A 56,841-nucleotide genomic window follows, 5' to 3' on the forward strand; every position below is an offset into this window, starting at 1 on the left:
CACCGGCCACAGCTCGCCGGTGACGTTGGAGGCACCGGTCACGCAGACCAGGGCGGGGCCGTGGGGGTCGCGGCCGGCGAGGGCCCGCTCCAGGGTCCGCACGGCCCGCTCGGGGCTGTCGGGGGCGTCCAGCACGGTGACGGGGGCGCCGCGCCAGGGCAGCAGCGCCGCGTGGTGCTCGGTCTCGAAGACGAAGACCCGGCAGTCGCGGGGCAGGGCGGCGGCGAGCAGGTTGAGGGAGTCGGTGGTGGACCGGGTGAAGACCACCTGGTCCCCGGGCCGGCAGTCCAGGAACGCGGCGACGGTCCGGCGGGCCCGCTCGAACAGCTCGGTCGACAGCCGGGACAGGTGCCCGGCCCCGCGGTGCACGCTGCCGTAGTAGGGGGCGTAGGCGGCCACGTCGTCCCAGACCCGGCGCAGCGCGGGGGCGCTGGCGGCGTAGTCGAGCGCGGCGTAGCCGATCTCGCCGCCGGTGACGAGCGGGACGGCGACGTCGAGGCCCAGCACCGGCAGGGGCCCGGCGACGGCGGGATCGGCGGTACCGGCGGTGGTGGCAGTGGCAGTGGTGGCGGCGGTGGCGGTCATGGGGGTACTCCCGTGAGGACAGGCGGAACCCGCCGCGCGGGCGGCACGGCCCGGCGCGGGAGGGGAAGGGGGATGCGGCGGCGGGGGCGCTGCGGCCCGGGTCCGTCCGGCGCGGCCCGGCGCCCGCCCGCGCGAGGGAGCGCGGAGCCGACGGCACGAAGCCGGCGCGCGGGGCGCGGCGGCGGCCGTGGGAGCGGGCGGGAAAGGGCGTGACGGCGGGCCCGGGGGCGTCGTCGGGGGTGCGGGGCGCGCGGGCCCGGCACGAGGGGACGACAGCCCCTACGGCATTCGCTGGCTCACGGAAGGCTCCCTCGGACGACCAGGACCCCTGGCGGTGTCACTCGAAGGAGTGCGAGGGGTCCGCGCTTGCCATGGACCCTGCTGTCCACGGCCTGGTCTTCACCCGGGGCACCCCGCCACGGACGGAGGGTTGCCGGACAGCCGGCCGGGGCCTTGTGACTGTCACTCATGACCTGGAAGGGAACGTACGCGAGCCGGCCGGCGTCCCGCAACCCGGTTCCGGATCGCGGGACGCCGGCCGGCTCGGCGGACGGGGGCGTCAGGCGTTGCTGGCGGCGACCCAGCGGTCGAGGACGCGGCGGGCGGCGCCCGAGTCGATGGACTCGGCGGCCCGGTCCATGCCCGCCCGGAGCCGCCCGGCGAGCGGGCCGTCGCCGGGCTCCAACGCCACCAGCGCCGCCGCGGAGTTGAGCAGGACGGCGTCGCGGACCGGGCCCGTCTCGCCGTTCAGCAGCCGGCGGGCGACGTCGGCGTTGTAGGAGGCGTCGGCGCCGCGCAGCGCCTCCACCGGCACCGGCTCGATCCCGACGTCCCGCGGGTCGAAGCCCTCCTCGGCGACCTTGCCGTCGCGCACCACCCAGACCCGGGAGGTGGAGGTGGTGGTCAGCTCGTCGAGACCGTCGTCGCCCCGGAAGACCAGGGAGGAGTGGCCGCGCTCGGCGAAGACCCCGGCGATGATCGGGGCCATCCGGGCGTCGGCGACACCGATCGCCTGCGCCTTGACGTGCGCGGGGTTGGTCAGCGGGCCCAGGAAGTTGAAGACCGTGCGGATGCCGAGCTGTCCGCGGGCCGCCGCGACGTGGCGCAGCGAGGGGTGGAACTTCACCGCGAAGCAGAAGGTGATGCCGGCCTCCTCGGCGACCTCGGCGACCCGCTGCGGGGTCAGCTCCAGGTTGACGCCGAGCTTCTCCAGGACGTCGGAGGCTCCGGAGGCCGAGGAGGCGGCCCGGTTGCCGTGCTTGACGACCTTGGCGCCGGTACCGGCCACGACGATCGCGGACATGGTGGAGATGTTGACCGTCTTGGCGCCGTCGCCGCCGGTGCCGACGATGTCGACGGTCTCCCCCGGCACCTCGATCACCCGGGCGTGCGCGTACATGGTGCGGACCAGACCGGAGATCTCCTCGACGGTCTCGCCCTTGGCCCGGAGCGCGGTGGCGAACCCGGCGATCTGCGCGTCGGTCGCCTCCCCGCGCATGATCACGTCGAGGGCCCAGGCGGTGTCGTCGGCGCTCAGGTCGTGACCGTCCAGCACTCCGTTGAGCAGGGCGGGCCAGGAGCGGGCCGCCGCGGTGTCGCCTCCAGCGGGGGTCACAGCGCTCATCAGCCGCTCCTGTGTGTGGTGGGGAAATCGGGTCCGGCCGGGAAGCGGGCGGGTGCTCCGGCGCTCCCCACCCTATCCAGCCCGGGACACGACCGAGGGGCCCCGTCCGCAGACCGGACGGGACCCCTCGGCAGGTGTGGCGACGCGGGAGCGTCAGTGGTGGCCGTGGCCGCTCGTGATCTCCTTGTACTCCTCGACGGTCGGCTTCGGGATCTGCGAGTCCTCGCCGAAGTACGCGTTGCTCATCTTGGCCCGGAGCTTCTCCGTGACCGCGGGCTTGCGCTCGACACCGTTCTCGTCCACCGTCGGGCCGATCTCGACGGGCCGGTACTGCTCGTGCGCCGTGAGCGTGTGGAGCTGCTCCTGGCTGAGCGGCTCGTGGACCTCGATGAACTCACCGTGCGGCAGGCGCTTGATGATGCCGGCCTCGCGGCCGTGCAGCACCTTCTCCTTGTCCCGGCGCTGGAGGCCGAGGCAGATCCGCTTGGTGACGACGAAGGCCAGAACCGGTCCGAGGAAGAACCCGATCCGGACGAACCAGGTGACCGCGTTGATCGACAGATGGAAGTGGGTGGCGACGATGTCGTTGCCACCGCCGATCAGCGTGATCAGGTAGCCGGTGATCCAGGCGACGCCGACGGCCGTGCGGGTCGGGGCGTTGCGCGGGCGGTCCAGGATGTGGTGCTCGCGCTTGTCCCCGGTCACCCAGGACTCGATGAACGGGTACAGGGCGATCACGGCCAGGAAGAGGCCGAAGACGACCAGCGGGATGAACACGCCCAGGACCAGGGTGTGGCCCCAGAAGTTGACCTCCCAGCCCGGCATGGCGCGGACCAGGCCCTCGGCGAAGCCCATGTACCAGTCGGGCTGGGCGCCGGTGCCGACCTGGTCGGGCCGGTACGGGCCGATGCCCCAGATCGGGTTGATGGTCACGATGCCGGCGATGGCCGCGATGACACCGAAGACCAGGAAGAAGAAGCCTCCGGCCTTGGCCATGTAGACCGGCATCAGCGGCATGCCGACGACGTTCTTGTTGGTCTTGCCGGGCCCGGCGAACTGGGTGTGCTTGTGGTAGAAGACCAGGATCAGGTGGGCCACCATCAGGCCCAGCATGATGCCCGGCAGCAGCAGGATGTGGATCGAGTAGAACCGGGCCACGAAGTCGTGGCCGGGGAACTCCCCGCCGAACAGGAACATCGAGATGTACGTGCCGACGATCGGCACGGACAGGATCGCGCCCTGCGTGAAGCGGACACCGGTGCCGGAGAGCAGGTCGTCCGGGAGCGAGTAGCCGGTGAAACCGGTGAACATGCCCAGGACGAACAGCAGGAAGCCGAACAGCCAGTTGACCTCGCGCGGCTTGCGGAACGCACCGGTGAAGAAGACGCGCATCATGTGCACGAACATGCCGGCGAGGAAGATCAGCGCCGCCCAGTGGTGGATCTGCCGGATGAGCAGACCGCCGCGGATGTCGAAGCTGATGTCCAGCGTGGAGGCGTACGCCTCACTCATGAGCTGGCCCTGCATCGGCACGTACGAGCCGTGGTACGTGACCTCGTTCATCGACGGGTGGAAGAACAGCGTCAGGTACACACCCGTGAGGATGATGATGATGAAGCTGTACATGCACACTTCGCCGAGCATGAACGACCAGTGGTCGGGGAAGATCTTGCGCATGTTGGCCTTGGCCAGGGAGTAGATCCCGAGCCGCCCGTCCGCCCAGTCGGCGACGCGCTCGCCGGCCGGGGACTTCCCGCGAGAGCGGGCCTCAGTGCTCGGTGCAGTACTCATCCGCGCTCCCAGAAGGCAGGACCGACGGGCTCGTCGAAGTCGCCGAGCGCCTCGAGATAGCCCTCGTCGTTCACACCGATACGCAACTGCGGCAGGGCGTGACCGGCGGGACCGAAGATCACTCGGGCGCCGTCGGAGAGGTCGAAGGTGGACTGGTGGCAGGGGCACAGCGCGTGATGCGTCTGCTGCTCGTACAGGGAGATCGGGCAACCGACGTGGGTGCAGATCTTCGAGTACGCCACGATGCCCTCGTGCGACCACTCGAGTTCGCGCTTGTCCTTGATGTCGCCCGGCTGGAGCCGGACGATCATCAGAGCCGCCTTGGCGATCTCGGACTGGAAATTCTCGTCGTGCTCCGACATGCCCTCGGGCATGGCGAAGCTCAGCGAACCGACGACCACGTCCGAGGGACGGATCGGCTGGTTCGTGTTCATGTTGACGAGCAGCTTGCCCTTGGACCACATGGTGTGGCGGAGCTTGGTCCCGGGCAGCGGGCCGAGGTCGCGCAGGAGCACGACGCCGGAGAGCGGAACCAGGGTGAGCGCGCCGAGCATGGTGTTGCGGATCAGCTTGCGGCGCCCGATCACCGACTCCTTGGCGCCCTGCTTGAAGTCCGCGTGGACCTTGGCCCGGACCTCCGGCGACGCCTCGATCGGGTGCCGCTCGTCGGCGATCTCCTCGTCGGACATCAGGGTGCGGGCCCAGTGGACCGCGCCCGCGCCGATCGTGAAGAGCGCGACGCCGAGGGTCAGGCCCAGCGCGAAGTTCATCGCGTTGAGGTGACCCAGCGGGAACACGAAGATCGACTTGTCGTGCGGGATGGTCACGAACGAGGCGATGAAGCCGACGGTGGCCAGCATCGACACCGTGAACAGCAGGGCCACCGTGCGCTCGGACCGCTTGGCGGCCCGCTCGTCGATGTCCTGCACCCGGGGCTCGTGGGGCGGCAGACCGGGGTCCGCGAACGGGTTCTCCTCGTCCGCGACCCGGACGGCTCCGTGCGGGGCTTCCTGCTCAGCGGGCAGGTTCTCTTCGGGAATCTGGTGGCTACTCATGACTTCTTGGCCTTTGCGGTCCGAGCGGCGACCCAGACGGCGACCACGATCAGCCCGCCCAGTCCGAACAACCACGCGAACAGACCCTCACTGACCGGGCCCAGTCCGCCGAGGCTGAGACCGCCGGGGCTCTCGGTGTCTTCGCCGTTGACCGCGTTCAGGTAGGCGATGATGTCCTTCTTGTTCTGCTCCGACAGCGTCTGGTCGGGGAAGGAGGGCATGTTCTGCGGGCCGGTCTGCATGGCCTCGTAGATGTGCTTCGGGTCCACGCCCTCCAGGCCGGGGGCGTACTTGCCGTGCGTCAGCGCGCCGCCCTTGCCGGTGAAGTTGTGGCACTGGGCGCAGTTGTTGCGGAACAGCGCGCCGCCGTTGGCGATGTCCGCGCCCTGCGGGCCGTACTGCTCCTTCGTCGGGACGGCCGGACCGGCACCCAGCGAGGCGATGTAGGCCGCGAGCTGGTCGATCTCGGCCTGCGAGTAGATGACCTTCTTGCGCGGGACCTGCGCGCCCGGCTGCTGGGCCGGCATCCGTCCGGTGCCGACCTGGAAGTCGACGGCCGCGGCGCCGACACCGACCAGGCTCGGGCCGTCGGTGGTGCCCTGACCTCCGGTGCCGTGGCAACTGGCACAGCCGACGGCGTAGAGCTTCTTGCCCTCGTCGATGGCGAGGGACTGGGCGGTTTCATCGGCCTGCGCCTTGCTCGCGGGTGCGAACGCGGCGTACAGCCCCCCTGTGCATGCCAGCGCGAGGAGTAGGACGACGAGCGCCGCCAGCGGATGGCGTCGTCGTGCGGAGAGCTTTTTCACGGATTACCCCGGTGTCAGGATCTTCTGCGTCGATGCTTCTGGTATTGCGCGGGTGCGCGCCGCGACTACTTGATCATGTAGATCGTGGCGAAGAGGCCGATCCACACGACATCGACGAAGTGCCAGTAATAGGACACGACGATGGCGGCGGTCGCCTGATCGTGGGTGAACCTCCGGGCCGCGTAGGTGCGGCCGAGGACCAGCAGGAAGGCGAAGAGTCCGCCCAACACGTGCAGTCCGTGGAAGCCGGTGGTCAGGTAGAAGACCGAGCCGTAGGCGTCGGACGAGAGCGAGAGGCCCTCGTGCTTGACCAGCTCGGTGTACTCGAACACCTGACCGCCGATGAAGATCGCACCCATCGCGAAGGTGACGATGAACCACATCCGGAGCTTCTTCACGTCACCGCGCTCGGCCGCGAACACGCCGAGTTGGCAGGTGAGGGAGGAGAGCACCAGGATCGTGGTGTTCGTCGCGGAGAACGGGAAGTTCAACGCGTCGGCCTTCGAGGACCAGAAGTCCGGGCCGGTCACCGATCGCAGGGTGAAGTACATCGCAAAGAGGGCCGCGAAGAACATCAGCTCGGAACTCAGCCAGATGATGGTTCCGACGCTGGTGAGGTTCGGTCGGTTGACCGACGGGTGCGCGTGCCCGGTGTCTACTGTCGTTGCTGTCGCCACGACCGACATTATGTCGGTCGCTTATCCCGCCCTCACCCCGGGGGGTGCTGTTCGGAGTGTCCGCCCCCTCTGGACTGCCCGTATGGCCCACCGAACGGGTTGTCGAAGCCCGGCGCGGACCGCTGTTGACAAGGGGTGCGAGGGAGTAGCATCCGCCCCAACGGGCTACCGACGTATCGGAGGAAGCATGCAGGCGACCGCCACGGTGCTGGTCTACAGCGACGACTCCAACACCCGCGAACAGGTGCGGCTCGCCACCGGACGGCGGCCGGCGCCGGACGTGCCCGTGGTCGAGATCCTGGAGTGCGCCACCCCGGCCGCCGTCGTCAGGGAGCTGGACAAGGGCGGCATCGACATCTGCGTCCTGGACGGCGAGGCCGTGCCCATGGGCGGCATGGGGCTGTGCCGGCAGATCAAGGACGAGATCTTCCAGTGCCCGCCGGTGCTGCTGCTCATCGCGCGGCCCCAGGACGCCTGGCTCGCCACCTGGAGCCGCGCGGAGTCCGCCGTGACCCTTCCGGTGGAACCGGTGGAGTTCGCCTCCGCCCTCGCCTCCCTGCTGCGGCAGAAGCGGCTTCAGAGCGCCTAGCACGCCCCTGCGGGTCCCGGGAGGCTTCCCGGGACCCGGGGTGCCCGCGCCGCCCCGCGAGGCCCTGGGCGGCAACCCGGACGTTCCGCGCCTGTGCGCCGACTCGGCCGTCTCAGCCGCCTCAGCCGCCTTTGGCGCAGCCCGCCGCCGTGCCCCGGGGGCTCCCGCGCTCACGCCGCGGCGGGTCGCAGCCGGGCCCCGTCCTGCGGGTCCGCGGCGCCCCGGCCGCCCGACAGGGCGCTGCCCGCGCGCCACTTGTCCCAGTCGAGGTTCCAGTCCCCGAAGCCGTTGCCGAAGGGCTCCATGGTGTCGCCGTCCGAGTTGATCACCTGGACGACGTCGCCCTCCTGCACCGTGTCGAAGAACCACTCGGCGTTGGAGGTGTTCATCCCGACGCAGCCGTGGCTGACGTTGGCGGAGCCCTGGGAGCCGACGGACCAGGGCGCGGCGTGCACGTACTCGCCGCTCCAGGTGACCCGGGTGGCGAAGTACACCGGCAGGTCGTACGACTCCGAGGAGCCCTCGGCGATGCCGACGGTGCTGCTGCGCATCCGTACGAAGGGCTCCTTGCCCAGCACCACCTTGACGCCGTTGCGGGTCTCGAAGCCGGGCTTGCCCGTGGTGACCGGGATCTCCCGGACCTCCTCGCCGTCCCGGTAGACGGTCAGGGTGTGCGCGGCGGCGTCGGTGACGGCGATGACGCGGTCGTCGGTGCGGAAGGTCAGGGGCTTGGCCTCGCCGCCCCACATCCGGTCGCCGATCTTGATGCCGTCCAGGGTGGAGCGGACGTCCACGGTGGCGTGGGCGGGCCAGTACTCCTTGGGGCGGTAGTGCAGCTTCTTGTCGTCCACCCAGTGCCAGGAGCCCTCCACGGCGGGCGTGGAGCGCACCTTGAGGGCGCGTTCCACCACGGCCCGCTGGGCCTTGTCCTTGACCGGCTCGCTCAGTTCGGCCGTGACGGGCTGACCGACGCCGTACGTGCCCGCCTTGGGGCCGAAGGCGACGTCCAGGGTCTTCTTGGCGGCGGGTTTGCCGGTCTCGAAGGCGAGGACCTTGCGGCCGGGCGCCCCGGAGCCGTCCTCGGTGCTGACGCGCACCGTGTAACGGGCGTTGGCGGCCAGCGGCGAGGTGCTGTGCCAGCGGGCCCCGTCGGCGGCGAGTTCGCCCGCCACGTAGCGGCCCGCGGCGTCCATCGCCGTGACGTCCGTGATGCGCCCGCCGGCGGCCTCGGCGACGACCTCCAGGGGCGTGTCCGGGTCGGCCTTCTTCCCGGCGTCCTTGGGGCCGTTGAACGAGATCTGGCCGGCCGCGTCGTAGGGGCCGGCCGACAGCGGGCTGCCGTCGCGCTCGCACGCGGCCACGCTCGCGCCGAGGGCGATCACCAGCAGGGTGCAGCCGAGGGCGGTACGCCCCGGCGCGGGGAAGTGAACCGTCTTGCTCATGTCCTCACGCTAGGGAGGGACGTCAGCGGCGGCACCGCGAGATGACCCGTGCGAGTGAGTGCGGGGTACGGGAACGAGAAGGGGCTCGGACGCTCCTGTTCGGAGTGTCCGGGCCCCTTCGTGCCGGGCGGGTGCCGGGTGCCTACTGGGTGCGGTTCTCGCCCCGGTAGTACTCGAAGACCCAGCCCCAGATGCTGATCATGATGATCGGGATCGAGAAGTACATGATCCACCAGCCGACGGCGATGCCCAGGAAGCCGAGCGCCGTACCGGCCGCGAGGCCCAGCGGCTGCCAACTGTGCGGGCTGAAGAAGCCGAGTTCGCCGGCGTCGTCGGCCACGTCCGCGTCCGTGTCGTCCTGGGCGCCGACGTCGACCCGCCTGGCCGTGAAGGCGAGGTAGAAGCCGACCATCAGGCACAGGCCGAAGGCCAGGAAGAGGATGGTGGCGCCGACCGGCTCCTTCGACCACGCGCCGTAGGCGATCGCCACGACGAGGTTGAAGGCGCTCAGCCAGAGGAACATCTTGCCCTGGATCTTCACTTGCCCGCCTCCTTGCCGCCTGCGAGGGCCTTGTCACCGTGACCGGTGTTCTCGAGCTGGTCCAGGGCGGCGATCTCCGGGTGGTGCAGGTCGAACGCCGGGGATTCGCTGCGGATGCGCGGCAGCGTGAGGAAGTTGTGCCGCGGCGGCGGGCAGGAGGTCGCCCACTCCAGCGAACGGCCGTAGCCCCACGGGTCGTCCACCTCGACGGGCTTGCCGTACTTGGCCGTCTTCCAGATGTTGTAGAAGAACGGCAGGATCGACAGGCCCAGCAGGAACGAGGCGATGGTGGAGACGGTGTTCAGGAAGGTGAAGCCGTCGGCCGCCAGGTAGTCCGCGTACCGGCGCGGCATGCCCTCGGCGCCCAGCCAGTGCTGGACCAGGAAGGTGCCGTGGAAGCCGACGAACAGGGTCCAGAACGTGATCTTGCCCAGGCGCTCGTCGAGCATCTTGCCGGTGAACTTCGGCCACCAGAAGTGGAAGCCGGCGAACATGGCGAACACCACGGTGCCGAAGACGACGTAGTGGAAGTGGGCCACCACGAAGTACGAGTCGGAGACGTGGAAGTCGAGCGGCGGCGAGGCCAGGATGACACCGGTCAGACCACCGAAGAGGAAGGTGACCAGGAAGCCGGCCGACCACAGCATCGGCGTCTCGAAGGACAGGGAGCCCTTCCACATGGTGCCGACCCAGTTGAAGAACTTCACTCCGGTCGGGACCGCGATCAGGAAGGTCATGAAGGCGAAGAACGGGAGCAGCACGCCGCCCGTCACGTACATGTGGTGGGCCCACACCGTGATGGACAGACCCGCGATCGCGATCGTCGCGCCGACCAGGCCCATGTAGCCGAAGATCGGCTTCCGGGAGAAGACCGGGACGATCTCACTGACGATGCCGAAGAACGGCAGCGCGATGATGTACACCTCGGGATGGCCGAAGAACCAGAACAGGTGCTGCCACAACAGGGCCCCGCCGTTGGCGGAGTCGAAGATGTGGGCACCGAACTTGCGGTCCACCTCCAGCGCGAGCAGCGCGGCGGCCAGCACCGGGAAGGCCAGCAGGACCAGCAGACCGGTCAGCAGGACGTTCCAGGTGAAGATCGGCATGCGGAACATCGTCATGCCGGGGGCGCGCATGCAGATGATCGTGGTGATGAAGTTGACCGAGCCGAGGATGGTGCCGAAGCCGGAGAAGGCGAGACCCATGATCCACAGGTCGGCGCCGAGGCCCGGCGAGTGCACGGTGTCGGTCAGCGGCGAGTACGCGAACCAGCCGAAGTCGGCCGCGCCCTGCGGGGTGAGGAAGCCGCCCAGCGCGATCAGCGAGCCGAACAGGTAGAGCCAGTAGGCGAACATGTTCAGCCGCGGGAACGCGACGTCGGGGGCGCCGATCTGGAGCGGCATGATCCAGTTGGCGAAACCGGCGAACAGCGGTGTGGCGAACATCAGCAGCATCACCGTGCCGTGCATGGTGAACGCCTGGTTGAACTGCTCGTTCGACATGATCTGCGTGCCCGGACGGGCCAGCTCGGCGCGCATCACGAGCGCCATCACGCCGCCGATGACGAAGAAGGCGAACGACGTCGCGAGGTACAGCGTGCCGATCGTCTTGTGGTCGGTGGTCGTCAGCCACTTGACCACGACGTTGCCAGGCTGCTTGCGCCGTACCGGCAGCTCGTTCTCGTACGAGTCCACAGCCGCCGCGGCACCCTGGGGTTCATTGAGGATGCTCACAGGTTGTTCGTCTCCCGGTTCTTCTCGTGGCTCGTCTGCGCGATGCCGGCGGGAACGTAACCGGTCTGCCCCTTCTTCGCGAGGTCCTTGAGGTGCTGCTCGTAGCGCTCAGGGGAGACGACCTTCACGTTGAACAGCATCCGGGAGTGGTCCACGCCGCAGAGCTCGGCGCACTTGCCCAGGAAGGTGCCCTCCTTGTTGGGGGTCACCTCGAAGGCGTTGGTGTGGCCCGGGATGACGTCCTGCTTCATGAGGAACGGCACCACCCAGAACGAGTGGATGACGTCACGCGAGGTCAGGACGAAGCGGACCCTCTTGCCCTCGGGGAGCCAGAGAGTCGGGCCCGGGTTGTTGGTCTGCGGGTTCCGCGTACCAGGGATACCGCAGTCGTAGGCACCGCCGGCGTTCGCGGGGAAGTCCGCCTTGAACCGGTCGGGGATGCCGGCCAGTTCCTTGGAGGTCTTCGCGTCGCCGGTGGAGCCCTCGACGTTCTCGACGTAGTTGAAGCACCAGCTCCACTGGAAGCCGACCACGTTGACGGTGACGTCGGGCTGCTTCTTCAGGCTCATGAGCTCGGATTCGTCACGGGCGGTGAAGTAGAACAGCACCGAGACGATGACGAGCGGAACCATGGTGTACAGCGCCTCGATGGGCAGGTTGTACCTGGTCTGCGGTGGAACCTCGACCTTGCTGCGGCTGCGCCGGTGGAAGAAAGCACTCCACAGGATCAGGCCCCACACCAGCACGCCGACGGCGAGCGCGGCAGCCCAGGACCCCTGCCACAGGGAGAGGATACGAGGGGCCTCTTCCGTGGTCGGGGTGGGCATGCCAAGGCGGGGGAAGTCCTTGTATGTGCAACCGGTGGCGGTCGCCAGGACCAGGCCCGCGGTCATTGCCTGCAGCAGCTTCCGCCGCATCGGGCGCCGCGGCGAGCGGTCGGAGCCGTTGGGACTCACGTAGCGCCTTCCCGAGAGTCTCGCCCGCGCTGGTTGGCTGCGGCCTTCTCGCTGGTCGGTCGCCGCCCTGCGTCGGGCAGGGGTTTGATGTTTATGCGGACCAAACCCTACTGGACGCCTTCCGGCGGGTCGCGGGGAGGGTGCCATACGCGCGGCGGGTCACCCCGAAGGGGTGGGACGGCCGGGGGCGGCACCGTGGGTGACGGGGTGTCGGCACCCGCGCGGCACGGGCGGCCCGCCGCCTTCCGGGTGAACCGGAACCGCTCCTCCGGGCGCCCGCCAGGAGCCTGCCGGGGACCCGCCGCGGGCCCGCGGGGGCCCGCCGAGGCCCGTCGCCGCCGGCCTGGGGCGTCGTAGCGTGGGGGCGTGTCCTACTTCGATGCCGCCTCCGCCGCCCCCCTCCACCCCGTCGCCCGCCAGGCGCTCCACGCCTCCCTGGACGAGGGGTGGGCCGATCCCGCGCGGCTGTACCGGGAGGGCCGGCGGGCCCGGATGCTGCTGGACGCGGCCCGCGAGGCCGCCGCGGAGGCGGTGGGGTGCCGCCCGGACGAGCTGGTGTTCACGCCCTCGGGCACGCGCGCGGTGCACCTGGGCGTCGCGGGCGCGCTGGCCGGGCGCCGACGCACCGGCGACCACCTGATCGTGTCAGCCGTCGAACACTCGTCCGTCCTGCACGCGGCCGAGGCGCACGAGGCCGCCGGCGGCACGGTGACCCGGCTCGCCGTGGACCGCACCGCCGCGGTGGACCCGGCGGCGTACGCGGACGCCCTGCGCCCCGGCACCGCCCTGGCGTGCCTCCAGTCCGCCAACCACGAGGTGGGCACCGAGCAGCCGGTGGCCGAGGTGGCCGAGGCGTGCCGGGCGGCGGGCGTGCCCCTGCTGGTGGACGCGGCCCAGTCGCTGGGGTGGGGCGCGGTGCCGGGCGCCTGGTCACTGCTGGCGGCCAGCGCCCACAAGTGGGGCGGCCCCTCCGGGGTCGGGCTGCTGGTGGTGCGCAAGGGCGCGCGGTTCGCGCCCCAGGGGCCCGGCGACGAACGGGAGTCGGGGCGGTCGGCCGGTTTCGAGAACATCCCGGCGATCGTGGCCGCCGCCGCGTCGCTGCGGGCGGTGCGGGCGGAGGCGGAGCGGGAGGCGGCCCGGCTGCGGGAGCTGACCGGGCGCATCCGGGACCGGGTCCCCGCGCTCGTGCCGGACGTGGAGGTGGTCGGCGATCCGGAGCGGCGGCTGCCCGGCGTCGTGACCTTCTCCTGTCTCTATGTCGACGGGGAGACCCTGCTGCACGAGCTGGACCGGGCCGGCTTCTCGGTCTCCTCCGGCTCGTCCTGCACCAGCAGCACCCTGACGCCGAGCCATGTGCTGCGCGCGATGGGCGTGCTCAGCGAGGGCAACGTCCGCGTCTCGCTGCCCCCGGGCACCCCCGCCGAGGACGTCGAACGGTTCCTGGAGGTGCTGCCGGGCACGGTGGCCGGGGTGCGGGCCAGGCTGGGGGCGCCGGACACCCGGGCCGGGGCGCCGGGGGCGGGGGCGGACCGGGTCGTGGACGCGCTCGGCCGGCGCTGCCCCGTACCGGTGATCGAGCTGGCCAAGGTCTTCGGCGAGGTGCCCCTCGGCGGCACGGTGCGGGTCCTCTCCGACGACGAGGCGGCCCGGCTGGACATCCCGGCCTGGTGCGAGATGCGCGGCCAGGAGTACGTGGGCGAGGAGCCGGCGGACCGGGGCGCGGCCTACGTGGTCCGCCGGGTCTCCTGACCCGTGCTCAGCCGAGGTGGGCGCGGACCTCGCCGGCGGCCTCGTCGCCGTACGCCTTGGTGAAGCGCTCCATGAAGTGGGCGCGGCGGAGCTGGTACTCCTGGGTGCCGACGGTCTCGATGACGAGGGTGGCCAGCATGCAGCCGACCTGGGCGGCGCGCTCCAGGCCGACGCCCCAGGCGAGGCCGGAGAGGAAGCCGGCCCGGAAGGCGTCGCCGACGCCGGTCGGGTCGGCCTTGCGCTCCTCCTCGGGGCAGCCGACCTCGATGGGCGGCTCGCCGGCCCGCTCGATGCGCACGCCGCGGGCGCCGAGGGTGGTGACGCGGTGGCCGACGCGGCCGAGGATCTCCTCATCGCTCCAGCCGGTCTTGGTCTCGATGAGCCCCTTCTCGTACTCGTTGGAGAAGAGGTAGGTCGCCCCGTCCAGCAGTATCCGGATCTCGTCGCCGTTCATCCGGGCGATCTGCTGGGAGAAGTCGGCGGCGAAGGGGATGGAGCGCGAGCGGCACTCCTCGGTGTGCCGGAGCATCGCCTCCGGGTCGTCGGCGCCGATGGAGACCAGGTCGAGGCCGCCGATCCGGTCGGCGACGGTCTTCAGCTCGATCAGGCGGGCCTCGCTCATCGCGCCCGTGTAGAAGGAGCCGATCTGGTTGTGGTCGGCGTCGGTGGTGCAGACGAAGCGGGCGGTGTGCAGGGTCTCGGAGATGCGCACCGAGCCGGTGTCCACGCCGTGCCGGTCGAGCCAGGCGCGGTACTCGGCGAAGTCCGAACCCGCGGCGCCGACCAGGACCGGGCGGGTGCCGAGCTGCCCCATGCCGAAGGCGATGTTGGCGCCGACGCCGCCGCGGCGCACGTCGAGCTGGTCGACCAGGAAGGAGAGCGAGACCGTGTGCAGCCGGTCCGCGACGAGCTGGTCGGAGAAGCGGCCGGGGAAGGTCATGAGGTGGTCGGTGGCGATGGAGCCGGTGACTGCGATGCGCACGGCGTGACTCTCTCCTGAGGGGGAGGCGGGTGAAGGCTCCACGCTACCCGTCACCCCCCGGCGCCGGACGGGCGCGGCGGCGAAACTACCCGAGGGTAGAACTTCCTGCGCCACCCGGAACCGGCCTACGGTGCCCCTATGACGAACATCGAGGCCGCCGCCCCCGCCCCCGCCGACCTGGAGGGCGATCTGGCCGTCCTGCGCGGCGACTGCGCCCGCATGGCCGAGCGCTGGTCGGCCCCGGCGGACGGCGGCGCCGCGCCGGTCCCGCTCTCGCTCCTGCACGGCGTGCGCGTGCCGGGGACGTCGGCCCGGCTGCTGGACGCGATGTCGGAGTACGGCGACTGACGCCGTCCGGGTGACGCGCGCCGTCACCGGGAACCGGACGCCCGTCCACCGCGTCTCACCGCCGTCCCCCGACACGGCCGAAGGAGCGATGCGGTGAACAGCGAGCGACCCGACAAGGACGGCGGCGCCGCGCCCCCCGAGGTGTCCGACGCGGCGGGCGCCGCGCCCGTCGACGGTCCGTCCGGGGACGCCCCCGTTACGGACGGTCCGCGTCCGGCGCGGCGTCCTCGGGGCGCGGTCGTCGCCTGCGTCGCCGCGGCCGTGCTGCTCGCCGGGGGCGGCGGCGCGTACCTGGCGTCGGCGTCCGCCCGGTCGGGCCAGTCCGGTGGCGGCTCCACCGCGACCGGTCCCGGTTCCGCGGGCGAGGGCACTCCCCCGCCGCTGCTCCTCGACGACCGGCCCGCGCCCGGCACGGGCGGCGTCGGCATCGCCCCGGGCGAGCCCGATCCGTCCGGCGTCCGCTACCGCGCGTCCGGCCCGCTGCCCGAGGGGCCGCGTACGGCGCCGGTGTACCGGGCGGAGGGCGAGGTCGGCGCGGCGGACGTGGCCCGGCTGGCGAAGGCGCTCGGCGTGACGGACCCGCCGGTGGAGCGCGGCGGGACGTGGAAGGCGGGCCGCGTCGACGGCGGTTCGGGCGCGGTGCTCACGGTGGAGCGGGCGGCGCCGGGCACCTGGACGTTCCAGCGCTACGCCGCCGGCTCCGACGACTGCCGCAAGGGCACCGCCTGCCCGGCCCCGTCCGGCGGCACCCCGGTGGGCGAGGCCGCGGCGAGGAAGGCGGCGGCGCCGGTGCTCAAGGCGCTCGGGCTGGAGACGGCCCGGCTGGACGCGGGCCAGGTGACCGGCGCGCAGCGGGCGGTGAACGCCGAGCCGGTGGTGGACGGGCTGCCGACCCGGGGCTGGACGACCGGGGTGCTGGTGGGCCCCGGGGGCGAGGTGTCCGGCGGCGCGGGCCGGATGGCGGCGCCGGTGAAGGGCGACGCGTACCCGGTCCTGGACGCCGCGCGGACGCTGGAGTCGCTGAACGCGCCGGGCGCGGGCGCGGCGGGGGGTATCGGCGGCTGCGCGAGCGCCGTACCGCTGGACGGGGTGGAGCGGGTGCCGGGAGACTCCCTCGCCGCGCCGTGCGATGCGGGGCCGCGGACCGCGGTGGAGCCGCCGACGGCGTCGGTGGAGGAGGCGGTCTTCGGGCTGGCCGCGCATCCGGTGCGGGGGCGGCCGGTGCTGGTGCCGTCCTGGCTGTTCGAGGTGCGGCGGCCGGGCGCGAAGTCCACGGAGACGGTGACGCATCCGGCGGTCGACCCGGTCTACCTCGCCCCTGCGACCACCCCGGCCCCCTCGGAGGGGAGCGCGACGCGGGAGGTGGAGGTCAGCGGGTACCGGACGGAGGGCCGTGAGCTGACCGTGTACTTCACCGGCGGCGTCTGCTCGTCCTACTCGGCGTCGGCCGAGGCCGGGAAAAACGAGGTGACGGTCACCGTGACCGAGCGCCAGGAGCCCGGGAAGGTCTGCATCCTGGTCGCCCGGGAGTACGAGCGGACGGTACGGCTGGACGAGCCGCTCGGCACCCGTTCCGTCCTCGCCCCGGACGGCACGCCCGTCCCGATGCACAAGCCGGGCGCGCGGCTGCCCGACGCCCGCTGACGGGAAGCCGTCCCCGGAGGCGACACGCCGAAAGGCGGCGGTCCGGGCGTGTCGCCGGTGCCGCCGCCCTCGCAGGCGCTCGCGTTCTGGCCGCGCTCAAGCAGTTCTGTCAGTCCTGGCAGTCCTGGCAGTCCTGATGGTTCAAGCAGTCCTGGCCGTTCTGCCTGACCTGGCCGTTCTAGCTGAAGGAGTCGCCGCAGGCGCAGGAGCCGGTCGCGTTGGGGTTGTCGATCGTGAAGCCCTGCTTCTCGATCGTGTCCACGAAGTCGATGGTGGCGCCGACCAGGTAGGGGGCGCTCATGCGGTCGGTGACGACCTTGACGCCGTCGAAGTCCTTCAGGACGTCGCCGTCGAGCGAGCGCTCGTCGAAGAAGAGCTGGTAGCGCAGGCCGGAGCAGCCGCCGGGCTGGACGGCGACGCGGAGCGCCAGGTCGTCGCGGCCTTCCTGGTCGAGCAGCGCCTTGACCTTCGACGCGGCGGCGTCGGTCAGGATGATGCCGTCGGTGACGGTGGTGGTCTCGTCCGATACGGACATCTACATCTCTCCCGGGTTGTACGGAGACTGCTTGCCGACGGTTGCAACCGGCGGGGCCGTGGATTCATTCCGGGCCGGACCCGTTCTTTTCCCCTCGGCCTGTCCCTCATGCTCGCACATGGTCCGGGAGGCGGACAGCGATGCGAGGGCCGGGATTCACGTCACAGCGACGCGATGGGCATCGTCAAAGTGACGTGAACCGGTTATGATATATAGCGTCAGTTCGACGAAAAGTAGAAAGGGTGCGTGTCGTGACCACCGCCCAACCCCAGGAGCTCGACGTGCAGCCGACTCCCCTCGCCCTGCTCCTGCTCGGCCGCGAGGCCGACCCGCGCAGCGAGCGCGGCGTGGAGTGCCCCGGCGATCTGCCCTCCCCCTCCGACCCGGACCTGGTCGCCCGCGCCCGCGCGGCCAAGAAGAAGCTCGGGGACAAGGTCTTCGTCCTCGGCCACCACTACCAGCGCGACGAGGTCATCCAGTTCGCCGACGTCACGGGCGACTCCTTCAAGCTGGCCCGGGACGCCGCCGCCCGCCCGGAGGCGGAGTACATCGTCTTCTGCGGTGTGCACTTCATGGCGGAGTCGGCCGACATCCTGACCACCGGCGACCAGAAGGTCGTCCTCCCCGATCTCGCGGCCGGCTGCTCCATGGCGGACATGGCCACCGCCGAACAGGTCGCGGAGTGCTGGGACGTCCTGGCCGAGGCCGGGATAACCGAGCAGGTGGTGCCCGTCTCGTACATGAACTCGTCCGCGGACATCAAGGCGTTCACGGGCAAGCACGGCGGCACCATCTGCACCTCGTCCAACGCCCGCCGGGCCCTGGAGTGGGCCTTCCAACAGGGCGAGAAGATCCTCTTCCTGCCCGACCAGCACCTCGGGCGCAACACCGCGGTACGGGACCTCGGTCTCTCCCTCGACGACTGCGTCGTCTACAACCCGCACCGCCCCAACGGCGGACTGACGGTCGAGGAGCTGCGCGCCGCCAAGATGATCCTGTGGCGGGGCCACTGCTCGGTGCACGGCCGCTTCAGCCTCGAATCGGTGCGCGACGTGCGCGAGCGGGTGCCGGGCGTCAACGTCCTGGTGCACCCCGAGTGCCGCCACGAGGTCGTGGCCGCGGCGGACTACGTCGGCTCGACCGAGTACATCATCAAGACGCTGGAGGCGGCGCCGGCCGGCTCCAAGTGGGCCATCGGCACCGAACTGAACCTGGTGCGCCGGCTGGCGAACCGTTTCGCGCCGGAGGGCAAGGAGGTCGTCTTCCTCGACCGGACGGTCTGCTTCTGCTCCACCATGAACCGCATCGACCTCCCGCACCTGGTCTGGGCGCTGGAGTCGCTCGCCGAGGGCACCCTCGTCAACCGCATCCAGGTCGACGAGGAGACCGAGGCGTTCGCCAAGCTCGCCCTGGAGCGGATGCTGGCGCTGCCGTAACGGTTCACCGCGTCACGGGCACCCCCTCCACGTGTCCGTACGCCCGGAGGGGGTGCCCCGCGTCTGCGGGACACCCCCTCCTCGTGGTGCGTGCGGGTCGCCGGATCAGACCTGCGCCGGCTCCGGTTCCTGGGTGGGCTCCGGCTGGGGCGGCAGCGTGCCCCGCTTCGCCGCGCGCTTCTTCGCCCGGCGCTCCTTGCCCAGCTCCAGCATGGCGTAGAGCGTCGGGACCAGCAGCAGTGTCAGCAGCGTCGACGTGATCAGACCGCCGATCACCACCACGGCCAGCGGCTGCGCGATGAAGCCGCCCTCGCCGGTGACGCCCAGCGCCATCGGCAGCAGGGCGAAGATCGTCGCCAGCGCGGTCATGAGGATGGGCCGCAGACGGTGCCGGCCGCCCTCGATCACCGCCTCGACGATGCCGTGGCCCCGCGCGCGGTACTGGTTGATCAGGTCGATCAGCACGATCGCGTTGGTGACCACGATGCCGATGAGCATCAGCATGCCGATCATCGCCGGGACGCCCATCGGGGTGCCGGTGACGAGCAGCAGGCCGATGGCGCCGGTCGCCGCGAACGGGATGGACACCAGCAGGATCAGCGGCTGGGCCAGCGACCGGAAGGTGCCGACCAGCAGCATGAACACGATGGCGACCGCCGCCAGCATCGCCAGGAACAGGCTCACGAACGCCTCGTCCTGGTCCGCGCTGACCCCGCCGATCTCGGCCGTGGCACCGGCCGGCAGCTTCAGATCGGCGATCTTCGTCTGGAGGGTCGCGCTCACCGCGCCGGTGTTGTCGCCGGTGGGACGGGCGGTGACCGTCGCCGCGCGCTGGCCGTCGATCCGGGTCATCGACACCGGGCCGTCCACCAGCTTCACCGTGGCGATGTCCCCCAGCTTCACCGGGCCGAGGGGCAGCGCCTTCAGCTCGGCGAGCGTCCCGGCGGACTGCGCCGACCGGATGACCACATCGCGCTCGGTGTCGTCCACGACCGCCTTGGCGACCGGGGTGCCCCGCACCGCCTGGGCGACGGCCGCGCCGAGCGTCTGCTCGGTGAAACCGGCCTCGGCGGCACGCTCGTCGGAGGTGACGGAGATCCGCGGCACGCTCTGCGCCAGGTCGCTGGTGACGTCCGTGACGTCGTCGAGCCCGGCGACCGTCTTGCGGACCTGCTCCGTCGCCTCGCGCAGCACCTTCGCGTCGGACGCCTTGACGACGACGCTCAGGTCCTGGCTGCCGAAGCCGTCACCGGCCGAGACCGTGGTGGTGCCGATGCCGTCGAGCCCGGCGAGACCGTCCTCCAGCGCGCTGCGGACCTTCTCGGAGGAGGCCGAGTCCTCCAGCATCACCTGGTAGCTGGCCTGGTTGCTGTCCGTACCGCCGCCGAAGGCCGCCATGAAGCCGGAGGAGCCGATGGTGACCTGGTGGTCCTTGACGCCCTTGGTCCGCGACAGCAGCCGTTCGACCTTCGCGGCCTGCTCGTCGGTGGCGGCCAGGCTGGTGCCCGGCTTCAGCACCTGCTTGATGCTGAGGACCTTCTGCTCGCCCTGGTCGAAGAAGTTGGTCTTCAGCAGCGGGGCCATGCCGAAGGTGGCGAGCAGCACCGCCACGGCGATGCCCAGGCTGGTCAGCCGGCGCCGCGTGGCGAAGCGCAGGACCGGGATGTACAGGCGTTGCAGACGGCTGCGCGCCTCCTTCTCCTCGGCCACCCGGCGGGCCTCCGCCGCGTCCTCGGGGGTCCCCTTCGGGGGCCGCAGGAACCAGTACGACAGGACCGGGATCACCGTCAGCGACACCAGCAGCGAGGCCAGCAGCGCGGCGGTGACGGTCAGGCTGAACGAGCCGAACAGCTCGCCCACCATGCCGCCGACCAGGCCGATCGGCAGGAAGACGGCGACCGTGGTGAGGGTCGAGGAGGTGACCGCGCCGGCCACCTCGCGGACGGCCTTGAGGATGGCCTCCCGGCGCTCCTCGCCGTAGCCCAGGTGCCGCTTGATGTTCTCCAGGACCACGATCGAGTCGTCGACGACCCGGCCGACGGCGATGGTCAGCGCGCCCAGCGTCAGCATGTTGAGCGAGAGGTCACGGGTCCACAGCACGATCAGCGCCAGCACCACCGACAGCGGGATGGAGACCGCCGTGACCAGCGTGGAGCGGATCGAGGCGAGGAAGACCAGGATCACCAGGACGGCGAAGACCAGGCCGAGCGCGCCCTCCGTGGTCAGGCCCTCGATGGCCTTGGAGACCGCCGGGCCCTGGTCGCTGACGACCGTGAGCGTGGCGCCGGAGCCGAGCGACTCGCGCAGCTCGGGCAGCATGTCCTGGACCGCCCGCGAGATGGAGACCGCGCTGCCGTCGTGGTCCATGGTGAGCGCGACGGCCAGGCTCGGCTTGCCGTTGGTACGGGTCAGGGAGTCGGCGCGCGCCTCCTGCTGCACGACCTCGGCGACGTCGCCGAGGCGCACCGGCTTGCCGCCGCCCTCGCCCGCCACGCGCAGGTCCTGGATCTGCTTCAGGGAGGTGAAGCCGCCGCCGACCTGGACGGTGCGGTTGGCGCCGGCCTCGTCGAAGGAGCCCGCGGGGACGGTCGCGCCGCCCGCCTGGAGGGCCTGGCCGATCGCCTGCGGGGCGAGCTTCGCCTTCGCCAGCTTCGCCGGGTCCGGGGTGACGGTGATCTGGACGTCGCGGACGCCGTCGATCACGGCCTGGGCGACGCCGTCGATGCTCTTCAGCTCGGGGACGACCGCCTTGTCGAGCTGGTCGGCCAGGGCCTGCTGGTCCTTGTCGGAGGTGACGGCGAGGACCACGGTCGGGATGTCGTCCGTGGAGCCGGAGACGACCTGCGGGTCCACACCGGCCGGGAGCGCGGCGCGGGCGCGGTTGACGGCCTGCTGGACGTCGGCGACGAGCTGCTGGGTGCCGTTGCCGTAGTCGAAGGACGCCATGATCACGGCGCTGCCCTCGGAAGCCTTCGAGGTGACGCCGGAGATCCCGTCGACGGCCTGGAGGCTGTTCTCGATCGGTTCGACGACCTGCTTCTCGACCACGTCCGGCGACGCGCCCTGGTACGGCGCCACCACGGACACCATGGGCAGTTCGATGGTGGGCAGCAGTTGCTGCTTGAGCTGGGGGATCGCGATCGCCCCGAAGACGAGCGCGATGATCGACATCAGCCCTATCAGGGCCCGTTGCGCGAGGCTGAATCTCGACAGCCAGGACATGGGTGAGGGTCTTCCTTCTGTGGCCTGAGCGGAGAGCGGGCACGTCGGCGCCCACCTCACACCCTGCGCCATGCGCGGCCCCGGTTCCGTAAGCCCCAGGTCCATTTCCCGGGGCCCGCCTACTCCCTGCGCAGTACGCCCCCCGGGGCTCAGTCCACCCTCGGACGTACCAGTCCGGACTCGTACGCGATCACCACGAGCTGGGCGCGGTCGCGGGCGCCGAGCTTGGCCATCGCCCGGTTGACGTGGGTCTTCACGGTGAGCGGGCTGACGGTGAGGCGTTCGGCGATCTCGTCGTTGGAGTGTCCGCCGGCGACCTGCACCAGCACCTCGCGCTCGCGGCCGGTCAGCGAGGCGAGGCGTTCGGCGCGGCGCGGGTCGCGGTCCGCGCCGCCGGGGCCCTCCTGGGCGAGGAAGCGGGCGATCAGCCCCTTGGTGGCGGCCGGGGAGAGCAGGGCGTCGCCGCCGGCCGCGACGCGGATGGCGTTGAGCAGTTCGCCGGGCTCGGCGCCCTTGCCGAGGAAGCCGGAGGCGCCCGCGCGCAGCGCGCCCACCACGTACTCGTCGACCTCGAAGGTGGTCAGGATGACCACCCGGACCCGGCCGAGCGCCGGATCGGAGCTGATCATGCGGGTGGCGGCGAGGCCGTCGGTGCCGGGCATGCGGATGTCCATGAGGACCACGTCGGGCCGGTGCTCCCCGGCCAGCCGGGCCGCCTCGGCGCCGTCGGACGCCTCCCCGACCACCTCCATGTCGGGCTCGGAGTCGACCAGCACCCGGAAGGCGCTGCGCAGCAGGGCCTGGTCGTCGGCGAGCAGGACACGGATGGTCATGCGGGCTCCTGCGCGGTGTCGGTGCGGCTGCCGACCGGAAGGATCGCATGGACCCGGAAGCCGCCGCCGTAGCGGGGGCCGGTGGTGAGGGTCCCGCGGACCGCGGTGACGCGCTCGCGCATGCCGAGCAGTCCGTGCCCGCCGCCGTCGGGGACGCCGTCGCGGGCCCGCTCGCCGGTGCCGTCGTCGAGGACGGTGACCTCGATGTCCGTCCCCACCCGTACGACGCTGACCTCGGCGGCGGCGTCCGCCCCGGCGTGCTTGCGCACGTTGGTCAGGGCCTCCTGGATGATCCGGTACGCGGCGAGACCGGCGGCGGTGGGCAGGACGGTGCCCTGGTCGGCGCGGGCCACCTCGACGCGCATCCCGGCGTTGCGGAAGGTGGCGACGAGTTCGTCGAGGCGGTCGAGTCCGGGGGCGGGTTCGGTCGGCGCCTCGGGGTCGCCGGACTGGCGGAGCAGGCCGACGGTGGCGCGCAGTTCCTCCAGCGCGGAGCGGCCGGCCTCCCGTACGTGGGCGAGGGCCTCCTTGGCCTGGTCGGGGCGCCGGTCCATGACGTGGGCGGCGACACCGGCCTGCACGTTGACCAGGGCGATGTGGTGGGCGACGACGTCGTGCAGGTCGCGGGCGATGCGCAGCCGCTCCTCGGCGACGCGGCGGCGGGCCTCCTCCTCGCGGGTCCGCTCGGCCTTCTCGGCCCGTTCGCGGATGGCGTGCACGAAGGCCCGGCGGCTGCGCACCGCGTCCCCGGCGGTGGCGCCGATGCCGGTCCAGGCGAAGACGGCGAGGTTCTCCTGCGCGTACCAGGGCGGGGACCCGGCGAGCATGGCGACGCCGGTGAGGACGGTCATGGTGAGCAGGCCGACCCGCCAGGTGGTGGGGCGGTCGGTGCGGGCGGCGACGGTGTAGAGGGCGACGACCGCGGACATCACGACGGGGGCGCGCGGGTCGCCGGTGAGGCATTCGACGACGGAGAGGCCGCCGGTGACCGCGAGGACCGCCAGCGGGGCGCGGCGGCGGAAGACGAGTGCGGCGGCGCCGAGCACCATGAGGAGCAGGCTGAGCGGGTCGGGGGCGCGCACGCCCCAGGTGACGCCGTCGGGCCCGTGCCGGTCCATGAAGGTGCCGGCCACCATGCAGCCCAGGACGACCGCCGCGAGGGCCGCGTCCAGCGCCGAGGGATGCGCCCCGATCCGACACCGGGCACGCGCGAGGGTACTCACGTCCGCCTACGCTATCCGCCCCGCCCACCGACCCCCCGGGCCCGGGGGGGGCACGGAGGCCGGGCGGGCGGGAACACCGGGCCCGGGGGCCGTTTCGTCTCCCGCCGCCCGCCGGAGGCGTCACGCCCCGGGGATCAGGCCGTCGTCGCTGAGGAGGTCGCGGACGCCCTCCAGGGTGGCGTCCGGACCGGGGAGGATGAGGTCCGACGGCTCCAGGGCGTCGTCCGGCAGCGGCTCGCCCAGCTCCCGGACCTTGGCCAGCAGAGCGTGGAGGGTCGCGCGGAAACCGGGTCCGTCGCCGTTCTCCATCTCGGCCAGCAGCTCGTCGTCCAGCTTGTTCAGCTCGGTGAGCCGGTCGTCGGCCAGCTTCACCTGCCCCTCCCCCATGATCCGTACGATCATGTCGCCCTCCTCGGCGATGGACCCCGGTGGCCGTCGGTGGTGGTCACTGCTTGTCGAAGCGCGGCGTGTCCTGCGACTGCTGCTCGGGCTGCGCCTGCCGCTCGCCGCCCTCGATGGCCTGGCGGCCGTCGGAGCCGGAGCCGGCCAGCTCGGCCTTCATCCGCTGCAGTTCCAGCTCCACATCCGTACCACCGGAGAGCCGGTCCAGCTCGGCCTGGAGGTCGTCCTTCTGCATGCCGGACTGGTCGTCGAGGGCGCCGGAGGCCAGCAGTTCGTCGATGGCACCGGCCCGCGCCTGGAGCTGGGCGGTCTTGTCCTCGGCACGCTGGATCGCCAGGCCCACGTCGCCCATCTCCTCGGAGATGCCGGAGAACGCCTCGCCGATGCGGGTCTGCGCCTGGGCGGCCGTGTAGGTCGCCTTGATGGTCTCCTTCTTGGTGCGGAAGGCGTCCACCTTCGCCTGGAGCCGCTGGGCCGCCAGGGTGAGCTTCTCCTCCTCGCCCTGGAGCGTGGAGTGCTGCGTCTCCAGGTCCGTCACCTGCTGCTGGAGGGCGGCGCGGCGGGAGAGCGCCTCGCGGGCCAGGTCCTCGCGGCCCAGCGCGAGCGCCTTGCGGCCCTGGTCCTCCAGCTTGGACGACTGCGACTGCAACTGGTTGAGCTGCAGCTCCAGACGCTTGCGGCTGGTCGCCACGTCGGCGACCCCGCGGCGCACCTTCTGTAGCAGCTCAAGCTGTTTCTGGTACGAGTAATCGAGGGTCTCGCGCGGGTCCTCGGCCCGGTCAAGGGCCTTGTTGGCCTTCGCGCGGAAGATCATCCCCATACGCTTCATGACACCGCTCATGGGCTTCGCGCGCCCCCTTCTGACCGACTCAGCTCCAGCGACTGCAACAGAACCCACAGTACGGGCCCTGCGTCCATTACCGCACTGTCCGGGGCCGGATGCGCTCATCCGCAAGGACGACCGCGGACGCTTCCGGTCCGGCGCAGGGAGGAGACGCCCCCCGGGAATGTCCGGAAAGCGACACTCCGGCCCGCCGCGCGGCACCCCCTCCGTGCTCCTACAGACGCCCGGTGTTGCCGGATCGTTCCCCACCGGGCGTGGGTCCACACCCGTCCACCCCGTACCCTTGGGTTCTGTGTTCCGTAGCCGTGCCAAGGATGAGAAGGCCCCGAGCGCCGACAAGGCGCCGGTGACCGACTCCAAGCAGCCCCGCGACCCGCAGGCCCCCAAGGGCAGGCCCACTCCCAAGCGCAGTGAGGCCCAGTCCCAGCGCCGCAGCGTCGCCAACACGCCGATGACGCGCAAGGAGGCATCCAAGCGCCAGCGCGAGCAGCGCCGGGTCGAGCTGGAGCGGCAGCGCCAGGCGCTCGCCAGCGGCGACGAGCGGTACCTGCCGCTGCGCGACAAGGGCCCGGTCCGCCGGTTCGCCCGCGACTTCGTCGACTCGCGGTTCAACATCGCCGAGTACTTCCTGCCGATGGCCGTGATCATCCTCGTGCTGAGCGTGATCCGGGTGGCTGCGCTGCAGAACATCGCGCTGCTGCTGTGGCTGGTCGTGATCGTGATGATCGTGCTGGACTCGCTCGTCAGCGGCTTCCGGCTGCGGAAGATCCTCGCCGACCGGTTCCCGGACGAGCGCCGCCGCGGCGCCGTCGCGTACGCGCTGATGCGCTCGCTCCAGATGCGCCGGCTCCGGCTGCCCAAGCCGCGCGTCAAGCGCGGGGAGCGGCCCTGAGCGTCACACCGCTGGCGGGGGACGCGGCGCGGGAGCTGCTGGACGGTCCCGACGGCACCTCCGCCGTCGTACGGCAGGAACTGGTGGCCCGGCAGCTCGACGAGCAGATGGCCGGCCGGTTCGCCGTCGGCCGGCGGCTGCGGGTGCTCGACGTGGGCATGGGCCGCGGCGTCCAGGCGCTGCGGCTGGCACGGGCCGGGCACCGGGTGACCGGTGTGGAGCGGGACGCGGAGACGATCGCCGCCGCCCGCGACCGCCTGGCGCGCGAGCCCGAGGGCATCCGGGAGCGGATGCGCATCCTGGAGGGCGACGGCCGCGACACCGGCGTGCACTTCCTGCCCGGCGGCTTCGACGTGGTGCTCTGCCACGGCGTGCTGATGTACGTCGAGGAACCCGATCCGCTGCTCGCGGGGCTGGCCCGGATGCTCGCCCCGGGCGGGCTGCTGTCCCTGCTGGTGTGCAACGGCGACGCGCTCGCCATGCGCCCGGGGCTGCGCGGCGAGTGGTCCGCGGCGCTGGCCGCCTTCGACGGCCCGGAGACCGTGACCGCCGCCCTGCCCTCGTCCCGGACGCCCTCGGACGAGGAGGCGGACCCGCCGCGGCCCCGGGGTGAGCTCCGCGCGGACCGTCTGGCGACGCTGACGGCGAAGCTCGCGGGGATCGGCGCCCCGCTGCGCGCCTGGTACGGCGTACGGGTCTTCACGGACGCGCCGGGCGCCTCGTCCGGGCCGGGCACGGACCCGGACGGCGACCTGCCGGCGCTGCTGGCGGCCGAGGAGCGGGCCGGGCGCACGGACCCGTACCGCGGGGTGGCCGCGCTGCTGCACCTGTGCGGGGTGCGCGGCTGACGGGGACACCCGTCCGGCCGCCGTCCGGCCGCCGTACCTCCGCAGTACCTCCCTCCGCAGTACCTCCCTCCGCCGTCCCGGCGTCCTCCGGGACCGCCTCCGCCGGCGGTTCCGCCACTCCGCTCCCCCGCGCCCGCCCCCGAACCGGTGTCGGCCGCCGGGGCCGCCCGTTCGGGTGTGCACCGGGGGCCGGTCCGGCGGCGGGCCGTGAGACTCGGGGCATGGACGCTTCCCGCACGCGGACGACCCCGCGCCCCCTCCGCACGCGCCTCGCCCTGCCGCTCTGCGGGCTGCTGCTCGCCACCGGCTGCTCGGCGGCGGCCTCCGGTCCGGACGCCGGGCCCGGCGCGGGCGAGCGGGAGGGCACCGAGGCGCGGGCCGCCGCGCGGGCCACCGACAGCCTCCAGTCCGACTACCAGCGGGTGATCAAGGACGTCCTGCCCTCGGTCGTGCAGATCCAGGCCGGCAACGACCTCGGCTCGGGCGTGGTCTACGACGACAAGGGCCACGTCGTCACCAACGCGCACGTGGTCGGGGACCGGAAGACCTTCCGGGTGACCACCGCCCACAGCGAGCAGTCCCTCGCCGCCACCCTCGTCTCCGCCTACCCGGAGCAGGACCTCGCCGTGATCAAGCTGGACGCCGTGCCGCGGGGCGTGAAGGCGGCGGTGTTCGGGGACTCCTCGTCGGTCGAGGTGGGCCAGATCGTGCTGGCGATGGGCTCGCCGCTCGGGCTCTCCTCCAGCGTGACGCAGGGGATCGTGTCGGCGACCGGGCGAACGGTCACCGAGGGCAGCAGCGGCGGGGGCACGGGCGCGACCATCGCCAACATGGTGCAGACCTCGGCGGCCATCAACCCCGGCAACAGCGGCGGCGCCCTGGTGAACCTGGACAGCCGGGTCATCGGCATCCCGACGCTCGCCGCGACCGACCCGGGCCTCGGCGACAGCGCGGCGCCCGGCATCGGGTTCGCGATCCCGGCGTCGATGGTGAAGACGGTCGCCGACCAGATCATCGCGCACGGCCGGGTCACCGACTCGGGCCGGGCGGCGCTGGAGATCACCGGCCGTACCGTCGTCGACCAGGAGTTCAAGCCCGCCGGGGTGGCCGTGGTCGACGTGAAGAAGGGCGGGGCCGCGGACAAGGCGGGGCTGCGCAGCGGGGACGTCATCACCCGGCTGGGGGACACGGGCATCACCACGATCACCTCGCTCTCCGAGGCGCTGGCGGCGCGGAAGCCGGGCGACCGGGTCAAGGTGACGTACACCCGCGGCGGTGACCGGCACACCGCGGACGTGACGCTGGGCGAGCAGTGAGACGGGGGCGGGCCACGGGACTCACGTCCCGGGACCCGCCCCGGTCCCCCGTCCGGCGTCCGGCGTCCGGCGTCCCCCGTCCGGCGTCCGGCGTCCGGCGCCGGTCAGGCCGCGTCGGCGTGCAGGCTCATCGGCCCGTAGATCTCCTTGGCGTCCTCGAACAGCCGCACCTGGTCCGCGCCGCCCGCCTTGAGGTCCTTCCAGTACTCGCCGAGCCACGATTCGGCGTCGCCCTGGGTGGTGAACTCCTCCGGCTCCACCGCGGGCGGGACCTCCGTCCCGTCGGCCGTCTCGAACCGCCACGTCCATGCCGCCATCTACGCCTCCCAGAGGTGAGCCACGTGCCGTGCGGGGGCCGGCTCGCGGTCCGGCCTCCCGGGCGCAGCCTATGCGCTGATCCGGGCCCGTCGTAGAAGGCCGCGTTCCGCCGGCCGGGCAGGGTGCTCCCGTCCCGCGCGGGACGGTGCCGCCGTCACCCCCGGCGCACCGGACCCGGCCGCCCACGCCGCCCTTGCGGGACCTCGGGCGGGCGGGACCCGGGGCGGCCGGGGAAAATCGGGGCGTGGACGTGACTCTGCTCGGCACCGGTGACCCCGCGGGACTCCCCCGCCCCGACTGTCCCTGCGCGGCCTGTGCCGTGGCGCAGGGCGCCGGGGCGCGGGCGGCGACCTCGCTGCTGGTGGACGGGGCGCTGCTCTTCGACCTGACGCCCGGCGCCGTCTTCGCCGCCGCGCGCGCCGGGCACTCGCTGACCGGCGTACGGCAGGTGCTGCTGTCGCACCCGCACGAGGGACCGGCGGTGGAGGTGCCGGCCGGGCTGCCGCAGCCGGGGCGGGTGCCGGACGGGCGGGAGCTGGCGCTGCTGACCGGGCACCGGGTGCGGGCGGTGGCGATGGACGCGCCCGGCACCGGGTACGCCGTCACGGGACCGGACGGGCGGCGGCTGCTGTACCTGCCGCCGGGCGGCGCCCCCGCGGGGCTGGAGGAGCCGGCCGACCGCTACGACCTGGTCCTCGCCGACCTCGTGGGCCGGCCGGACGCGCTGGCGCGGCTGCGCGCGGTGGGGGCGGTGGGCCCGGCCACCGACGTGGTCGCGGTGCACGTCGGCCACGACGCGCCGCCCGGCCGCGAGCTGGACCGGCGGCTCGCCGCGGCGGGGGCGCGGGCGGTGCCGGACGGGACGACGCTCGCCGTCGGCGACGGCGGGGAGGCGCCCGGGGTGCCGCGCCGGACGCTGGTGCTCGGCGGGGCCCGTTCGGGGAAGTCGGTGGAGGCCGAACGGCGGCTGGAGTCCTTCCCCGACGTGCTCTACGTGGCGACCGGCGGATCGCGCGGCGGGGACACGGAGTGGGCGGCGCGGGTGAGCGCGCACCGGGAGCGGCGGCCGGGGTCCTGGCGCACCACCGAGACCTGCGATCTGGTGCCGCTGCTGGCCGAGGACGGGCCGCCGCTGCTGGTCGACTGCCTGTCGCTGTGGCTGACGGACGTGATGGACGCCGTCGGCGCCTGGGACGACGCCCAGTGGGCCGACGGCGGGGAGCGGGCGCTGCGGGAGCGGGTGCGGGAGCTGACGGCGGCGGTGCGCGCCACCCGGCGCACCGTGGTCGCCGTGTCGAACGAGGTGGGGTCGGGGATCGTGCCGGCCACCGCGTCGGGGCGCCGCTACCGGGACGAACTCGGGCGGCTGAACGCGGCGTTCGCCGGGGAGTGCGAGCAGGTGGTGCTGGTGGTGGCCGGCCAGGCGCTGGTGCTACGCGGCTGACGCCTCCTTGCGGGCGATCAGGCGGGGGTCCTGCGCCGCGGTGAGGACCGTACAGCCCCGCTCCTCCAGTTCGGTGGCGAGCCCGGCCGGGTGCGGGGTGTGGCCGGGGGCGAGCGCCCGCAGCCGGCGCGGGTCGGCCACGTCGAGCAGGAGGAGGCCGCCGGGACGCAACGCGTGCAGGGCGGCGGCCAGTTCGGCGCGGGGGTCGGGGACGCGCTCCAGTTGGTGGAAGAGGCTGACCACGTCGTAGCGGGCGTGCAGCCGGGCCGCCAGCAGCGGGTCGGTGAGGCGGCCGACGTGGGCCTCCTCGACGCGTTCGGCGGCGCGGGCCCGCAGCACCCGGGGCGTGGGGTCGACGCCGTCGAAGGACGTGTACGGGAACCAGCGGCGCGCGGTGTGCGGGAAGTCGGCGTCGCCGGTGCCGACGTCGAGCCAGCTCTCGGGCTCGGGGCAGCGCCGGAAGACGGCGCGGGCGGCGAGGACGTGCCGGAGGCGGAAGCCGGCCCGCACGGCGGGGTGGTCGGCGCCGGCGACGGCGAGGGGGTTGCGGAAGGCGTGGCCGCAGTCGCGGCACCGGTCGAGGCCGGGGCGGACGGGAGGGTGGCGCCGGGGGTCGCGCAGGCGGGGCCGCGGGCGCAGCCGCCGCGAGCCGCACCAGGGGCAGTCCTCGCGGTGCGGCCCGTGGACGGGGCGGGGAGGGACCGAGGGGGCGGACGGTACGGACATGGACGGCTCCCGGCGAGAGGGTCGAAGCGGACGGACACGCCTCGGACACGACACATGACAATCCAGGCAAAACGGTACGCAGCGGATGGCTGTCCGGGGCGCAGCCACGCCCCCCGGGCGCGCGGTGCGGATGTGCCCTCCGCGGCCGGGGGCGGGGCCGGTACTGTCTGCCGAATGAGCTCGCTGAATCTCGACGACTTCACCGATCTGATCGAGCGTCCCGACGGCGGGGTGCGCCGGGACGCCGAGGCCCGCCGGGAGCGGCTGGCCGTGCCGCCCGGATCGCTGGGCCGCCTGGACGACCTGGGCGAGTGGCTGGCGGCGGCGCAGTCCGCCGTGCCGGTGCGGCCGGTGGAGCGGCCCCGGGTGGTGCTCTTCGCCGGGGACCACCGGATCGCGGAGCTGGGCGTCTCGGCCCGGCCGGCCGGCGGCGCCGCCGATCTGGTGCGGGAGGTGCTGGAGGGCGGGCGTCCGGTCTCGGTGCTGGCGCGGCGGCTCGGCGTGCCGGTGCGCGTCGTCGACATGGCGCTGGACTGCGATCCGGGGACGCTCCCGGCCGAGGTGGTCCGGCACCGGGTGCGGCGCTCCGGCGGTCGCATCGACGTCGAGGACGCGCTGAGCGCCGAGGAGGCCGAGGCGGCGTTCCGGGCCGGGGTAGCGGTGGCCGACGAGGAGGCCGACTCCGGTACGGATCTGGTGGTGCTCGGCGATGTGAGCGTGGGCGGGACCACGGCGGCGGGCGTGCTGGTGGCGGCGTTGTGCGGCACCGACGCCTCGGTGGTCACCGGGCGCGGCGGGCTGGCCATCGACGACCTCGCCTGGATGCGCAAGTGCGCGGCGATCCGCGACGCGCTGCGGCGGGCCCGGCCGGTCCTCGGCGACCAGCTCCGGCTCCTGGCGACGGTGGGCGGGGCCGACCTCACGGCGATGACGGGCTTCCTGCTCCAGAGCGCGGTGCGCAAGATGCCGGTGCTGCTGGACGGCGTGGTGGCGGCGGCGTGCGCGCTGGTGGGCCAGCGGGTGGCGTTCCGGGCGCCGGACTGGTGGCTCGCGGCGCACGACAGCGGGGAGCCGGCGCAGGCCAGGGCGCTGGACCGGTTGGGCCTGGAGCCGCTGCTCACGCAGGGGGTGACGGTGGGCGAGGGGGCCGGCGGAGTGCTGGCCCTGCCGCTGGTGCAGGCCGCCTCGGCCCTGGCGGCGGAACTCCCCGAGCGCCCCGAGCGCCCCGCCCCGGCCGGCCCCGGCGACGGCGACGGCGACGGCGACGGCGAACCCGGACCCGGACCCGGACCCGGCACGCGGGACGCCGAGCACGGCGCGGGGTCCGGACAGCCCGGACCGGACGCGTAGGCCCCGCAGGCCCCGGAGGTCACGGAGGCCCCGCAGGCCCCGCAGGCCCCCGGAGGGGCAGCCCGCCCCGAAGGCCCCCTCAGTGCCGTCCCTGCGTCGGGTCCGGGCGTCCGCCGATCCAGTTCTGGAAGGCGCGGCGCGGCCCGGACCAGCGCCGGTCGTGGTGGTAGGCGCGCAGGCGGGCCCTGGCGCGGGCGCGCGGCCGGCGAACGTAGAAGCGGCGGGCCCAGGGCGAGTCGGGGCGGGCCAGGCGGACCGCCCCGACCAGCGCGACCAGCGGCACGACCACGCCGAACAGGGCGATCCGGGCCTTGCCCTTGCCGAGCGCGAGCAGGGAGAAGAGGAAGTTCCCGGCGACGGTGGCGATGGCGCTCGCCCGGTCCCGCACCTCGCCCTGGGAGAGGTCGTTCACGCCGAACGGCGAGAAGCCGAGGAGCAGCAGACCGACCAGGGCGGCGGTCATCACCACCACCTCCACGCTCTTGCGGCCGGCCTCGGTCCAGTACACGTCGGCGAGGTAGAGGATGAGCGCGAACTCGTCGAGGACCAGGCCGATCCCGATGCCGAAGACCACCGCGCTGAAGGCGGCGCCCGCCCCCTGGAGCCCGCCGGCGATCGACCCGAAGCCGCCGACGACGGTGAGGAGCACTCCGGGGACCACGTGGTGGATGTGCACCCCGCCCGCCCGGACGTTGCCGAAGGGCCCCTTGCCCGCCCGGATCAGCCGGGTGACGGTCCGGGTGATCACGAAGGTCAGCACGAAGGACGCGAGGGCGAGGAGCAGCGGCATCTTGCCCGGTTCGACGATGTTCCGGTGCCACCAATCTCCCATAAGCGCACTTTATCCCCGGGCGCGGCGGGTGCCCTGGTGAGCGCCGGGTAGTCTGCGCCGGTGCTCAGGACCCCCGTCGCCGACGGCCTCCGCTTCGCCTTCGGCACCCTCACCGTCCTCCCGGTCCGGGTCACCCGCTGGGACCGGGACGCCGCGCGCGGCGGCATGCTCTGCGCGCCGCTGGCCGGGCTGGTCGTCGGCGGCCTCGCGGCCGGTGCCGGTGTGGTGCTGCTGTTCCTGGGCGCCGGCGCACCGCTGGCCGCCGTCGCCGGCGCCGCCGTGCCGGCCGCCCTCACCCGGGGCCTGCACCTGGACGGGCTCGCCGACACCGCCGACGGGCTCGGCAGCGGCAGGCCCGCCGAGGGCGCGCTGCGCGTCATGCGGCAGTCGGACATCGGCCCGTTCGGCGTGCTGGTCCTGGTCCTCGTCCTGCTCGCCCAGGTGGCGGCGCTGGCCGAGGCGTACCGGGGGTCGTGGGCGCAGGGGGCGTTCGCCGCGGTCGTCTCGGCGGTCGCGGCCCGGCTGGCGATGACCCTGGCCGCCCGCTCCGGGGTGCCGGCCGCGCGCCCGGAGGGGCTGGGCGCGGCGGTCGCCGGGGTGGTGCCGGTGCGCGCGGCGCTGCTCGTCGCCGCCGCCGTGACGGGGGCCGCGGCGGCCGGGGGCGCCCTGTTCGGGGCGTACGGACCGCTGCGGGCGGCGCTCGCGGTGGTGTGCGCCGCCGGGACCGCCGGTCTTCTGCTGCGGCGCTGCGTACGCCGCTTCGGCGGGGTCACGGGGGACGTCTTCGGCGCGGTGGCGGAGACGGCGGCCACGACGGCCCTGGTCGTGCTCGTCCTCGGCTGACCCGGTCGGGAGCCCTCCCCTGCGGCACGGGCCGCGGGCGGGAAAGGGGCCCCGGGGGAGGGATCGGACACACGGTCGCGCGTAGGCTCGTGCCGGTCGATTACCTGCCCGGGTAAGGACCGCAACGCAGGAGGGATCTAGGGTCGGTTGTCGGGCCCGGTCGACCCACCCGCATTCGGCCACTCAAGACTTCATACGGAAGCGAGAATTCACCACCGTGACTGCTCTCACTCTCAGCACCGCCGCGGCGCCCGGCCTGCGGGCCGACGCGCTCGTGATCGGTGTCGCCAAGGGCGCAAACGGCCCGATCGTCGCCCCGGGCGCCGAAGCCGTGGACAGCGCGTACGACGGCGGACTCGCCGGCGTCCTGGAGACCCTCGGCGCCTCGGGCGCCGAGGGCGAGGTGACGAAGGTGCCCGCGCCGTCCGGCTTCAAGGCGCCCCTCGTGGTGGCGGTGGGCCTCGGCGCCGAGCCCGAGGACGGCGAAGGCTACGACGCCGAGGCGCTGCGCCGGGCCGCCGGCGTCGCCGCCCGCGCCCTGGCCGGTTCGAAGAAGGCCGCGTTCGCCCTGCCGCTCGCCGAGGCCGCCGACACCGGCGCCGTCGCCGAGGGCGTGCTGCTCGGCGCGTACTCCTTCGACGCCTACAAGGAGCGGGGCGAGGACGCCGGCAAGAAGGGCAAGGGCCCGCTGGCCGAGGCCGCGCTGCTGGGCGGCAAGCCCCGCGACAACGCCCACAAGGCGGCCGTCGAGCGCGCCACCGCCGTCGCCGAGGAGCTGAACCGCGCCCGCGACCTGATCAACACCCCGCCGAACGACCTCGACCCCGAGGCGTTCGCCGCGATCGCCCAGGCCGCCGCCAAGGAACACGGCATCAAGGTCCAGGTGCTCGACGAGAAGGCGCTCGCCAAGGGCGGCTACGGCGGCATCCTCGGCGTCGGCGCCGGCTCCGCCGCCGCTCCGCGCCTGGTGAAGCTGTCGTACACCCCGTCCGGGGCGACGAAGACGCTCGCCTTCGTCGGCAAGGGCATCACGTACGACTCCGGCGGCATCTCGCTCAAGCCGGCCGGGCACAACGAGACGATGAAGTGCGACATGAGCGGTGCCGCCGCCGTGTTCGCGGCCGTCGTCGCCGCCGCCCGCCTCGGCCTGGAGGTGAACGTCACCGGCTGGCTGGCACTGGCCGAGAACATGCCCTCCGGCTCGGCGACCCGCCCGGGTGACGTGCTGCGCATGTACAGCGGCAAGACCGTCGAGGTGCTGAACACCGACGCCGAGGGCCGGCTCGTGCTGGCCGACGCGCTGTGGGCGGCCTCCGAGGAGGAGCCCGACGCGATCATCGACGTGGCGACGCTGACCGGCGCGATGATGCTGGCGCTCGGCAACCGCACGTACGGGATCATGGCGAACGACGACGCCTTCCGCACCGCGGTGCACGAGGCGGCCGAGGAGGTCGGCGAGCCGGCCTGGCCGATGCCGCTCCCCGAGCACCTGCGCAAGGGCATGGACTCGCCCACCGCCGACATCGCCAACATGGGCGAGCGGATGGGCGGCGGGCTGGTCGCCGGCCTGTTCCTGCGCGAGTTCGTCGGCGAGGGCATCGCCTGGGCGCACCTGGACATCGCGGGCCCGGCCTTCAACGAGGGCGGCCCCTTCGGCTACACGCCGAAGGGCGGCACCGGCTCGGCGGTGCGGACGCTGGTGCGGGTCGCCGAACTGGCCGCCGAGGGCGAGCTGGGCTGACGGCCCGACGGTGCTCCGGGGGCGCGGGGAATGGCCTGGCGGTGTGGTCCGTTGTGACCCACTGCGTGGCTCCCCGCGCCCCCGAGGTCTGCTTCCGGGCCGGTCCTCCCCCGTGAACGTGGGGCGTCTCACACCCCGGCCCGGCGTCTCGCGGGGTGCCGACAAGTGCGAAGATGGGGCTCGGCAGGACAGGGCCCCCACCGAAGGGCCGAGAGCAAGAGCGGCCGGACACCAGCCGCCGACCGGTCACTGGAGACCGGCGTGGCGCACATGCATGGAGGACGTGACGTGGCGAACGACGCCAGCACCGTTTTCGACCTAGTGATCCTCGGCGGTGGCAGCGGTGGTTACGCCGCGGCCCTGCGCGGGGCGCAGCTGGGCCTGGACGTCGCCCTGATCGAGAAGGACAAGGTCGGCGGTACCTGCCTGCACAAGGGGTGCATCCCCACCAAGGCCCTGCTCCACGCGGGCGAGGTCGCCGACCAGACCCGCGAGAGCGAGCAGTTCGGCGTACGGTCCACCTTCGAGGGCATCGACGTGCCCGCCGTCCAGAAGTACAAGGACGACGTGGTCTCGGGCCTGTACAAGGGCCTCCAGGGTCTGATCGCCTCGCGCAAGGTGACCTACATCGAGGGTGAGGGCCGGCTCTCCTCCCCGACCTCCGTCGACGTGAACGGCCGCCGCGTCCAGGGCCGCCATGTGCTGCTGGCGACCGGCTCCGTGCCGAAGTCGCTGCCGGGCCTGGAGATCGACGGCAACCGGATCATCTCCTCCGACCACGCCCTCGTCCTGGACCGCGTGCCGAAGTCCGCGATCATCCTGGGCGGCGGTGTCATCGGCGTCGAGTTCGCCTCGGTGTGGAAGTCCTTCGGCGCCGACGTCACGATCGTCGAGGGCCTCAAGCACCTCGTCCCGGTCGAGGACGAGAACAGCTCCAAGCTGCTGGAGCGCGCCTTCCGCAAGCGCGGCATCAAGTTCAACCTGGGCACCTTCTTCCAGAAGGCCGAGTACACCCAGGACGGCGTCAAGGTCACCCTCGCCGACGGCAAGGAGTTCGAGGCGGAGGTGCTGCTGGTCGCCATCGGCCGCGGCCCGGTCTCGCAGGGCCTGGGGTACGAGGAGGCCGGGGTCGCCATGGACCGCGGCTTCGTCCTCGTCGACGAGTACATGCGGACGAACGTGCCGACCGTCTCGGCCGTCGGCGACCTGGTGCCCACGCTCCAGCTCGCCCACGTCGGCTTCGCGGAGGGCATCCTCGTCGCCGAGCGCCTCGCCGGTCTGAAGACCGTCCCGGTCGACTACGACGGCGTGCCGCGCGTGACGTACTGTCACCCGGAGGTCGCCTCCGTCGGCATCACCGAGGCCAAGGCCAAGGAGGTCTACGGCGCGAACAAGGTCGTCACCGTCAAGTACAACCTGGCGGGCAACGGCAAGAGCAAGATCCTCAAGACCGCGGGCGAGATCAAGCTCGTCCAGGTCAAGGACGGTGCCGTGGTCGGCGTCCACATGGTCGGCGACCGCATGGGCGAGCAGGTCGGAGAGGCCCAGCTCATCTACAACTGGGAGGCGCTGCCGGCCGAGGTGGCGCAGCTCATCCACGCCCACCCGACGCAGAGCGAGGCCCTGGGCGAGGCCCACCTGGCGCTGGCCGGCAAGCCGCTGCACTCCCACGACTGATCTTCCTCGGTCACGGGGCGCGACGACACAGACTTCCGCAATTCGTAAGGAGCAACCGAAACCATGGCGGTTTCCGTAACCCTTCCGGCGCTCGGCGAGAGCGTCACCGAGGGCACTGTCACCCGCTGGCTGAAGGCCGAGGGTGAGCGCGTCGAGGCCGACGAGCCGCTGCTCGAGGTCTCGACCGACAAGGTCGACACCGAGATCCCGGCCCCCGCCTCCGGCGTGCTGTCCTCCATCAAGGTCGCCGAGGACGAGACCGTCGAGGTCGGTGCCGAGCTGGCCCTGATCGACGACGGCAGCGGCGCCCCGGCGGCCGAGGCCGCCCCGGCCGCCGAGCCGGCCGCCCCCGCGGCGCCCGAGCCGGCCCCGCAGGCCGCTCCCTCCACCGAGCAGGCCGCCCCGGCGCCCGCTCCCACCGCCCAGGCCGCGGCCGGCGGCGCTTCGGCCCAGGGCACGGACGTGGTCCTGCCCGCGCTCGGCGAGTCCGTCACCGAGGGCACCGTCACCCGCTGGCTGAAGTCGGTCGGCGACAGCGTCGAGGCCGACGAGCCGCTGCTGGAGGTGTCCACCGACAAGGTCGACACCGAGATCCCGGCGCCCACCTCCGGCACCCTGCTGGAGATCGTGGTCGGCGAGGACGAGACGGCCGAGGTCGGCGCCAAGCTGGCCGTCATCGGCGACGCCTCGGCCGCGCCCGCCGCCGCCCCGGCCGCCCCCGCGGCCCCGGCGCAGCCCGCCCCGGCTCCCGCCCCGGCCCCGGCTCCCGCGCCGGCCGCCGCGGCTCCGGCCGCTCCGGCCCCCGCGCCCGCCCCGGCCCCGCAGGCGCCGACGGTCCCGGCTCCGCAGCAGCAGACCACCCCGGCGCCCGACCCGGTGCCGTCCGCCCCGGTCGCCGCCCCGGCCCCCGCCGCCGCTCCGGCCGCGGTCCAGCCGGCCGACGACGGCGCCTACGTCACCCCGCTGGTGCGCAAGCTCGCCGCCGAGAACGGCGTCGACCTGACCTCCGTCAAGGGCACCGGCGTCGGCGGTCGCATCCGCAAGCAGGATGTCCTGGCCGCCGCCGAGGCCGCCAAGGCCGCCGCCGCGGCCCAGGCCACGCAGGCCGCCCCGGCCGCCCCGGCCGCCGCCGCGCCCACGGCCAGGCGGACCCCGGTCCTGGAGACCTCGCCGCTGCGCGGCCAGACCGTCAAGATGCCGCGCATCCGCAAGGTCATCGGCGACAACATGGTCAAGGCGCTGCGCGAGCAGGCGCAGCTCTCCTCGGTCGTCGAGGTCGACGTCACGCGCCTGATGCGGCTGCGCGCCCAGGCCAAGGACTCCTTCGCCGCGCGCGAGGGCGTCAAGCTGTCGCCGATGCCGTTCTTCGTGAAGGCCGCGGCCCAGGCGCTGAAGGCCCACCCGTCCATCAACGCCAAGATCAACGAGGCCGAGGGGACGATCACCTACTTCGACACCGAGCACGTCGGTATCGCGGTGGACTCCGAGAAGGGCCTGATGACCCCGGTCATCAAGAACGCCGGTGACCTCAACATCGCCGGCATCTCCAAGGCCACGGCGGAGCTGGCCGGCAAGGTCCGCGCCAGCAAGATCACCCCGGACGAGCTGTCCGGCGCGACCTTCACCATCAGCAACACCGGTTCGCGCGGCGCGCTCTTCGACACGATCATCGTGCCGCCGGGCCAGGTCGCGATCCTCGGCATCGGTGCCACGGTCAAGCGTCCGGCCGTCATCGAGACGGAGGAGGGCACGGTCATCGGCGTCCGCGACATGACGTACCTGACCCTGTCCTACGACCACCGTCTGGTGGACGGCGCCGACGCCGCCCGCTACCTGACCGCGGTCAAGGCGATCCTGGAGGCCGGCGAGTTCGAGGTCGAGCTGGGGCTGTAGCCCCTGACCTGGCCGAACGGTCGTACGGCGCCCCCGCCCGGAGTTTCCGGGCGGGGGCGCCCTCGTCCGTGTAAGCCTCGTCTCACCTGCCCCGGTGCCCCCCTATGCGCCCTTCCCCGGAGCGTCCGCCGCCGTATTGTCTAAAGGTCGAACGCCCCCGGGGGCCGCAAGGCCCCGCCCGAAGGAGCCCACATGACCGCCCCCGTCGTCCACTCGCTGCGCGAACAGATCCGCGAGCACATCCTGGAAGGGATCATCAGCGGACGCTGGCAGCCGGGCGAGCGGATCGTGGAGCGGCGCATCGCCACCGAGCTGGAGGTCAGCCAGACGCCCGTGCGGGAGGCCCTGCGGGAGCTGGAGTCCCTGCGGCTGATCGAATCGGCGCCCAACAAGGGCGTCCGGGTGCGCAATCTGAGCGCCGCCGACCTGGAGGAGAGCTATCCGGTCCGGGCCGGGCTGGAGGCGATCGCCGCCGAGCTGGCGGCGGAACGGCTCGCCGGGGACTGCTCGGCGCTGGAACCGCACGTCAGCGCGCTCTACGAGGCCGACCGGGTCGCCGACGGGACCGGCCAGGTGCGGCACACGGTGGCCTTCCACCGCGAGCTGGTGCGGGCGGCGGGCAACGCGGTGCTGCTGCACACCTGGGAGGGCCTGGGCATCGAGGTCTTCACGGCCCTGTCGATCCGGTGGCTGGGCACGGTGCAGCAGTCGTACGCCGAGGAGCACGAGGAGCTGGTGGCCGCCTTCCGGCGCCGCGATCCGCGCATCGCGGAGATCGTGAAAGCCCACGTCCTGGGGTGCGCGCCGCGCCCCTGAGTCCGGCGGCGAGCGCGGGTGCCCGGCTGCCCGGGGACCCGGAGGCCCGGCTGCCCGGGGCGCGGGGGCAGCCGCTTCGCGGGCCGGCCGCCGGCCTCCCCGTACCCGCGCTCACCTGCGCAAACACCGGCCCGCACGCGTCACCCCGTGCCATCGCCGAAGGCACCCCGTGCCGACTTTCTCGTGTTCGAGAGGTTTTACCGTCAAACCTTTGATCGATCATCGATCAGCGAGTTACAGTCACCGACGGGCTTCCACCAGAGCCCCAGCCCTGTCCTGCCAAAGACCAAGGGCAAACCCCCGAACCCTTATTGAGGGAACCCCCTTCGACTGAGGAAGGCGGCGACATGACCGACCCCAACGCCATCCAGCCGAGCGCACTCGACCAGCTCCCCGACCGCGACCCCGAGGAGACCGCCGAGTGGCGGGCCTCCCTGGACGCCGTCACCGAGGCGGCCGGGCCGCACCGTGCCGCGTACCTGATGCGCCGCACCCTGGAGCACGCCGAGGGCGCGGGCATCCCGCTGCCGAAGCTGCTGGACACCGACTACGTCAACTCCATCCCGACCGCCGCCGAGCCCTCCGTGGACGGCGACGAGGAGCTGGAGTCCAGGATCACCGCCTGGAACCGCTGGAACGCGGCGGCCATGGTGAGCCGCGGCAGCGAGCACGGCGTCGGCGGCCACATCGCCACCTTCGCGTCGGCGGCCTGGCTCTACGAGACCGGCTTCAACCACTTCTTCAAGGGCAAGGAGGCCGACGGCTCGGGCGACCAGCTCTACATCCAGGGCCACGCCTCCCCCGGCATCTACGCCCGCGCGTTCCTCGACGGCCGGCTGACCGAAGCGCACCTGGACAACTTCCGCCGCGAGGCCGGCGGCAACGGCCTGCCGTCCTACCCGCACCCGCGCCGGCTGCCCTGGCTGTGGGAGTTCCCGACCGTCTCCATGGGCCTCGGCCCGATCTCCGCGATCTACCAGGCGCGGTTCAACCGCTACCTGACCAGCCGCGGCATCAAGGACCTGTCGCACTCCCACGTATGGGCGTTCCTCGGCGACGGCGAGATGGACGAGCCGGAGTCCACCACCGCGCTCACGCTCGCCGCCCGCGAGGGTCTGGACAACCTGACCTTCGTGATCAACTGCAACCTCCAGCGCCTCGACGGGCCGGTGCGCGCCAACTTCAAGATCGTGCAGGAGCTGGAGGCCCAGTTCCGCGGCGCCGGCTGGAACGTCGTCAAGACGCTCTGGGGCACCGCCTGGGACGAGCTGTTCGCCCTGGACACCACGGGCGCGCTGGTCCGCCGGCTGCGCGAGGTGCCGGACGCGCAGGTGCAGACGTACCAGACGCGCGACGCCGCCTACATCCGCGAGGACTTCTTCGGCGCGGACCCGGCGCTCGCCGAGATGGCGAAGCTGCTCGCCGACGACAAGATCATCGAGTGCTTCCACTTCTCGCGCGGCGGCCACGAGTCGCGCAAGGTCTACGCCGCGTACCGCGCCGCGCTGGCGCACCGCGGGGCGCCGACGGTGATCCTCGCCCAGACGGTCAAGGGCCACACCCTCGGCGAGGGCTTCGCGTCGAAGAACGCGAACCACCAGATGAAGAAGTTGTCCACGGACGAGTTCAAGGCGATGCGCGACCGCCTCGGCCTGCCGATCAAGGACAGCGACTTCGCCGACGGCGTGGTCCCCTACGGCCACCCGGGCGCCGGCTCCCCCGAGGTCCGCTACCTCCAGGAGCGCCGCGCCGCCCTCGGCGGTCCGGCCCCGGCCCGCCGGGTGCACCCCCTCGCACCGCTGCCCGCCCCCGCCGACAAGGCGTTCGCCGCCTTCGACAAGGGCTCCGGCGCGCAGAAGGTCGCCACCACCATGGCGTTCGTCCGGCTCGTCAAGGACCTGGTCCGCGACAAGGAGACCGGCCGCCGCTGGGTGCCGATCGTCCCCGACGAGGCCCGCACCTTCGGCATGGAGAGCCTCTTCCCCTCGCTGGGCATCTACTCGCCCGCGGGCCAGACGTACGAGCCGGTCGACCGCGACCAGCTCATGTACTACAAGGAGGCCACCAACGGCCAGATCCTCAACGAGGGGATCACCGAGGCCGGTTCGATGGCCGACTTCATCGCCGCTTCCACGTCGTACGCGACGCACGGCGAGGCGATGATCCCGTTCTACATCTTCTACTCGATGTTCGGCTGGCAGCGGACCGCCGACCAGATGTGGCAGCTCGGCGACCAGCTCGGCCGCGGCTTCCTGGTCGGCGCGACCGCCGGCCGGACCACGCTGACGGGCGAGGGCCTCCAGCACGCCGACGGCCACTCCCCCGCCATCGCGGCGACCAACCCGGCCGCCCTCTCCTACGACCCGGCCTTCGCCTACGAGCTGGCGGCCGTCGTCAAGGAGGGCCTGCGCCGGATGTACGGCGCGGCGGCCCCGGGCGAGGACCAGGACGTCTTCTACTACCTGACGGTCTACAACGAGCCGCTGCCGCAGCCGGCCAAGCCGGCCGTACCCGGCATCGACGAGGGCATCGTCAAGGGCCTGTACCGCTTCAACACGGCGGAGACGGCGGGCCTGGCCCCGGCGGCCAACGCGCCGCGCATCCAGCTCCTCGGCTCCGGCACCGCCATCCACTGGGCGCTCGCCGCCCAGCGGCTGCTCGCCGAGGAGTGGGGCGTGGCCGCCGACGTCTGGTCGGCGACCTCCTGGACGGAGCTGCGCCGGGACGCGATGGAGGCCGACGCGGCGCTGCTGCGCGGCGAGGAGCGGGTGCCGTTCGTGCGGCAGGCGCTGCACGGCGCCGAGGGCCCGGTCCTCGCGGTCTCCGACTACATGCGCCAGGTCCCGGACCAGATCGCGCAGTGGGTCGAGCAGGACTGGTCCTCGCTGGGCACCGACGGCTTCGGCCTGTCGGACACCCGTGACGCGGCCCGCCGCCACTTCGGCGTCGACGCCGAGTCGATCGTGGTCGCGGCCCTGGCCCAGCTCGCCCGGCGCGGCGAGGTCAAGGCGACGGCCGTGAAGGAGGCGCGCGAGCGCTACGGCCTGTAACGGCACCTCGTGGTCAGTGGGAGGCCCCCCGCCCTGGCGGGGGGCCTCCTGCATGATGGGCACCATGCGCGCTGCCCGCCTCATCACCATGGTGCTGCTGCTCCAGTCCCGGCCGTCCATGACCGCCGCCGAACTCGCCCGCGAACTGGAGGTGTCGGAGCGGACCGTGGCCCGGGACGCGCAGGCCCTCTCGGAGGCGGGCGTGCCGGTGTACGCCGAGCGCGGCCGGAGCGGCGGGTACCGGCTCGTCGGCGGCTACCGCACCCGCCTCACCGGGCTGGCCCGGGGCGAGGCCGAGGCCCTGTTCCTGTCGGGGGTGCCGGGGGCGCTGCGCGAGATGGGCCTGGAGGACGCGGCGTCGGCGGCCCGGCTCAAGGTGTCGGCGGCTTTGCTGCCGTCGCTGCGGGACGCCTCGCGGACGGCGGCGCAGCGCTTCCACCTGGACGCGCCGAACTGGTTCCGCGAGCCCGTCACGCCCCCGCTGCTGCCCGCCGTCGCCGAGGCGGTCTGGGACGACCGGCGGGTGCGGGCCCGCTACCGGCGCGGGGAGGAGGAGGCCGACCGGGAGCTGGAGCCGTACGGGCTCGTCCTGAAGGCGGGCGTCTGGTACCTGTGCGCACGGGCCCTGCCGGAGGCGCCCGGGGGCGACGGGGGCGACGGGGGCGACGGGGGCGACGGCCGGGACGGGTACCGGGTGTACCGGATCGACCGGTTCACGGCGGTGGAGGCGGGCGAGGGGCGGTTCCGCCGGGACGAGGAGTTCGACCTGCCCGCCTTCTGGGCCGACCAGGCGGAACGATTCGCCCGGTCGATCCTGCGGGACCGCGCGGTGGTACGGCTCTCCCCGCGCGGCGTCCGGAGCCTGTCCCATGCCGTCGACCCGGTCGCCGCCCGGGACGCCCTGGAGACGGCGCGGGCGCCGGACGCGGAGGGCTGGGTGACGGTGACCCTGCCGGTGGAGTCCGAGGAGGTCGCGCACGACCAGCTCCGCGCCCTCGGCCCGGAGGCGGAGGTCCTCTCCCCCGCCACCCTCCGCGCCCGCTTCACCGAGGACGCCCGCCGGATGACGGGGCTGTACGGGGGGTAGCCGGCGGGGGGCGCGCGTGTCGCGGGGTGTGGCGGCGTGTGGCGGCGTGTCGGGGGTGCGGAGGCCGGGCGTGTCGCGGCGTGTCGCGGTGCACTGGGGCGAGGGCTCGGCGTGTCGCGGCGTGTCGCGGTGCACTGAGACCGGGGCCCGGCGTGTCGCGGCGGCCAGGGGACGGGTGTGTCGGCGCTCGTGCCGGCGGGCGCCGGACCGGGCGTGTCGCGGAGCCTGTCGCCGGGCGTGTCGCCGGGTGCCGGGTCCGGCGTGCCGCCCCGCCGGCCGCCGGGCGCCGGACCGGGCGTGTCGCCGGAGGCCGCTCCGCGTGCGGGGGGTGCGCGCAGGGTCGATGCTGTACCCGTGATGGACGAGACGGAGTTCTGGGAGCTGGTCGACGACACCCGGCAGGGTGCCGGCGGCGATCCCGAGGACCAGGCCGACCTGCTCGTGGACCGGCTCCTGGAGAAGGACCCGGACCTGGTGCTCGACTTCGCCCGCCACTTCGAGGCCCGCTACAACCGGGCCTTCACCTGGGACCTGTGGGCCGCCGCCTGGGTCCTGCTCGACGGGGCGAGCGACGACGCCTTCGACTACTTCCGCTGCTGGCTGATCGGCCAGGGCCGCGAGGTCTACGAGGGCGCGGTGCACGACGCCGACGCCCTCGCGGAGCTGCTGGACGACTTCGACGAGGACCTGGACGGCGACGGCGAGGATCTGGGCTACGCCGCCGACGAGGCGTACGAACAGCTCACCGGCACCGTCGCCCCCGAGCTGGGCATCGCGCCCGCCCCCGCCGAACCGCTGGGCACCCCGGTCGACCTGGAGGACGCGCGGGCGCTCGCCGCGCGGCTGCCCCGGCTCTGGGAGCGCTTCGGCCCCGAGTGAGCCCCGGCGGCCCCCGTACCGGCCGCGGGTCGTACCGGCCCCCGTACCGGCCGCCGGTCGTACCGGCCGCCGGTCGTACCGGCCGCCGGTCGTACCGGCCCCCGGTCAGGGGCTGCCCGCCTCCTGGACCCGGCGCGCGTCCCCGGTACGGCCCTGGAGCCGCGCCGCGCGCTCCCGGATCTCGGGGAGGCGGGCGCTGAGGGCGGCCCCCGGGCACGTGGTCTGGTAGCCCTCGTTGTGCCCGGCCACGGCGGGCAGCGTGGCGGTGTCCCCGGCCGTGTACCGGCTGTGGCCGTTGCTGGAGACGAGCCGTACGCGCGTGCGCGGGTCGGTGTCGCTGCCGCCGAGCTTCCACGCGGCCACCGCGGCGATCGCGTCGGTCAGCGCGTCGGGCACGGGCACGCCCTCGGTGAAGGTGCCGAGGGCGGCGACGCCCGCGGTGCGGTGGTTGAAGCCCTGGGTGTGGGCGCCGGTGACGGGCCGGTCGATGCCGCCCGCGCGGCCCTCGTAGACGGTGCCGCAGCGGTCGACGACGAAGTTGTAGCCGAGGTCGTCCCAGTCCCGGCCGTCGGTCTGGCCGTCGTAGAGGCCGCGGATGATCTCGGGCGCGTCGGCACAGTCGTAGTCGTTCGGCGTGTCGGTGTGGTGGACGAAGACGGCGACGACCGCGTCGTCGTAGCGCGGCGCGGGCTGGTCGCGGGCGGCGTCGCCCAGCCACCGGGCGCGGGGCACGACGGCCGGGCGCGGGGCGGCGTGCGCGGCGGTGGCCCGTGCCGCCGCCGAACGGGCCTCGGCGGCGCGGGCGTTGGTGGACACGGCCCGTTCCACGCCGACGGCGCACAGCCAGAGGGCGGCGACGGCGGCGAGGCCGGGGAGGCTGCCGAGCAGCAGCCGGGATACGCCGGACAGGCGGGCGGAACGCCGTTTCCGTACCCCGCGCGGTCCTCGGAAGACACGCATGGTCCCACTGTCGGGCCGGTCAGGTCCCCCGGCGAGCGCTGCTGTGCCACCCGGTGGAACGGCCCCGTCAGGCCGCAGGCACCAGCGGCCGTCCCATCAGGACGTCGTCGACGTACTCCCCGCCGAGCAGGAACTCCTCCGGCTGGACGCCCTCGACGACGAAGCCCTCGGACTCGTAGAGCTTGCGCGCGGCGGTGTTGTGGCCGAGGACGCGCAGGGTGATGCGGCGGGCGCCCACCCGGCGGGCCTCCTCGACGGCGGCGCGGACCAGGGCCCGTCCGGCGCCCTTGCCGCGGACGGCGTCACAGACGGCGAGGCCGCGGATCTGGCGGACGTGCGCGTTGGAGGCGAGTTCCGTGGGGAAGCCGATCCGGACGTAGCCGACGACCTCGCCGTCGAGTTCGGCGACGAAGTGGTCGTCGGGGCCGGACGTCGCCCGGAAGAAGGGCTCCTCGGGTCCGGGCGGCGGCGAGACGGCGTGCAGGTGGGACCAGGTGAGGCGGTCGAGGCGGCGCAGCGGCTCCTCGTCCTCGGGCCGGGCCCGGCGTATGTGCGGTACGGACATGCCGGTCACTGTACGACGCGTGTCCGGGGCGGCGGCCGGGGTTTTTCCCGGGGGCACCCGGCAGGATGGGCGCATGGAACGTTCCCGAATCGTGGTGGCCGGCGCGTCCGGGGTCATCGGCGGCGCACTGGTGCGGTCGCTGGTCGCGGACGGGCACGAGGTGGTGCGCCTGGTGCGTCGTGACCCCCGGGGGGCGGACGAGGTCCGCTGGGACCCCGAGAGCGGGCGGGTGGCCGCGTCGTCCCTCGCCGGGTGCGACGCGGTGGTCAACCTGGCGGGGGCGGGGATCGGCGACCACCGCTGGACGGAGGCGTACAAGGCGCGCATCCTCGGCAGCCGGGTGGGAGGCACGACGGCGCTCGCCGAGGCCCTGGCCGCGCTGGAGCCGGCCGTGCGCCCCCGCATCTTCCTGAACGGCAGCGCGATCGGCTACTACGGCGACACCGGCGCGCGGAGCGTGGACGAGAGCGCCCCCGCCGGGGAGGGCTTCCTGCCCTCGGTCTGCGTGGCCTGGGAGGCCGCGGCGGCACCGGCGCGGGAGGCGGGCGTGCGGACGGTGTTCGCCCGGACCGGGCTGGTCGTCAGCCGGGCCGGGGGCGCGTGGGGGCGGCTGTTCCCGCTGTTCCGGGCCGGGCTCGGCGGGCGGCTGGGCGACGGCTCGCAGTACTGGTCGTTCGTGGCGCTGCACGACGAGGTGGCCGCGCTGCGGCATCTGCTGGACCGCGAGGACCTCTCCGGCGCGTTCAACCTCACGGCCCCGCACCCGGTGACCAACCGCGAGGTCACCACCGCGATGGGACGCGTCCTGCGCCGCCCGACGCCCTTCCCCGTCCCCGCTCCGGTCCTCCGCGCCGTCCTCGGCGACCTCGCCGCCGACGTCCTGGGCAGCGCCCGGGTCCTCCCCGCCCGCCTCCAGGAATCCGGCTTCCGCTTCGCCTTCCCGGACATCGACGGCGCGATCAGGGCGGCGATGTAGCACGGGGTACGGGGCCGGCGGGCGTACCCGGGGGTACGGGGCCGAGGGCGCCCACCCCGGCCCCCTCGCCCGCACCCGGCCAGGCCGCCCCGCGCCGGGGGCGTCATGGGGCGCGGCCGGGGGTCGGGGCGGGGGCCGGGCATGCGACCGGTGTGCGACCGTGCCCTGTCTCCGCGCGACTCCCGCCGGCCCGCCGCAGCCCTACGCTCGTCTCGAACTCGGGTATCCCTCAAGCCGGTTGGGGGCAGAAAGTCTCCAGCGGCCGCGCAACCTAGGAGGGCACGTGTATGAGCCCGCGTACCAGGCGGACGTCGTCGTCGTGGGGGCCGGGATCGCCGGACTGGCCACGGCGCATCGGCTGATCAGCGCAGGAGTGTCGACGACGGTCCTGGAGGCGGCCCACACGGTGGGCGGCCGGATGGCGACCGAGAAGGTCGACGGTTTCCGGCTCGACCGGATCGGCCGGCCCCTGTCGGCCGCGTACCCCGAACTCGCCCTCACCCCGGGCCTGGAGGGCCTCACGCTCCTCCCGTACGCCCCCGGGGTCCTGCTGCACAGCGAGGGCCGCCGGCATCGCGCGGGCGCACCCGCGGGCGCGGGGGGCGCAAGGGGCGCACTTCATGCCGTACGCGCCTTGGCGAGCGCCCCCCGGTCGGTGCCGGGACGGTCCGTGCCGGGACGCTCGGTACCGGGGCGGTCCGTGCCGGGGCGGTCGGTGCCCGGCCCCCGGCGTCCGCTGACCGCCGGGGCCCTCGCGGGCCCGCTCCGCACCTCGCCCGGGGCCGGGAGCGGCCCGGCGCCCCTCGCCCCGCTCCCGGCGGACGCCCCGGGCGGCGAGGGCGGCCCGCAGCCGGGCTCCGCGCGGGCCCGCTCGCTCGGTCTGGTCGCGCCCCTGAGACTGCGGGCCGCGCTCACCCGCCTCGCCGGCACGCCGGTGGAACGGCTGCTGGCCCGCCCGGAGCTGCCCGCCGCCGAGGCGCTGGCGCTGCGCGGGCTGCCGTCCCGCACGATCGACGGCTTCCTGCGCCCGCTGCTCGCCGCCCTGCTGTGCGATCCGGACCTGACCACCTCCAGCCGGTGTGCCGACCTCGCGCTGCGCTCCTTCGCGCGCGGGCGGCTGTGGCTGCCGGAGGGCGGCGCGGACGCCGTGCCGGAGCTGCTGGCGCGGACGCTGCCGCCGGGCACCGTGCACACCGGCGTACGGGTCACCTCGGTCGCCACCAACGCCGTGGCCACCGCGGAGCACGGCGTCTTCCGCTGCCGCGCGGTGCTGGTGGCGACCGACGCCCGCGCCGCCGCCGAACTGCTGCCGGGGCTGCGGGTGCCGGAGTTCCATCCGGTGACGGTGGTGCACCACACGACGGACGAGCCGCCGGAGACCGGCACTTCCCTGCTGCTCGACGCGGACCGGGGCGGGCCGGTCGCCCACACGGCGGTGGTGAGCCAGGTGGACCCGTCCCGCGCGCCGGCCGGCCGCGCGCTGGTGTCGTCGACGGTCCTCGGGCCGCCCCCGCCGGACGTGGACGAGGCCGTGCGCGGGCACCTCGCCCGCCTGCACTCCACCCCGACCACCCGCTGGGAGACCCTCGCCGTCCACCACACGGCCGACGCGGTGCCCGTGATGCGCCCGCCGCACGACCTGCGCCGCCCGGTGCGGCTGCTGGCCGGGCTGTACGTGTGCGGCGACCACCGCGACACCAGCACCGTCCAGGGCGCGCTGTACTCGGCGCACCGGGCCTCGGCGGCGATCCTGGCCGATCTGGGCGCGGGCCGCCCGATGGACCGGGCCGAACCCCTCCCGACGGCCCGCGCCGCGTAGGGCGCCCGCGCGACGTCCCGCCCGTCCCGCGGCGCCCGGCCCGCACGCGCTCGGGCGCGCGGGCCGGGCGACCCCGCGGCGGACGGGCGCCTTGCCGCGGACCCGCCTCGGGACCGCCACGGAGACCGGGCCACGTCGGCGAAACCGGCCCGCTCCCCGTGACGGCCCCGGCGGCCTCTCGCGCCGGGACCGGTGGCTAGCCCAGGGCGGCCACGCGGTCCCGGTATCCACGTACGGGCGCCGCGTCCTTGTACGGCTCCAGCCGGCGTTCGAAGTCCCGGACGTACTCCGTGGCGCGCACCGAGCGCATCTCCGCCGCCTGCCCGGCCGCCTCGGCGGCGAGCTGGCACGCCTGGTCCAGTTCGCCGAGGCCCAGGCGGGCGGTGGCGAGCACGATCCGGCAGAAGAGCCGGCTGCGGGCGTGGACCGGGGAACGCAGGTGCAGCGAGCGCTCCGCGTACTGGGCGGCGGCGCGGAACTGCTGGAGATCGCGGTGGCAGTGGCCCAGTTCGTCGGCGAGCTGGGCCTCGTCGAAGGAACGCGCCCAGTACGGCACCTCGTCGCCGGGCCGGGCCGACTCCATCGTCCGCTCCGCCCGGACCAGGGCGGCGGTGCAGGCCCGCACCTCGCCGAGCACGGCGTGCGCGCGGGCCTCGGCGGCGTGCAGCAGGGTCTGCACGACCGGCGGGGCGGAGGTGCCCACGCCCTGCTGCGCCACCCGCGCGAGCTGGCCCGCCTCGCGCCCGTGGCCCAGGTAGACGGCCTGGCGGCTCATGGTGACCAGCACATAGCTGCCGTAGGCCCGGTCGCCCGCGGCCTGCGCGAGCCGCAGCGCCTGCACGAAGTAGCGCTGGGCGAGCCCGTGCGCGGCGATGTCGTACGAGGTCCAGCCGGCCAGCCGGGTCAGGTCGGCGGCGGCGGCGAAGAGCCGGCGGCCGGTCTGCTCCCCGTAGGTGCCGCGCAGCATGGGCTCCAGCTCGTGTTCCAGGTAGCGGACGAGCGCCTGGCGGGCGTGGCCGCCGCCGTACCGGTCGTCGAGGCTGCGGAACAGCTCGCCGACCGAGCGGAGCGCGGCGAGGTCGCCGCCGGTGACGCGCTGGCCGGGGACGCGTTCGGCCGCGGTCCGCCGCCGGGAGGGGTCCGGGGCGGTGGTGGCCCTCGGGGGCGCGGGCCGGCCCTGGGCCGGGATGCGCACGGGCACCTCGGCGCGGGCCACCCGCTCGTCGGGGCGGCCGATCAGCCAGTCCCGGCTGGGCACGACGAGCCCGGCCGGGGTGAAGGCGATCTTCCGCAGTTCGGCGTGGCTGCCGGAGTCCTTGCGCCACAGCCCGCCGACGATGTCGACGGCCTCCTCGGGGGTGGCGGCGAACTCCAGGCCCGCGTAGACGGGCGCGCACGCGTCCAGGCCGAGGTCCTGGGCGGTGAGCCGGCGGCCCAGGCGCCGGGTGAAGACCTCGGCGATGAGGGCGGGGGTGGTGCCGCGGGGCTGTTGACCCCGGAGCCAGCGGGTGACGGACGTCTTGTCGTATCTAAGGTCCAGGCCGTGTTCGAGTCCGAGCTGGTCGACGCGACGCGCGAGACCCGCGTTGGAGAACCCCGCTTCGGCGATGAGTGCGGCTAACTGGCGGTTGGGGGTGCGCTGCGCGGGTCGTTCCGTCATGGTGCTGTGCGGTCTCCTGCCTTCCGGGCGTTCGATCACCCGGAGCGCCTGTGAACAGCTCTGATGGCCTCGTGGTCGGCGCGAATGTAGCGGAGAGTGAGCGGCCGATCGCACACTTCGCCAGGCATTCATCCGATCGTGTGAGGATTGAATGCGGAGCTGACGGGAACAGCCCCCCGTTCGGGGGCCGGTCGCCGGACGTACAGTGGCGTGGGCACGGCGCGTGCCCGACGACCGTTGCAGGGAGGTGCTGGGCGTGAGCGAGGTGCGGTTCGTCCGTATGGGCTTCGGAGCCGACGCCGTGGAGTACCGGGTGGCCTGGGACGAGCAGCGCCGGGTGCACGCGGCGCGCTTCGCCGACGAGGTGCCCGACACCGTGATCCTCCTGGAGCATCCGCCGGTCTACACGGCCGGCCGGCGCACCGCCGACAGCGAACGGCCCCTGGACGGCACCCCGGTCATCGACGTGGACCGCGGCGGCAAGATCACCTGGCACGGCCCCGGCCAGCTCGTGGGCTACCCGATCCAGAAGCTGCCCCGCCCGGTGGACGTGGTGGCGCACGTCCGGCGCCTGGAGGAGGCCCTGATCCGCACCTGCGCGGAGTTCGGGCTGGAGACCACCCGCGTCGAGGGGCGCAGCGGCGTGTGGGTGCTGGGCGACCCGGTCGAGCGGCGTCCCCCGCTCGGCGGACTCTCCCTGGACTTCGACCCGCGGCTCGCCGACGACGAGTTCGACCCGCGGCTCAACGGCCCGGAGTACGCCCCCTCCAACGCGGGCCAGCGCGGCGAGGACCGCAAGATCGCCGCGATCGGCATCCGGGTCGCCAAGGGCGTCACCATGCACGGCTTCGCCCTGAACGTGAACCCGGACAACAAGTGGTTCGACCGGATCATCCCGTGCGGCATCCGGGACGCCGGGGTGGCCTCCCTCGCGAACGAGCTGGGCCGCGACGTCACCCTCGACGAGGTGCTGCCCGTGGTCGAACGGCATCTGCGGGACGTCCTGGACCACGCCGACCTCCGGCCTCGCGTGATCGAGAAGCCGGCGGGCGCGGGGACCGAGAGCAGCCTGGCGACCCCAGGGAATCCCGAGGGCGCCGGGACGAACGGGCGGCCCGAGAAGGCGTCGGCATGACCGTTCACCCGATCCGGGGAATGGCCCCCCTGTGTCGGAGGTTGGCCTCACCACAGAGCCCGCCAATCACGGGCGTACCCTGGTGTACGCCGAAGAATCGAAGCTAGGGAGCCGACGTGTCCGCAGTCGCACCCGACGGACGCAAGATGCTGCGCCTGGAGGTCCGCAACAGCCAGACCCCCATCGAGCGCAAGCCCGAGTGGATCAAGACCCGGGCGAAAATGGGCCCCGAGTACACCAAGATGCAGAACCTCGTGAAGAGCGAGGGCCTGCACACGGTCTGCCAGGAAGCCGGCTGCCCCAACATCTACGAATGCTGGGAGGACCGCGAGGCGACCTTCCTCATCGGCGGCGACCAGTGCACCCGGCGCTGCGACTTCTGCCAGATCGACACCGGCAAGCCCGAGGCGCTCGACCGTGACGAGCCGCGCCGGGTGGGCGAGTCCGTGGTCACCATGGACCTCAACTACGCCACCATCACCGGCGTGGCCCGCGACGACCTCCCGGACGGCGGCGCCTGGCTCTACGCCGAGACGGTCCGCCAGATCCACCGGCAGACGGCCGGGCGCGCGGACGGCCGGACCAAGGTCGAGCTGCTCGCCCCCGACTTCAACGCGGTGCCCGAGCTGCTGCGCGAGGTCTTCGACTCCCGCCCCGAGGTCTTCGCGCACAACGTCGAGACGGTGCCCCGGATCTTCAAGCGCATCCGCCCCGGCTTCCGCTACGAGCGCTCCCTGAAGGTCATCACCGACGCCCGGGACTACGGTCTGGTCACCAAGTCCAACCTCATCCTCGGCATGGGCGAGACCCGCGAGGAGGTCGGCGAGGCGCTGCGCCAGCTCCACGACGCGGGCTGCGAGCTGATCACCATCACGCAGTACCTGCGCCCCTCCGTGCGCCACCACCCCGTGGAGCGCTGGGTCAAGCCGCAGGAGTTCGTGGAGCTGAAGGAGGAGGCCGAGCAGATCGGCTTCTCCGGCGTGATGTCCGGCCCGCTGGTGCGCTCCTCGTACCGCGCCGGGCGGCTCTACGCGATGGCCCGCGAGCAGCGTCACTCGACCGCCGCCGGGCAGGGCGCCGGCCCCGTCGCCGCACAGGCCGTCTGACGGCACCCGGGGAAGCCCCCGGGCTCCGGCACCGGGCTGGACCCCACCGGCCGGACGGCGCGGTCCGGCAGGCGTGGTCCGGGAGGCGTGATCCGGCAGGCGTGTGAAATCCCGCACAAGTCACTACCGACCGGTAGTGAACGCTGTTCGCGGCCCCGACCGTCCTCGCAGATGAGGGCCGCGGTCGGGGCCGCGCGGCCGTTCCGGGGCCGTTCCGGGGCCCCGCACCCATCCGTCATCTGCGTTTGACCGGCGGGTCACGCCCTGGTAACACCAAACCGTGACCCTGGAATCACGCCACGCGCACCCGTACCCGTCGCGGTACCGAGGGGGGACTTCCACGATGCCGGCCGCACCCGTCCGCGCCACCGCCATCCCGTCGTTCGGCACCGCCCTGCGGGCCGTCGAGTCGCTGCTGATGAGCGGCGGCCAGCGCACCGCCCGCCGCAACGCCTGGACCTCCGTGCTGGAGGACCGCCGCCGCGCCAGGGACCGCGTCGAGACCGAGCGGGTGCTGCGCGAGTCGCTGGAGGGCCCCCGCCCCCTCGACGGGCACCCCTGACGCCTCCCGTCCCCGGGCCCGTCCCCGGCCCTTCCCGGGCGCCCTTCCCCGCCCCGCCGCGCCCCCTTCCGCGCCCGTTCTCCGCCCCCGCGCCGCCCCGCCGGGCACTGCCGTCGTGGGCGCTTTCCCGGACACGTAGACTTCGGCACATGGCGAGGAAGGAAACCGCAGCGGACGCTGCGAACCCCGGGCGACTGAAGCAGATCGCCCTGACCTACAAGATGACCCGCAAGGCCGACAAGAAGATCGGTCTTGTACTCGCGGCTGTCGGCATCGTCGTCCTCGGTGTCTTCCTCGCGATCGGTTTCCTGATCGGTCACCCCATCTATCTCGGCATCCTGGGCCTGCTGCTCGCCTTCCTCGCGACGGCGATCGTCTTCGGGCGCCGGGCCGAGCGGGCGGCCTTCGGGCAGATGGAGGGCCAGCCGGGCGCCGCAGCGGCCGTACTGGACAACATCGGCCGGGGCTGGACGACGACCCCCGCGGTGGCGATGAACCGCAGCCAGGACGTGGTGCACCGGGCGGTCGGCAAGGCCGGCATCGTGCTGGTCGCCGAGGGCAACCCGAACCGGGTGAAGTCCCTGCTGGCCGCCGAGAAGAAGAAGATGAACCGCATCGTGGCCGACGTACCGGTGCACGACCTGATCGTGGGCGACGGCGAGGGCCGGGTGGAGCTGAAGAAGCTCCGCACGACCATGCTGAAGCTGCCCCGCGTGCTCACCGGCCCGCAGGTCACCGCGACCAACGACCGGCTGCGCGCCCTGGGCGACCTGATGAGCAACATGCCGGTGCCCAAGGGCCCGATGCCGAAGGGCATGCGGATGCCGAAGGGCGGCAGCCCGAAGCAGCGCTGAGCCCTCCCGACACGGAACGGCGGATGGGGCGCCCGGATCACTCCGGGCGCCCCCATCCGCCGTTTGTACGCGTGGGCGGGGTGCTAGAGACGGACCTCGACGGTGCGGGCGAGGCGGTCGTGCAGGCCCCGGCCGTCACGGTCCCAGACCAGCGCCGGGACGGCGACGCACAGCAGCGCGGAGCGCAGCAGGGCGCGCAGCGGGTTGACGCGGCCCGTGCCCAGCTCGACCACGCGCAGCCCGAAGAGCCGCTTGCCCGGGGTGAAGCCGACCGTGCCGACGGTGAGCGCGCTCAGCACGAAGAAGATCAGCAGCGCCCAGTTGCCGGTGGCCTGCTGGTAGCCGTCGGTGATCAGACCGTTGGCGATCAGGAGGCACAGGGTCCAGTCGACGGCCAGGGCGCCGATCCGCCGGCCCGGCCGGGCGATGGAGCCCGGTCCCTCTTCGGGCAGGCCGAGCTGCTCGCCCCGGTACCCCAGCTCCCCGCCGGCCCCTTCGATGGCCGCGCGCGGGCCGGAGAGCCACGATCCCATTGCTTGCCTGTTGTCCACGACGTCCACGGTACTGGGCGCGCGTCCGGGCACCCGAGGAGGGTGGCCGGGCCGGACGGGACGGCGCCTGGTGCGGGAGGGCGGCGCGGGGCGGGTGAACAGGGGGTGTGACCGGCCCGACAGGCGCCTAGGCTGACACCGTGGCCGGTTAACTTCTGCGAAACATACGGGTCACGCCCGAGAAATTTCCCGTCCCTAGGGTCGAGGAGAGCGTGGGCCGCCCGCACTGGCACACGCACGATCTACCACCCCGGCGGGACGGTCGGGAGTAGGAGGAGCCGGAATGTTCCAGAACGCCGACGAAGCCAAGAAATTCATCGCGGACGAGGACGTCAAGTTCATCGACGTCCGTTTCTGCGACCTGCCGGGCGTCATGCAGCACTTCACCCTGCCGGCCGGGGCGTTCGACCCGGACGAGGAGCAGGCCTTCGACGGTTCCTCCATCCGCGGTTTCCAGGCCATCCACGAGTCGGACATGTCCCTGCGCGCCGACCTGTCCACCGCCCGCGTGGACCCCTTCCGCCGGGACAAGACCCTCAACATCAACTTCTTCATCCACGACCCGATCACCGGTGAGCAGTACTCCCGTGACCCGCGGAACGTGGCCCGCAAGGCCGAGGCGTACCTCGCCTCCACCGGCATCGCCGACACGGCCTTCTTCGGCCCCGAGGCCGAGTTCTACGTCTTCGACAGCGTGCGCTTCGCCACCAGCGCGAACGAGAGCTTCTACCACATCGACTCCGAGGCCGGCGCCTGGAACACCGGTGCCCTGGAGGACAACCGCGGCTACAAGGTGCGCTACAAGGGCGGCTACTTCCCCGTCCCGCCGGTCGACCACTTCGCCGACCTGCGTGCCGAGATCTCCCTGGAGCTGGAGCGGGCCGGCCTCCAGGTGGAGCGCCAGCACCACGAGGTGGGCACCGCCGGCCAGGCCGAGATCAACTACAAGTTCAACACGCTGCTCGCCGCCGCCGACGACCTCCAGCTCTTCAAGTACATCGTGAAGAACGTGGCCTGGAAGAACGGCAAGACGGCCACCTTCATGCCGAAGCCGATCTTCGGGGACAACGGTTCGGGCATGCACGTCCACCAGTCGCTGTGGAGCAACGGCGAGCCCCTCTTCTACGACGAGCAGGGCTACGCCGGTCTCTCCGACACCGCCCGCCACTACATCGGCGGCATCCTGCGGCACGCCCCGTCGCTGCTGGCCTTCACCAACCCGACGGTGAACTCGTACCACCGCCTGGTGCCGGGCTTCGAGGCGCCGGTGAACCTCGTGTACTCCCAGCGCAACCGCTCGGCCGCGATGCGCATCCCGATCACCGGCTCGAACCCGAAGGCCAAGCGCGTCGAGTTCCGCGCCCCGGACGCCTCCGGCAACCCGTACCTGGCCTTCTCCGCGCTGCTCCTGGCGGGCCTGGACGGCATCAAGAACAAGATCGAGCCGGCCGACCCGATCGACAAGGACCTCTACGAGCTGCCCCCCGAGGAGCACGCCAACGTGGCCCAGGTCCCGACCTCCCTCGACGCGGTCCTCGACCGCCTGGAGGCCGACCACGAGTTCCTCCTCCAGGGCGACGTCTTCACGCCCGACCTGATCGAGACGTGGATCGACTTCAAGCGCGCCAACGAGATCGCCCCCCTCCAGCTCCGCCCCCACCCCCACGAGTTCGAAATGTACTTCGACGTGTGACGGACGCCGGGCGCGAGCGCCCGTCGCCGCCGGTCCGGAGCCCCGTCCCTCGTCCTGAGGGGCGGGGCTCGGCACGTCGCGGGGCGGGCCCCAGGGGCCCGTGGCGGCGGGGTTCTGGCCGGAAAGGCTTCCCTCTGCGGTTTCCGGGGGGAATCATCGACGGTGACACGATTGTTCGACCGTGGTACGCGCCGGGAAGACGGGGAGAGGTACGGGGATGTCCGAGCGGGA

The 56,841-nt window shown here is 73.3% G+C and carries 50 protein-coding genes and 1 riboswitch (2 of these 51 cut by a window edge); of the genes, 26 read left to right on the forward strand and 24 right to left on the reverse strand.

Annotated elements, in window-relative coordinates:
- The 6 genes from J5Y05_RS26445 to ctaE all read right to left on the reverse strand — a co-directional run.
- Window positions 1-585 carry the beginning of an aminotransferase class V-fold PLP-dependent enzyme gene (locus tag J5Y05_RS26445; RefSeq protein WP_210875601.1) on the reverse strand. The gene continues 837 nt to the left of window position 1, outside the view, so the window shows 585 of its 1,422 coding nt (coding positions 1-585); the start codon lies at window positions 583-585; its stop codon lies beyond the left edge, outside the window.
- Between the two features lie 357 nt (window positions 586-942).
- Window positions 943-1,059: riboswitch (SAM riboswitch) on the reverse strand.
- An 85-nt stretch (window positions 1,060-1,144) separates the two neighbouring features.
- Window positions 1,145-2,209 (reverse strand): anthranilate phosphoribosyltransferase, encoded by a 1,065-nt coding sequence (gene trpD / locus J5Y05_RS26450; protein WP_210875602.1) that lies wholly within the window; start codon window positions 2,207-2,209, stop codon window positions 1,145-1,147.
- 153 nt (window positions 2,210-2,362) lie between these two features.
- Window positions 2,363-4,000: a cytochrome bc1 complex cytochrome b subunit gene (gene qcrB, locus J5Y05_RS26455; protein ID WP_210875603.1), complete on the reverse strand. Its 1,638-nt coding sequence runs from the start codon at window positions 3,998-4,000 to the stop codon at window positions 2,363-2,365.
- On the reverse strand, window positions 3,997-5,055 hold the full coding sequence (gene qcrA / locus J5Y05_RS26460) for a cytochrome bc1 complex Rieske iron-sulfur subunit (RefSeq protein ID WP_210875604.1): 1,059 nt from the start codon (window positions 5,053-5,055) through the stop codon (window positions 3,997-3,999). Before qcrA ends, qcrB begins: the two co-directional genes overlap by 4 nt.
- Window positions 5,052-5,861 carry a cytochrome bc1 complex diheme cytochrome c subunit gene (gene qcrC / locus J5Y05_RS26465; protein ID WP_210875605.1) on the reverse strand — a complete coding sequence of 270 codons (810 nt, stop codon included), beginning with the start codon at window positions 5,859-5,861 and terminating at the stop codon, window positions 5,052-5,054. Before qcrC ends, qcrA begins: the two co-directional genes overlap by 4 nt.
- A 65-nt stretch (window positions 5,862-5,926) precedes the next feature.
- Window positions 5,927-6,547, reverse strand: coding sequence for an aa3-type cytochrome oxidase subunit III (ctaE, locus tag J5Y05_RS26470; protein WP_210875606.1), 621 nt, complete (start codon window positions 6,545-6,547; stop codon window positions 5,927-5,929).
- A 178-nt stretch (window positions 6,548-6,725) separates the two neighbouring features.
- On the opposite strand from ctaE, the gene J5Y05_RS26475 reads away from it, so the two are divergent.
- A complete protein-coding gene (locus J5Y05_RS26475; RefSeq protein ID WP_210875607.1) occupies window positions 6,726-7,127 on the forward strand; it encodes a response regulator in 402 nt (133 codons plus the stop codon).
- A gap of 170 nt (window positions 7,128-7,297) precedes the next feature.
- Here J5Y05_RS26475 and J5Y05_RS26480 read toward each other — a convergent pair whose 3' ends face one another.
- The 4 genes from J5Y05_RS26480 to ctaC form a co-directional block, all read right to left on the reverse strand.
- The gene (locus J5Y05_RS26480; protein WP_210875608.1) at window positions 7,298-8,569 is read right to left on the reverse strand and encodes a L,D-transpeptidase; all 1,272 of its coding nucleotides are present in this window, start codon (window positions 8,567-8,569) and stop codon (window positions 7,298-7,300) included.
- 142 nt (window positions 8,570-8,711) lie between these two features.
- Entirely contained in the window at window positions 8,712-9,110 is a 399-nt protein-coding gene (locus J5Y05_RS26485) for a cytochrome c oxidase subunit 4 (protein WP_210875609.1), read from the reverse strand.
- On the reverse strand, window positions 9,107-10,843 hold the full coding sequence (gene ctaD, locus J5Y05_RS26490; RefSeq protein WP_210875610.1) for an aa3-type cytochrome oxidase subunit I: 1,737 nt from the start codon (window positions 10,841-10,843) through the stop codon (window positions 9,107-9,109). Before ctaD ends, J5Y05_RS26485 begins: the two co-directional genes overlap by 4 nt.
- Window positions 10,840-11,799, reverse strand: coding sequence for an aa3-type cytochrome oxidase subunit II (ctaC, locus tag J5Y05_RS26495; RefSeq protein ID WP_210875611.1), 960 nt, complete (start codon window positions 11,797-11,799; stop codon window positions 10,840-10,842). Before ctaC ends, ctaD begins: the two co-directional genes overlap by 4 nt.
- Window positions 11,800-12,165: 366 nt before the next feature.
- Between ctaC and J5Y05_RS26500 the strand changes: the two genes are divergently transcribed.
- Window positions 12,166-13,548 (forward strand): cysteine desulfurase/sulfurtransferase TusA family protein, encoded by a 1,383-nt coding sequence (locus J5Y05_RS26500; protein ID WP_210875612.1) that lies wholly within the window; start codon window positions 12,166-12,168, stop codon window positions 13,546-13,548.
- Between the two features lie 7 nt (window positions 13,549-13,555).
- On the opposite strand, the gene J5Y05_RS26505 is transcribed toward J5Y05_RS26500, so the two are convergent.
- Window positions 13,556-14,530 carry a carbohydrate kinase family protein gene (locus J5Y05_RS26505; RefSeq protein ID WP_210875613.1) on the reverse strand — a complete coding sequence of 325 codons (975 nt, stop codon included), beginning with the start codon at window positions 14,528-14,530 and terminating at the stop codon, window positions 13,556-13,558.
- Window positions 14,531-14,668: 138 nt separating this feature from the next.
- Here J5Y05_RS26505 and J5Y05_RS26510 point away from each other — a divergent pair, with 138 nt between their 5' ends.
- Both J5Y05_RS26510 and J5Y05_RS26515 read left to right on the forward strand, forming a co-directional pair.
- The gene (locus J5Y05_RS26510) at window positions 14,669-14,878 is read left to right on the forward strand and encodes a hypothetical protein (RefSeq protein ID WP_210875614.1); all 210 of its coding nucleotides are present in this window, start codon (window positions 14,669-14,671) and stop codon (window positions 14,876-14,878) included.
- 93 nt (window positions 14,879-14,971) lie between these two features.
- Entirely contained in the window at window positions 14,972-16,522 is a 1,551-nt protein-coding gene (locus J5Y05_RS26515; protein ID WP_210875615.1) for a hypothetical protein, read from the forward strand.
- A 178-nt stretch (window positions 16,523-16,700) separates the two neighbouring features.
- On the opposite strand, the gene erpA is transcribed toward J5Y05_RS26515, so the two are convergent.
- Complete coding sequence (gene erpA / locus J5Y05_RS26520; protein WP_030417784.1) at window positions 16,701-17,057, reverse strand: iron-sulfur cluster insertion protein ErpA; 357 nt, start codon at window positions 17,055-17,057, stop codon at window positions 16,701-16,703.
- A 251-nt stretch (window positions 17,058-17,308) separates the two neighbouring features.
- Between erpA and nadA the strand changes: the two genes are divergently transcribed.
- Window positions 17,309-18,493, forward strand: coding sequence for a quinolinate synthase NadA (gene nadA, locus J5Y05_RS26525; protein WP_210875616.1), 1,185 nt, complete (start codon window positions 17,309-17,311; stop codon window positions 18,491-18,493).
- A gap of 105 nt (window positions 18,494-18,598) precedes the next feature.
- Here the strand turns inward: nadA and J5Y05_RS26530 are convergent, their stop codons facing one another.
- The 5 genes from J5Y05_RS26530 to J5Y05_RS26550 all read right to left on the reverse strand — a co-directional run bounded on the left by J5Y05_RS26530 (window position 18,599) and on the right by J5Y05_RS26550 (window position 24,993).
- Window positions 18,599-21,715, reverse strand: a complete 3,117-nt coding sequence (locus tag J5Y05_RS26530; protein WP_210875617.1) for an efflux RND transporter permease subunit — start codon at window positions 21,713-21,715, stop codon at window positions 18,599-18,601.
- Window positions 21,716-21,864: 149 nt separating this feature from the next.
- A complete protein-coding gene (locus tag J5Y05_RS26535) occupies window positions 21,865-22,548 on the reverse strand; it encodes a response regulator (protein ID WP_210875618.1) in 684 nt (227 codons plus the stop codon).
- Window positions 22,545-23,771, reverse strand: coding sequence for a sensor histidine kinase (locus tag J5Y05_RS26540; RefSeq protein ID WP_210875619.1), 1,227 nt, complete (start codon window positions 23,769-23,771; stop codon window positions 22,545-22,547). Before J5Y05_RS26540 ends, J5Y05_RS26535 begins: the two co-directional genes overlap by 4 nt.
- A gap of 120 nt (window positions 23,772-23,891) precedes the next feature.
- The gene (pspAA, locus tag J5Y05_RS26545) at window positions 23,892-24,173 is read right to left on the reverse strand and encodes a PspA-associated protein PspAA (protein WP_210875620.1); all 282 of its coding nucleotides are present in this window, start codon (window positions 24,171-24,173) and stop codon (window positions 23,892-23,894) included.
- Between the two features lie 43 nt (window positions 24,174-24,216).
- Window positions 24,217-24,993: a PspA/IM30 family protein gene (locus J5Y05_RS26550; RefSeq protein ID WP_210875927.1), complete on the reverse strand. Its 777-nt coding sequence runs from the start codon at window positions 24,991-24,993 to the stop codon at window positions 24,217-24,219.
- Window positions 24,994-25,180: 187 nt separating this feature from the next.
- Between J5Y05_RS26550 and J5Y05_RS26555 the strand changes: the two genes are divergently transcribed.
- The 3 genes from J5Y05_RS26555 to J5Y05_RS26565 all read left to right on the forward strand — a co-directional run bounded on the left by J5Y05_RS26555 (window position 25,181) and on the right by J5Y05_RS26565 (window position 28,073).
- Window positions 25,181-25,909, forward strand: a complete 729-nt coding sequence (locus tag J5Y05_RS26555; protein WP_210875621.1) for a DUF3043 domain-containing protein — start codon at window positions 25,181-25,183, stop codon at window positions 25,907-25,909.
- Between the two features lie 83 nt (window positions 25,910-25,992).
- A complete protein-coding gene (locus J5Y05_RS26560) occupies window positions 25,993-26,757 on the forward strand; it encodes a class I SAM-dependent methyltransferase (protein WP_210875622.1) in 765 nt (254 codons plus the stop codon).
- Between the two features lie 221 nt (window positions 26,758-26,978).
- The gene (locus J5Y05_RS26565; RefSeq protein WP_210875623.1) at window positions 26,979-28,073 is read left to right on the forward strand and encodes a S1C family serine protease; all 1,095 of its coding nucleotides are present in this window, start codon (window positions 26,979-26,981) and stop codon (window positions 28,071-28,073) included.
- 104 nt (window positions 28,074-28,177) lie between these two features.
- On the opposite strand, the gene J5Y05_RS26570 is transcribed toward J5Y05_RS26565, so the two are convergent.
- Complete coding sequence (locus tag J5Y05_RS26570) at window positions 28,178-28,390, reverse strand: hypothetical protein (RefSeq protein WP_210875624.1); 213 nt, start codon at window positions 28,388-28,390, stop codon at window positions 28,178-28,180.
- Between the two features lie 245 nt (window positions 28,391-28,635).
- Between J5Y05_RS26570 and J5Y05_RS26575 the strand changes: the two genes are divergently transcribed.
- Window positions 28,636-29,835 carry a bifunctional adenosylcobinamide kinase/adenosylcobinamide-phosphate guanylyltransferase gene (locus J5Y05_RS26575; RefSeq protein WP_210875625.1) on the forward strand — a complete coding sequence of 400 codons (1,200 nt, stop codon included), beginning with the start codon at window positions 28,636-28,638 and terminating at the stop codon, window positions 29,833-29,835.
- Here J5Y05_RS26575 and J5Y05_RS26580 read toward each other — a convergent pair.
- Window positions 29,824-30,561 (reverse strand): class I SAM-dependent methyltransferase, encoded by a 738-nt coding sequence (locus tag J5Y05_RS26580; RefSeq protein WP_210875626.1) that lies wholly within the window; start codon window positions 30,559-30,561, stop codon window positions 29,824-29,826. The genes J5Y05_RS26575 and J5Y05_RS26580 overlap by 12 nt on opposite strands.
- A 174-nt stretch (window positions 30,562-30,735) precedes the next feature.
- On the opposite strand from J5Y05_RS26580, the gene cobT reads away from it, so the two are divergent.
- On the forward strand, window positions 30,736-31,911 hold the full coding sequence (gene cobT / locus J5Y05_RS26585; RefSeq protein WP_247615374.1) for a nicotinate-nucleotide--dimethylbenzimidazole phosphoribosyltransferase: 1,176 nt from the start codon (window positions 30,736-30,738) through the stop codon (window positions 31,909-31,911).
- Between the two features lie 79 nt (window positions 31,912-31,990).
- Here the strand turns inward: cobT and J5Y05_RS26590 are convergent, their stop codons facing one another.
- Entirely contained in the window at window positions 31,991-32,743 is a 753-nt protein-coding gene (locus J5Y05_RS26590; RefSeq protein WP_210875627.1) for a hypothetical protein, read from the reverse strand.
- Window positions 32,744-32,803: 60 nt separating this feature from the next.
- Between J5Y05_RS26590 and J5Y05_RS26595 the strand changes: the two genes are divergently transcribed.
- From J5Y05_RS26595 to J5Y05_RS26630, 8 genes are all read left to right on the forward strand, one after another.
- Complete coding sequence (locus J5Y05_RS26595) at window positions 32,804-33,586, forward strand: adenosylcobinamide-GDP ribazoletransferase (RefSeq protein ID WP_210875628.1); 783 nt, start codon at window positions 32,804-32,806, stop codon at window positions 33,584-33,586.
- Between the two features lie 217 nt (window positions 33,587-33,803).
- The gene (locus J5Y05_RS26600) at window positions 33,804-35,327 is read left to right on the forward strand and encodes a leucyl aminopeptidase (protein WP_210875629.1); all 1,524 of its coding nucleotides are present in this window, start codon (window positions 33,804-33,806) and stop codon (window positions 35,325-35,327) included.
- Between the two features lie 288 nt (window positions 35,328-35,615).
- On the forward strand, window positions 35,616-37,004 hold the full coding sequence (gene lpdA, locus J5Y05_RS26605; RefSeq protein ID WP_210875630.1) for a dihydrolipoyl dehydrogenase: 1,389 nt from the start codon (window positions 35,616-35,618) through the stop codon (window positions 37,002-37,004).
- A gap of 63 nt (window positions 37,005-37,067) precedes the next feature.
- On the forward strand, window positions 37,068-38,897 hold the full coding sequence (gene sucB / locus J5Y05_RS26610; RefSeq protein ID WP_210875631.1) for a 2-oxoglutarate dehydrogenase, E2 component, dihydrolipoamide succinyltransferase: 1,830 nt from the start codon (window positions 37,068-37,070) through the stop codon (window positions 38,895-38,897).
- A gap of 192 nt (window positions 38,898-39,089) precedes the next feature.
- The gene (locus J5Y05_RS26615; protein WP_210875632.1) at window positions 39,090-39,713 is read left to right on the forward strand and encodes a GntR family transcriptional regulator; all 624 of its coding nucleotides are present in this window, start codon (window positions 39,090-39,092) and stop codon (window positions 39,711-39,713) included.
- Window positions 39,714-40,060: 347 nt separating this feature from the next.
- The gene (gene aceE / locus J5Y05_RS26620; RefSeq protein ID WP_210875633.1) at window positions 40,061-42,763 is read left to right on the forward strand and encodes a pyruvate dehydrogenase (acetyl-transferring), homodimeric type; all 2,703 of its coding nucleotides are present in this window, start codon (window positions 40,061-40,063) and stop codon (window positions 42,761-42,763) included.
- A 64-nt stretch (window positions 42,764-42,827) separates the two neighbouring features.
- Window positions 42,828-43,850: a helix-turn-helix transcriptional regulator gene (locus J5Y05_RS26625; protein ID WP_210875634.1), complete on the forward strand. Its 1,023-nt coding sequence runs from the start codon at window positions 42,828-42,830 to the stop codon at window positions 43,848-43,850.
- Window positions 43,851-44,207: 357 nt separating this feature from the next.
- Window positions 44,208-44,729, forward strand: coding sequence for a DUF4240 domain-containing protein (locus tag J5Y05_RS26630; protein ID WP_210875929.1), 522 nt, complete (start codon window positions 44,208-44,210; stop codon window positions 44,727-44,729).
- A 105-nt stretch (window positions 44,730-44,834) separates the two neighbouring features.
- On the opposite strand, the gene J5Y05_RS26635 is transcribed toward J5Y05_RS26630, so the two are convergent.
- Together J5Y05_RS26635 and J5Y05_RS26640 are read right to left on the reverse strand one after the other, a co-directional pair.
- Complete coding sequence (locus tag J5Y05_RS26635; protein ID WP_210875635.1) at window positions 44,835-45,689, reverse strand: peptidoglycan recognition protein family protein; 855 nt, start codon at window positions 45,687-45,689, stop codon at window positions 44,835-44,837.
- 67 nt (window positions 45,690-45,756) lie between these two features.
- Window positions 45,757-46,254 carry a GNAT family N-acetyltransferase gene (locus J5Y05_RS26640; protein WP_210875636.1) on the reverse strand — a complete coding sequence of 166 codons (498 nt, stop codon included), beginning with the start codon at window positions 46,252-46,254 and terminating at the stop codon, window positions 45,757-45,759.
- Window positions 46,255-46,327: 73 nt separating this feature from the next.
- Between J5Y05_RS26640 and J5Y05_RS26645 the strand changes: the two genes are divergently transcribed.
- Window positions 46,328-47,230, forward strand: coding sequence for a TIGR01777 family oxidoreductase (locus tag J5Y05_RS26645; RefSeq protein WP_210875637.1), 903 nt, complete (start codon window positions 46,328-46,330; stop codon window positions 47,228-47,230).
- A 283-nt stretch (window positions 47,231-47,513) separates the two neighbouring features.
- Window positions 47,514-49,049 (forward strand): NAD(P)/FAD-dependent oxidoreductase, encoded by a 1,536-nt coding sequence (locus J5Y05_RS26650; RefSeq protein WP_210875638.1) that lies wholly within the window; start codon window positions 47,514-47,516, stop codon window positions 49,047-49,049.
- 196 nt (window positions 49,050-49,245) lie between these two features.
- Here the strand turns inward: J5Y05_RS26650 and J5Y05_RS26655 are convergent, their stop codons facing one another.
- A complete protein-coding gene (locus J5Y05_RS26655) occupies window positions 49,246-50,709 on the reverse strand; it encodes an NsdA family TPR-like regulatory protein (protein WP_210875639.1) in 1,464 nt (487 codons plus the stop codon).
- A 256-nt stretch (window positions 50,710-50,965) separates the two neighbouring features.
- Here J5Y05_RS26655 and lipB point away from each other — a divergent pair, with 256 nt between their 5' ends.
- From lipB to J5Y05_RS26675, 4 genes are all read left to right on the forward strand, one after another.
- On the forward strand, window positions 50,966-51,844 hold the full coding sequence (gene lipB, locus J5Y05_RS26660; protein WP_210875640.1) for a lipoyl(octanoyl) transferase LipB: 879 nt from the start codon (window positions 50,966-50,968) through the stop codon (window positions 51,842-51,844).
- Window positions 51,845-51,960: 116 nt separating this feature from the next.
- Window positions 51,961-52,950 (forward strand): lipoyl synthase, encoded by a 990-nt coding sequence (gene lipA, locus J5Y05_RS26665; RefSeq protein ID WP_210875641.1) that lies wholly within the window; start codon window positions 51,961-51,963, stop codon window positions 52,948-52,950.
- A 343-nt stretch (window positions 52,951-53,293) separates the two neighbouring features.
- The gene (locus J5Y05_RS26670) at window positions 53,294-53,512 is read left to right on the forward strand and encodes an SCO2195 family GlnR-regulated protein (protein WP_210875642.1); all 219 of its coding nucleotides are present in this window, start codon (window positions 53,294-53,296) and stop codon (window positions 53,510-53,512) included.
- A gap of 149 nt (window positions 53,513-53,661) precedes the next feature.
- Window positions 53,662-54,366: a DUF4191 domain-containing protein gene (locus J5Y05_RS26675; protein ID WP_210875643.1), complete on the forward strand. Its 705-nt coding sequence runs from the start codon at window positions 53,662-53,664 to the stop codon at window positions 54,364-54,366.
- 83 nt (window positions 54,367-54,449) lie between these two features.
- Here J5Y05_RS26675 and J5Y05_RS26680 read toward each other — a convergent pair whose 3' ends face one another.
- Entirely contained in the window at window positions 54,450-54,917 is a 468-nt protein-coding gene (locus tag J5Y05_RS26680) for an RDD family protein (RefSeq protein WP_210875644.1), read from the reverse strand.
- A 283-nt stretch (window positions 54,918-55,200) separates the two neighbouring features.
- Between J5Y05_RS26680 and glnA the strand changes: the two genes are divergently transcribed.
- Together glnA and J5Y05_RS26690 are read left to right on the forward strand one after the other, a co-directional pair.
- Window positions 55,201-56,610, forward strand: coding sequence for a type I glutamate--ammonia ligase (gene glnA / locus J5Y05_RS26685; protein ID WP_210875645.1), 1,410 nt, complete (start codon window positions 55,201-55,203; stop codon window positions 56,608-56,610).
- A gap of 217 nt (window positions 56,611-56,827) precedes the next feature.
- Window positions 56,828-56,841: the start of an SCO2583/SCO2584 N-terminal domain-containing protein gene (locus J5Y05_RS26690; RefSeq protein WP_210875646.1), read on the forward strand. Its footprint extends 253 nt past the window's final position; only the first 14 of its 267 coding nucleotides appear in the window; the start codon lies at window positions 56,828-56,830; the stop codon falls past the right edge of the window.

The sequence above is a fragment of the Streptomyces tagetis genome (assembly GCF_018069565.1).
Classification (GTDB): domain Bacteria; phylum Actinomycetota; class Actinomycetes; order Streptomycetales; family Streptomycetaceae; genus Streptomyces; species Streptomyces tagetis.

Coding starts and splice junctions, on each gene's coding strand:
- trpD (WP_210875602.1), bottom strand. CDS start 2,209: ATGAGCGCTGTGACCCCCGCTGGAGGCGACACCGCGGCGGCCCGCTCC.
- qcrB (WP_210875603.1), bottom strand. CDS start 4,000: ATGAGTACTGCACCGAGCACTGAGGCCCGCTCTCGCGGGAAGTCCCCG.
- qcrA (WP_210875604.1), bottom strand. CDS start 5,055: ATGAGTAGCCACCAGATTCCCGAAGAGAACCTGCCCGCTGAGCAGGAA.
- ctaE (WP_210875606.1), bottom strand. CDS start 6,547: ATGTCGGTCGTGGCGACAGCAACGACAGTAGACACCGGGCACGCGCAC.
- J5Y05_RS26475 (WP_210875607.1), top strand. CDS start 6,726: ATGCAGGCGACCGCCACGGTGCTGGTCTACAGCGACGACTCCAACACC.
- J5Y05_RS26480 (WP_210875608.1), bottom strand. CDS start 8,569: ATGAGCAAGACGGTTCACTTCCCCGCGCCGGGGCGTACCGCCCTCGGC.
- J5Y05_RS26510 (WP_210875614.1), top strand. CDS start 14,669: ATGACGAACATCGAGGCCGCCGCCCCCGCCCCCGCCGACCTGGAGGGC.
- erpA (WP_030417784.1), bottom strand. CDS start 17,057: ATGTCCGTATCGGACGAGACCACCACCGTCACCGACGGCATCATCCTG.
- J5Y05_RS26530 (WP_210875617.1), bottom strand. CDS start 21,715: ATGTCCTGGCTGTCGAGATTCAGCCTCGCGCAACGGGCCCTGATAGGG.
- J5Y05_RS26535 (WP_210875618.1), bottom strand. CDS start 22,548: ATGACCATCCGTGTCCTGCTCGCCGACGACCAGGCCCTGCTGCGCAGC.
- pspAA (WP_210875620.1), bottom strand. CDS start 24,173: ATGATCGTACGGATCATGGGGGAGGGGCAGGTGAAGCTGGCCGACGAC.
- J5Y05_RS26550 (WP_210875927.1), bottom strand. CDS start 24,993: ATGGGGATGATCTTCCGCGCGAAGGCCAACAAGGCCCTTGACCGGGCC.
- J5Y05_RS26555 (WP_210875621.1), top strand. CDS start 25,181: ATGTCCGGAAAGCGACACTCCGGCCCGCCGCGCGGCACCCCCTCCGTG.
- J5Y05_RS26565 (WP_210875623.1), top strand. CDS start 26,979: ATGGACGCTTCCCGCACGCGGACGACCCCGCGCCCCCTCCGCACGCGC.
- J5Y05_RS26570 (WP_210875624.1), bottom strand. CDS start 28,390: ATGGCGGCATGGACGTGGCGGTTCGAGACGGCCGACGGGACGGAGGTC.
- J5Y05_RS26580 (WP_210875626.1), bottom strand. CDS start 30,561: ATGTCCGTACCGTCCGCCCCCTCGGTCCCTCCCCGCCCCGTCCACGGG.
- cobT (WP_247615374.1), top strand. CDS start 30,736: ATGAGCTCGCTGAATCTCGACGACTTCACCGATCTGATCGAGCGTCCC.
- J5Y05_RS26590 (WP_210875627.1), bottom strand. CDS start 32,743: ATGGGAGATTGGTGGCACCGGAACATCGTCGAACCGGGCAAGATGCCG.
- sucB (WP_210875631.1), top strand. CDS start 37,068: ATGGCGGTTTCCGTAACCCTTCCGGCGCTCGGCGAGAGCGTCACCGAG.
- J5Y05_RS26615 (WP_210875632.1), top strand. CDS start 39,090: ATGACCGCCCCCGTCGTCCACTCGCTGCGCGAACAGATCCGCGAGCAC.
- aceE (WP_210875633.1), top strand. CDS start 40,061: ATGACCGACCCCAACGCCATCCAGCCGAGCGCACTCGACCAGCTCCCC.
- J5Y05_RS26625 (WP_210875634.1), top strand. CDS start 42,828: ATGCGCGCTGCCCGCCTCATCACCATGGTGCTGCTGCTCCAGTCCCGG.
- J5Y05_RS26630 (WP_210875929.1), top strand. CDS start 44,208: ATGGACGAGACGGAGTTCTGGGAGCTGGTCGACGACACCCGGCAGGGT.
- J5Y05_RS26635 (WP_210875635.1), bottom strand. CDS start 45,689: ATGCGTGTCTTCCGAGGACCGCGCGGGGTACGGAAACGGCGTTCCGCC.
- J5Y05_RS26640 (WP_210875636.1), bottom strand. CDS start 46,254: ATGTCCGTACCGCACATACGCCGGGCCCGGCCCGAGGACGAGGAGCCG.
- J5Y05_RS26645 (WP_210875637.1), top strand. CDS start 46,328: ATGGAACGTTCCCGAATCGTGGTGGCCGGCGCGTCCGGGGTCATCGGC.
- J5Y05_RS26655 (WP_210875639.1), bottom strand. CDS start 50,709: ATGACGGAACGACCCGCGCAGCGCACCCCCAACCGCCAGTTAGCCGCA.
- J5Y05_RS26670 (WP_210875642.1), top strand. CDS start 53,294: ATGCCGGCCGCACCCGTCCGCGCCACCGCCATCCCGTCGTTCGGCACC.
- J5Y05_RS26675 (WP_210875643.1), top strand. CDS start 53,662: ATGGCGAGGAAGGAAACCGCAGCGGACGCTGCGAACCCCGGGCGACTG.
- glnA (WP_210875645.1), top strand. CDS start 55,201: ATGTTCCAGAACGCCGACGAAGCCAAGAAATTCATCGCGGACGAGGAC.